A 57,332-nucleotide genomic window follows, 5' to 3' on the forward strand; every position below is an offset into this window, starting at 1 on the left:
CGTTGGCGAAGGTGCCGCTCAGCGCGTTCGCCTGGACGATCGTGTAGAGCTGGTTGAACCGGTAGTCGCTTGCCGCCGCGGTCAGCGCGTTGACTGCCACCGTGCCGCCCGAGAGCGTCGCGGTGCCGTTCACTCGGATCGAGTCCGAGGTGAAGTTGAGGCTCTGGCCGCCAAAGTCGAACAGGAGCGAGCCGCCGGTCGCAACCAGGCTGCCCACGGTGAACGACCCGATCGGGTTGATCGCGCCGAACTGGCCCGTTGCCAGGCCGCCCGGCGAGAAGGTCCCTGAATTGAGCGTCAGCGCGCCGCCCAGCGTGCCCGAGCCGATCAGCGCGCCGCCCTGGACGCGGATGCCGCCCTGCGAGGAGCCCGAGAAGGCCAGCGTGCCCGCCGAGACGTCGAAGCGCCCGGTGGTGGCGAAGGTGCCGGCCAGCGTCAGCGTGCCCGCGCCCTGCTTGTCGAGCGAGCCCGAGCCGGTGATCGCCCCGCCGAACGCCGAATTGCCTGCACCCGAGAGCGTCAGGCGGCCGGTGCCGAGCGCCAGCGTGCCGGTGCCGGCCAGGCTGGCGACGGTCTCGTTGTACGTGGCGAGGTCGAAGGTCGCGCCCGTTGCGATGCCGAGCGTCGCGGTGTCGGCGAGACGGTCGCTGGCACCCAGACGCAGCGTGCCGCCCTGGACGGTGACAGCGTTCGCCGCCGCAGTGCCGGTGAGCGTCGAAATGCCGCCCATGTTGACCAGCGTGCCCGCACCCAGGTTCGCGTTCACCGTCGCGGCGGTGAGCTGATACTGGGCGGCAGTCAGCGTGCCGGTACCGGCCAGCGTGCCGCCCAGCGCCAGCGCGCCGACCGTGTCGCTGTTGGCACCAAGGTTGAGCGTCGCGCCGGTCGAGACCGAAACCACCGCGCTATCCGCCAGACGGTTCGCCGCACCCAGCGTCAGCGTGCCCGCCTGGACCTGCACCGCAGTGGAGGCCGAGCTGCCGTTGAGCACCGAGGTGCCGCCGAGCTGGAACAGGTTGCCCGCGCCCAGATTGGCATTCACGCTCGCGCCGGTCAGGTCGTATTCCGCAGCGGTCAGCGTGCCGGTGCCGGCAAGCGTGCCGTTCAGGCCAAGCGCGCCGACTATGTCGTTGAAGGCGCCCAGGTTGAGCGTCGCGCCCGAAGCGACCAGCACGGTGGCATTGTCGGCGAGGCGGTTTGCCGCACCCAGCGCCAGCGTGCCGGCCTGGACCGAGACATTGCCTGCCGCGGTGCCGTTCAGCGTCGAGATGCCGCCCAGGTTGAACAGCGTGCCGCCGCCGAGGCTGGCGTTCACCGTCGCAGCGGTCAACTGATACTGGCTCGCCGTCAGCGTGCCCGTGCCCGCCAGCGTGCCGCTCAGGCCCAGCGTGCCGACCGTGTCGTTGAACGCGCCGATATCGAGCGTTGCACCCGTGGAGGCAGTCACCAGGGCAGTGTCGGCGAGGCGGTTCGACCCGCCGAGCGCCAGCGTGCCGCCGGCAACCGCGACGTCGCCGCCTTCCGTGCCGTTCAGGACCAGCGTGCCGGCCTGGACAACCAGCCCGCCCGCCGCATTGCCGTTCAGCGCCGAGGTGCCGCCCAGGTTGAAGACGGTGCCGGTGCCGAGGTTGGCGTCCACCGTCGCGCCCGTCAGCTGATACTGGCTGGCGGTGAGGGTGCCGGTGCCGGCCAGCGTGCCGTTCAGGCCCAGCGTGCCGATCGTGTCGTTGAACGTGGCGAGGTCGAGCGTAGCGCCCGAAGCGACCACCACCGTCGCGGTGTCGGCCAGGCGGTTCGCCGCCCCGAGGCGCAGCGTGCCGACATTGACCGAGACATTGCCTGCCGAGGTGCCGTTCAGCACTGAGGTGCCGCTGGCGTTGATCAGCGTGCCGGCGACATTGCCGTTCACTACCGCGCCATCGAGCTGGATGGCGGCGGCGGTCAGCGTGCCGGTGCCGTTCAGCGTGCCGGCAATTGCCGCGGTGCCCACCGTGTCGTTGAATGCACCGAGGTCGAGCGTCGCGCCCGAGAGCACCAGGACCGCCGCATTGTTCGCCAGGCGATCCGAGCCGCCCAGCGCCAGCGTGCCGGCCTGGACCTGCACATCGGTGGCTGCCGAAGTGCCGTTGAGCACCGAGGTACCGCCGAGCTGGAACAGCGTGCCGGCGCCGAGGTTGCCGTTCACGACCGCGTCATTGAGGTCATATTCGGTGGCGGTCAGCGTGCCGGTGCCGTTCAGTGTGCCGCGCAACACGGCAATGGCCACCGTATCGCTGTTGCCCTGCAGATCGAGCGTGCCGCCAGCCTGAACGGTCAGCGCCGATGCATCGGCCAGCACGTTCGACGCGCCCAGCGTCAGCGTGCCACCGACATTGGTGAAGCCGGTATAGCTGTTCGCGCCGCTCAACGTGAGGCCCGCGCCGCTGAAGATGACCAGGCCGCCGCCATTGCCGGTGATCGTGCCACCGAAGCTGCTCGTGCCCGAGGTGATCGCGATCGCGTTGGCGCCCAGATCGACGGTGCCGGTGCCGGCCAGGTTGCCGATCGCCTCGTCGTTGAGCAGCTGGAACGTGCCCGGCGCCGCAACGGTCACCAGTGCGGTGTCGCTGATCGCGCTGCCGCCCGAGGCGGCGAGCGTGCCGCCGTTCACCGTCCAGGCCGTGACGTCGGTGGTGCTGCTGAGCGTCCAGGTGCCGGTACCCGACTTGGTCGCGCTGGCGATGTTGGAGATCGCGCCCAGCGTCGCCGTGCCCGTGCCGGTCAGTGCCAGCGTGTTGACGCCCGCGCCGCCGTCCAGCGTGCCGCTCACGGTCGCGCTGGTGTCGAGCATGATCGCGTCCGCGCCCGCGCCGCCGTAATAGCCGCCATTCAGCGTGCCGGCGATGTTGATCGCACGGTCGCCATTGCCGAATGAGAAGATCCGGTCGGTGGTCGAGCCGGCTTCCAGGTTGACCGTGATCAGGTCGGCGCTGTCGAGATACATGCCGGCATAGCCGCCGGTGATCGTGCCGCCCGACTGGTTGGTGAAGGTGCCGCCGGCGCTGGTCCACACGCCCACGCCATTGCCGTTGGCGGTGATGCTGCCCGAGTTGGTGACAGTGCCGCCGCCGCCCAGATAGACCGCGGTATCGCCGGTCGAGGTGATGCTGCCCGCGTTGGTTACGCTCGAGCCCGCGCCATAGGCGGCGATCACCGTGCCGGCGCTGGTGATCAGGCCGCCGGCATTGTTGGTGATCGCGGCGACCCCGTTGCCTGCATAAATGGCCTGCGAGCCGGCCAGCGACTGGATCGTGCCCGAATTGTCGATCGTGCCGCCATTGCCGAGATACACCGTCTGATAGGCGTTGCCGGTGAGCGTGCCACCTGCCCGGTTGATCAGCTGAGCGTTGGTGCTGTTGGTCGACAGCGCGCGGTTGCCGGTGATGCTGCCGCTATTGTCGACCAGCGCATTGGCGCCGGTCATGAAGATCGCGTCGCCATTGCCGGTGATCGCGCCAAGGTTGAACACGCTCTGGCCCGCGCCCGAGCCGCTCACCGCGGAAGTGCTGCTGGTCAGGCTGCCAGTCGCGGTGACGGTGAGGCTGCTTGCGCCATTGCCGAGGTCCACGCTGGTTGCCGAGCCGGTATTGGTCGCCCCGCTGATCGCGACGTTCGATGCGTCGGCGATCACGATCGAGCCGTTGAAGCTGTTGGTGCCCGCGAAGGTCAGCACGTTGCCTGTTGCCAGCCCGCTCACATTCACAAAGCCGTTGCCGGAAATGTCCTGCGAGACCGTGCCGCTATAGGCCTGCTGATAGGCGAGGGTGCCGTTGTTGACGATCGCCGAGCCCGAGATCGTGTCGCTGGCGCCCTGGAGCGTCGCACCCGAATTGATCGTGGTGCTGCCCAGCCAGTTGTTGGCGGTGTTGGTCAGGACGATCGTGCCCTGGCCGCCGATCACCAAGTCCTGCGTCGGATCCACACCCGCCGCGCCGCTGGTGGTGATCGCGCCGGTCAGCGTGGCGATTACGCCCGCATCGGCGTTCAGCGTCGACGGATTGGCCGAGGACGGGGTGACCACCTCGAGGCTGATGTTGTTGGCATAGGTGCCGGTCGCGCCGAACGTCGCGGTCGGGTCGATCATGTGGATCGTGCCCGTGCCGAACGCGCCGGCGGTGTTCGCCCGGATCGAGCCGCCATTGACGTAGATGTCGCCGGTCAGGGCGCCGGTGCCGTCGAAGGTGATCGTGCCGGCGGGCATCCCGCCCACGCCGGCATAGATCGCCTGGTTCGGATCGCTGACCGGGCCGGTCAGGTACATGTCACCCGAGACGAGGCCGATGCTCTCGAAGCCGGTGAAGTTCGAGAGGCTGACATTGTAGCTCGAGCCGGCGCCGAAATCGGCGAACAGCTTGTCGTTGCCCGCGCCGCCATCGACCAGGCCGAGGATATTGCCGCCGATATAGGTGAAGCTGTCGTCTCCATCGCCCAGATTGGCGCCGTAGATCGAGCCGCCGCGCAGGACGACATTGTCGATGCCCGCGCCCGAGCTGGCGTCGTAATTGCCATAGACCACGCCCGACAGGTCGATGTTGCGCGTGCCGTTGCCGGTCGAGACGATGCCGCCATACATGTACGAGCCGGTTTCGTTGGTCATGTTGACCGTGCCGTCACCCGAAAGCAGCGCCGCGCCGGTGCCGCCGACGAGCGAGCCGCCATTATGGTTGGTGATCGTCGAGGTCACGCCGCCGGCGGTGTCGATCGCGATGCCGTAGCCGCTATTGCCCTGGAGCGTGCCCGAGTTCTCGATCGTGGCCGCGCCGCCCGAGATGTTCACGCCATTGGCGCCGCCGACGATGATGCCGGTGGTGTTGCCGTTGACATAACCACCGACGTTGGTGACCGCGCCGCCCGCGGTGAAATGGACGCCGTCGCCGGTGTTGAGGTTGGCATTGGTCTGCCAATATGCGGTGGCGTTGTCGCCGGCAGTGCCCGCGACGATGACGCCCGTGTTGTTCACCGTCTGATAGGCGTCGCTGCCCACCACGCCGTTGACCTCGCCGGCGATGACGCCGGCATTGGTGAGCGTGGTGCCATAGGCCTGCAGCGTGACGCCGTTGCCCGCCGCGATGATCCGGCCGCCGGCCTGGTTGTCGACGGTGCCGCCATTGGTGATCACGCCGTCAAAGCCGCTGCCGGCCGACTTGATCAGGCCGGCATTGGTCACGCTACCGCCGGCGTAGGCGGCCACGGCATAGGCGTCGTGGGCGATCAGCTGGCCGCCGGCATTGACGGTCAGGCTCGCGCCGGCATCGTTGAGCGTCACGCCCGTGCCGGTCATTTCGAGCGTCGCGCTGCCACCAACCACCAGGTTGCTGCCGGTCACGTTCCAGCCGCCGTCGGTGGCCAGCTGAGTGCCGGTCAGCGTCAGCGTGTCGCCACCGTTCAGGCTGTGGCTCTCGAAGCCGGTGAGGGTCGAGAGATCGAGCGTCGTCGGCGCGAAGACGCTCGCGGTGAACTGGTCGCGGCCGGTGCCGGCATCGATGCTGGTGAAGCTGCCGCCATACCAGTTGAGCGTGTCGTCGCCGTTGCCGAGCGCGATCGCGCCGTTGGTGACGGAGCCGCTGAAGAGGTTGACCGTATCGTTGGTGTTGAGCCCGGCCATGTAGATTGCATAGGTGCCGCCGGTGATCGTGCCGCTGTTGTTGACGGTCGTCGCGGTCATGCCGCCCGAGGCGACGCCGTAATTGCCGCCGACGATCGTCGCGCCGGCACCGTTGTTGAGGAAGCCGCCGTTGAAGACGACGCCGTTGCCGCTGGCGTTCTCCGTGAAGCCGCCCGAGGTGCCGCCCGAAAGCGTGCCCGCGCCGATGAAGCCGCTATTGTTGATGTTCGCGGTGGTGGCGGACAGGACGCCCCAGCCCTGGCCGATGATCTGGCCGTCCGACTGGTTGGTGATCGTCGCGTTGCCGTTCTGGAAATAGACGCCGCGGCTGCCGGCGGCGGTGCCGACGATGCGGCCCCCATTGTCGATCGACACGTTGCCGGTGGTGTTGACCCAGACGCCGGCGGGGGTGCCCGTGATCAGCGCGCCCGACCGGCTGGTGAGCGAGCCCGCGGCGCCGCTGTTGAAGCTCACGCCATAGCCCTGCGTCGTGCTGGAGCCGCCGCTGATCGTGCCATCGTTGGTCAGCACCTGGCCCGTGCCGCTCACGCTCAGGCCGGTGCCGGTCGTGGCGGTGATCGTGCCGCCATTGCCCAGCTGCAGCGCGCCGGTCGCGCTGATGCCGCTGGCGCCGGTGATCGTGGCGCCAAACTGGTTGACGACGGTGCCGGAGCTCATCGAGACGGCGGTGCCGCTGCTGAGGGTGTAGCTGTCGGCCGTCGAATTATAGGTCGCCGCGGCGACCAGGCCGCTGTTGTTGAGCGTGCCCCCAGCCTGCAGGGTCGCGCCCCCGGAGAAGCCGAAGATGCGGCCGCTGCTGTTGTTGGTGATCGTGGTGGCGGCTTCGACGCCGAAATACTGGTTGCCCGCGATCGCGCCCGAATTGGTCACGCTGCCGCCGGCGGTGAGGAACACGCCGTCCCAGCCGCCAGTGATCTGGCCGCCGGCGTTGTTGGTGATCGTGCCTGCGCCGCCCGAGGTGTAGACGCCGTTGGTCCGCACGGTCGAGTTCGAGCCGAGCGCGACGCCGAGGATCTGGCCGCTGTTGATGACGGTCAGCGCCGCGGTCGAAGTGATCGCGTTGGTGTCGCTGCCGCTGCCGCCCAGGAACGAACCGCGGATCACGCCGCCGAACTGGTTGTTGATCGAGCCACCCGCGGCCTGGATGCCGTTGCCGCCGCCCGCGACCAGCGAGCCGCTGGTGCCGCCCGAGAGCGTGCCCGCCGCGATCGTGCCGCTGTTGGTGATGTTGACCGTGCTGCCGGTCGCGACGCCGTTGCTGCGGCCGACGATCAGGCCACTATTGGTCAGCGTCAGCGCGGCCGAACCGCCCATGCCGATGCCGTTGCCGCCGCCGGCATTGCCCTGGCCGATGATCCGGCCGGTGGCGTTGTTGGTGACGGTCAGCGCGCCCGAGCCGCCCTGGTTTTCGATCGCGTTGTAGAGGTTGCCGCTGATCAGGCCGTAATTGTTGACGGTCAGCAGGCCGGTGGCGACCACACCGCCCGAGGCGACATGGTTGATGCCGCCATTCTGGCCGCTGATCGTCGCGGTCGAGTTGTTGACCGAGCCGTTGTTGATCGTGGTGGTGCCGCTGGTCGCTACCACGCCGATGCCGGCGCCGTAGCCGCTATCGCCGCCGGTGCCGGTGTTGGTGATCGAGCCGAAATTATCGACGCCGTCGCCCACGCCACCGAGGCGGACGCCGAGATACTGGCCGCCCGCGACCGAGCCGGTGAGGCCGACGCGCAGGACGTTGCCCGCACCGGCCAGCGTCACGGCGCTGACTGCCGCGCCGCTGCGGCTACCGGTCAGCGTGACCTGGCCGCCGGTGGCCGAATCCACGGTGAGCGTGCCGGTGTTGGTGATCGCGCCGCTCAGCGAGACGGTGCCGAGCGCCTGGACATTGCCTGCGCCGCTGATCGCGCTGGTGAAGTCGTAATTGTCGTTGCGGTTGAAGATCAGCGTACCGCCCGCATCGACGCTGATCGCGCCGGTGATGCGACCGTTGGAGCCGCCGTTGCCCACCTGGAGGCTGCCGCCGGCGACGGTGGTGCCGCCAGTATAGGTGTTGAACCCGGTCAGCGTGACCTGGCCGCCTTCAACGCGCAGCGCGCCGGTACCCGAGATCACCGTGCCGCTCGAGCTGGCGCCCGACTGGACATAGGTGAGCGTGCCGTTGTTGGTGATGCTGCCGCCCGAGATCGCGCTGGTCGAGCCGCGCACGGTCACGCCCAAGTCGATCGTCGTGATGCCGGTCCAGCTGTTGCCGGTGCCGGTGAGGTTGAACAGGCTGTTTGCAATGCCGGTAAAGGTCACGGCCTGCGAGGTGCCGATCGCCTGGCCGGCGGCGTTGGTGCCGCTGCCCGAGGTGATGCTGCCGCTCAGGATGGCGTTGCCGCCGAACAGATTCTCGAACACGGCCGGCTGGCCGTTCAGCACCGCCGGAACGTCGAGTACGAAGTTGTTGGCATAGGCGCCCGAGGCGGCGAACTGGACGTTCGACGAGAGCAGGTGGACGACCGCGCTGCCGAACGCGCCGGCGCCATTGGCGCGCACGATTCCGCCATTCGCATTAATCGTGCCGATGCCGCTGGTGCCCTGGAACAGCAGCGTGCCGCCATTGGAATTGACGGTGATGCCGGACACGGCCGCCGCGCCGGAGAGCCGCCAGATGCCGCTGTCGAGCTTGGTGATCGTCTCGGCGCCGGTCGAGGTGGCGAGCGCGAATTCGCCCTGCTGCGCGCCGGTGCCGGTGCCGCGCAGCTGCAGCGTGTCGTTGCCGGTGCCGAGGTCAACCGCACCGAAGGCGGCGGCGGCGAGCGTACCGCTGTTCTGCAGCGTCACGGTACCGGTCGCGCCGGTCACCGCATCGGGGTAGCTCTGCGTGATCGCGCCGGGATTGGTCTGGCCGGTATAGATCGCCAGAATGTCGTTGCCGCTGCCGCCGGTGATGTTGCCGGTGGTCGAGCCGGCGAACAGGTTGATCGTGGCGCCGGCGTTGCCGACGGTCACGCCGTTGCCGCCCGCGCTGGTCGCAGTGCCGTAATTGTTGAAGGTACCCCCGACGCCGCCGATCCCGACCGCGACGCCGCCGATGCCGCCATTGCCGCCGGCCAGCGTGCCGCCCGCCGCGTTGGTGACGGTGCCGCCGCCGTTCATGTAGATCGCGGCATAGGTTCCCTGCGAGATCGTGCCCGCGTTGAGGATATTGGAGAGGCCGCCGACATTGACGCCGTCATAGTTCGGCGTGCCGATGCCGAAGCCGTTGATCGTGCCGGTGTTGACCAGCGTCAGCGCGCCGCTGGTGATGATGCCGCCCGCCGGGCCTTCGATCAGGCCGCTATTGGTGATGCTGGCGCTGCCGCTGCGGATCGCCGTGGTGGAGCCGCCGGTGACATAGTTGTTCGAGCCGTCGAGCGTGCCGACGGCGATCGTGCCCGAGTTGCTCACGCTCAACAGGCCGGCGCCGCCATTGTAGATGCCCGCGGTGCCCGTGCCGACGATCTGGCCGGCATTGGTGACCTGCACCGCGCCGCTGTTAATCAGCAGGCCCGCGCCTTCGCCGGTCGCGCCATAGATGCGGCCGGTGGCATTGTTGAAGACGATGCTGGTGCCGGTGATCTCGACGCCGGCGAAGCGGTCGCCGCGGATCAGGCCGTCATTGACGACATAGGCGCCGTTGTTGGCGCGCGCGCCGTCCCAGCGGCCGACCAGGGTCGCGCCGGTGTGATTGCTCAGCGACAGCTGGTTGCTGCTGGCGAGGATGCCGTTGCCCTGCGTGGTGATCGCGCCGCCGGCGGCATAGGTGATCGTGCCATAGTTATCGACGGTGCCGCTGCCGATCGCGATGCCCGTGGACAGGCCGGTGCCCGAGGTGATCGTGCCGCTGTTCTGGATGTTGTTGCCGGTGCCGCTCGAATAGATGACGTCGCCGGTCGCGCTCAGCTGCGCGCCCGACTGGACGAACATCAGGTCGGGGGTGGTCAGCGTGACGCCGACGCCGGTGATGTTGGTCAGCGAGCCGTTGAGGATGAACGTGGTCGCGTTGCCGCCCGATACGGTCCAGCCCGCGCCGCCGCTACGGCTGCCGGTGAGAGTCAGGTTGCCGGTGGTGAGGTAGAAGCTCTCGAAATTGGTGAAGTTCGCCTGGTCGAGCGTGGCGTTGTTCGACGAACCGATGTTGACAAAGAAGCCGTCGGTGCCCGCGCCGCCGTCGACGGTGCTGCCCAGCGTACCGCCCAGATAGCTGAAGCTGTCATTGCCGTCGCCCAGCGCGATCGCGCCGGAGACGCTGCCGCCCGCGTTCAGCGTGAAATTGTCGACCGCGGTGTTGGCGCCGCCGGTCGCGTCATAGCCGCCGGCCAGCGTGCCCGCGACAGCGATCGTGCGGGTACCGTTGTTGGTCGCGGTGATGTTGCCCGTGGTGGTCGAGCCCGCCTGCAGGTTGACCGACTGCGTGCCGGTGGCGTTCAGCTGGATCGCGCCGGTGGTGCCGCTGATCGTGCCGCTGGAGGTGATGTTCGTGGTCGAACCGCCCGAGACGATGCCCCAGGTCGTGCCGCTCACCGTGCCGCTGTTGACGAGCGTCAACGGATTGCCGGTGGAAGTGATGCCGGTGTTGCCGGTGATCAGCGCGCCGGCGCCGGTGTTGTTGACCGTCCCGATCGAGCCCTGGATGCCGCCGGCGGTGCCGCCCTGGATCGTGCCGGTGTTGTTGATCGTGGTCGTGTTGACCATCGAGATGCCTTGGGCTGCACCGTCGATCGTGCCGCTGTTGGTGATCGTCTGGATGCCAAAGCCCTGGAAGCCGGCGGCGCCGGCCCCGGTGGCGCGCAACGTTCCGGCATTGTTGAGCGTCGAGGTGCTGTTGCCGGAGGACAAGGCGGAGGCGCCGGCCGCGGTGGAGGTGACGACGGCGCCCGAGCGAATGATATAGTCGTATACGCCGCCCGAATTGGAGATGGCGGTGCCGGCGGTGATGTTCGCGCCGATATCGATCGTGCCCCTGCCGGCGGGCGCCCATGCCTGGAGATAGAGGCCATAGGTCGCTGCGGTGATCGCCGCGGTGGTGGTGACGTTCAGCGTCGCGGTGGACGGATTGCCGGTCGTCAGCGAAACGCCGGTGCCGAACGCGGTCGTGTTGCCGATCGCCGCGCCCACGTTGACCGTGGTCACCCCGCTGCCGGTGCTGGAGACGCTGATGCCGGTCCCGTTGCCGGCGCTCGCCGCGTTGATCGTGCCGTTGCCGCTCGTGGTGATCGTCGAGCCGGTGACGTCGTTCGAAAGGATGCCAGTCGGCGCGGTGATCGCGCTCTGCGAATTGACAACGCTGCCGCCACCCGTGGCGGTGAATCGCATGCCGACCGACGTCGCGTTGATTGTACCGCCGGTCGAGATGAAGCCGGTGCCGTAATAATTCTGCGCGTTCACGCCGGTCGCGAAGCCGGTGATCGACGATCCGCCGATCCGGATGTCGGCATTGACGGCCGTAACAATATTGATGCCGGCGACTGCAGTGCCGTTGCCGACGAACGACTGGTTGAAGCCCGTCGAATCGAGGGTCGCATAACCGGCAGGCGCGGCGATGGTCAGGCCATAGCTGCCGGTGAAGGTCGACCCGCCCGACTGGAAGGTGAGCGCCTCGTTCGCATTGGTCTGCTGGTAATAGCCGGAGCCGCCGCTGACCGTCGTGCTCAGGTTGTTGGTGCCGGCGAAAATCACGCCGATCGAGTTGAGCCCGCTCGTCGAGCTCCTGATGTCCAGCGCGTTCTCATTCGGCGGCGAGCCGGTCGTGTTGGCGATCGTGACCCCGGTAACCGTAATCCCCGTGTCGCCGGCGAGGTTGGTGACCAGGACGCCGCCGCCGCTTCCGGTCTGGTTGTTGACCGTTGGATTGCTGGGGCCGTTGCGCGAGATGGTGCCGCCGCCAGCGGGCGAGACGATGGTCTGCGCCGCCGCGGGCGTGGCGACCAGGCCGATGCCGATCAGCGCGGTCGAGCCGAGCAGCGCCTTGCGCAGCAACGCCTCACGACCCACGCGCACCGAAGCCGACTTGGACGCACGCACGCCATTGCCACGATCGATCATTCTGGAAGCCCCCGAAAACCCGTTGATGCGTGCGCGCGCGACTCGCGGACACACGACAGACATGGGGGAATCCCCTAGGGCAGATTCCGGGGTTTCCCGTTGAACAGCCGTGTCACCGATTTGGATCGATGTCGCATGGTGGGATGGCTCCCGCTTTGGGACATCAACGGGTTAACATGCTCCGCGCGCGGCAATCGCTGGGCGTCTCGCCGAACCGCGCCTTGAACAGACGGCTCAGATGCGCGGCGTCGCTGAAGCCAAGTCGTTCGGCGATGTCGCCGATGCGTTCGGCATTTTCCGGATTGAGCAGCAAATGGCGCGCGGCCTCCAGCCGCATGTCGCGGATATAGGCCTGGACGCCGCCGCCGGCCTCGAAAAGCCGGTGCAGCGTGCTGCGCGAGACGCCCAGCTTGCGGCACAGATTGGCGATGGTCAGGCTTGGCGAGCCGAGATGCGCCTGGATCTCCTTGCGGGCGCGCAGCATCAGCGTGGCGGGATCCTCGCGGAACCCCGGTGCCTCGCTGCGGCGGGTACCCTTCAGCGTCAGCACCAGCAGGTCCAACATCGACTGGCCGAGCCGCGGTGCATCCTCCTCGGCGAAACGGGGCAGGGCTTCGCGCACCTGGAACATATGCGAAGTCAGCATCGACATTTCTGCCGGGCTCAGCACCATGCCGTGCAGGCTGGCAACGTCGAGCCCCGCCTCGATCGCCATCTGGCGCGGGATCGAGAAGCCGATGCTGCGCCCGCCGGCGGAATCGTGGAGCGAAGTCTGGCTATGGTCGACCAGTACACCCGAGCCGGGCATCTGCACCCAGTCGTTCCTGCCCGCGGTGCCCGCTGCCTTGCCGTCCAGATTGACCACCACTGCCAGCCCGTTCTGGCCCTCGTCGACGAGCCGCTTGTCACGCTTCCAGCGCTGTGAAGCGATGTCGGTATAGAGGAAGCCGACCTCGCCCAGCCGCACGAGCTCGCTGTTTACGCGGAACTCCTCCAGGGGCTCGGTCGTGAAAAGCGGGGCCAGCGTCTGCCATTCGGCCTTCCACGCATCATAGCGATCGGCGGGGTGGATATCAGCAGTGGAAAAGCGACCGACGCGTAGAGACTGCGACACCCAACTAAACTCCAGAGTTTCTTTGTTTCCGGGGTTTGTGTTCGATTCCCGAGGTTTAGGGATGCATCCATTATAGATGGAAACATTCACCTGCACGTGTAATTTTCGTAATCTGTCTCGAAGCGAGGCGGGTCCCGATGCTGGATTAATCTGGATCAATCGGGCGGCGGCGTTCGTCCAGGCGCAGCGTCGCGTCTGCCCATTCGCGGCCATGGCGTAGCAGGTGACGGGTCAGTCGTTCATAATGTTGCACGAAGTCGCGAATCTCGGCGTCGGTCATCGGTCCACCGGCCGCGCGTTCCTGCTGAGTCCGCCAGTCCGCGACGATTTCGAAACACGGCGCCTCAAGGAAGACGAGCTGGTCGATCCGCGCCCATAATGCCTGATAGGGGCCGGCCAGTTGGGCGTTTACCCAGCGCCGCCACCGTCCATCCGGATCATGCTCGCGTTCCAGATCGTTGATAGGTTCGGCCAGGTCCGCCTCAGGCTGTGGCCGTGCGCCCAGGCACCAGCCTTCCAGGATCAGCATCTCCGCAGGCCCTTCGACCCGTTCCGCTGCCCCGGGTTCGTCGCGCACCTTGTCAAAGCGGGGGAGCAGGGCAGGGCCGCGCGCGAGCGCCTCGATCACCGCCAGCCCGGCGGCGACGTCATGCGTGCCCGGCACCCCGCGGGTGCGCAGCAGCGGGTGGACGGTGTCGGCCAGGTGCTGCCGCGTCGTGCCATCGAGATACAGGTCGTCGAGCGACAGCACCGGGCAGCCGAAGCGCGCGGCCAGCGCGCGCGCGATCGTCGACTTGCCGCTGCCCTGCGCCCCCGCGATGCCCAGCACGAAGGGGCGGCGGCTGCCCGGCCTGAGCCGCGCGGCGATCCATTGGGCAGCGGGAAGGGGCGGAACAGCGTCCATCGTGCCGCATCTTAGCTTGCGCTCTGCCAGCGCTGTCAAATAAGGCTGGTCCAGGCCGGGGCCGCTTCCCGGTGGGGAATGAAATGTCTAGCCGTCCCACGATCAAGGAAGTCTCGAAGATTGCAGGCGTGTCGTTCAAGACCGTCAGCCGCGTGCTCAACAACGAAAAGCACGTCAGCGAAGAGACGCGACGCCGTGTCGAGGAAGTCGTCGCCCGCCTAAACTTCCGGCCGAGCCACGCAGCCCGCACGCTCGCCGGGCGCAAATCCTTCCAGGTCGGGCTGCTCTACGACAACCCCAGCCCCTATTACATTTATCACGTCCAGACCGGGGCGCAGCAGCGCTGCACCGAGCAGGGCTATCGGCTGCTGATCCAGCCGATCGACAGCCAGTCGCCCGACTTGGTCTCCAATGTGCTGGCGCTGATCGACGAGACGCATCTCGACGGGCTCATCCTCTCGCCGCCGGTCACCGAAGCGACCGAGCTGCTCGACGAGCTCGACCGGCGCGGTCTGCCCTATGTTCGCATCGCCCCCGGCGTGCGGCGCGAAAGCGGGCTTGCGGCGACGATGGACGACGTCGCGGCGGCGCGCGAGCTGGTCGAACACCTCACGGGCCTCGGCCATCGCCGCATCGCCTTCATCTCGGGGCCGGAGAGCCATATCTCCTCGTCCGAGCGTCTCCAGGGCTATCGCGCCGCGCTCGAAGCGGCGGGGATCGCCTTTGATCCGGCGCTGGTGGTGCCGGGCGACTACAGCTTCGACTCGGGCTATGCGGCGGCCCAGCAGCTGCTGCTCGGCAAAGGCGCGCGGCCGACTGCGATCTTCGCCGGCAATGATGACATGGCCGCCGGCGCGCTCGCCGTCGCGCATGAGAATGACATCGATGTGCCGGGTGCGCTGTCGATTGCGGGGTTCGACGATTCGGATCTGGCGCGCGCGGTGTGGCCGCCGCTCACCACGATCCACCAGCCGGTCTATGATCTCGCCGCTGCCGCGGCCGAGCTGATCCTCGCCGGCGCCGCACCGCAGCCGCGCGTCGCGCTCGAGCATAAGCTGATGGTGCGCTCGAGCACCGGGCCGGCGCCGAAATAAACCAATAGCTGTCCCACCGCCGGACACTGGTTAACTAAACGTAACGCTGGCGGCAAAAGTTAAGAAGTTATTAACTGCTGGTCATGCAGAGCCAGCTTCTCCTCGAGGGCTACGCCCCCCGACGCCACCCGTTCCGTCGCTATGTCCGCCGTGCGGTGGCCCAGCAGCGCAAGCTGCGCGACGACAGCGACATGAAGCTCTTCGCGTTGAGCTTCACGGCCTTCTTCGTCTGCTTCTTCACCTTTATCGCCTGACGGCGCGGCTGCCTGATCAGGGCAGCACGTCGGGCGCGTGCGGCGCGTCCTCGGCCTTGTAGAGCCGGTTCGCGCACCAGGCCGAGGCGAGGCAGAGCAGCACCACGACCCACACGCATTCGGCGACGCCGACCCCGGGGATGTTGCTCACCCCGAAGATGCCGACCGATCCGAACACCATGAAGCCCGAATTGACGATGTTGTTCGCCGCCACCGTCCGCGCAGTCTGCGACTTCTCCACGGTGGTGGTCAGAAAGGCATAGAGCGGCACCACGAACATGCCGCCGGTGATCGCGATTGCGAGCAGCGATCCCAGCACCGCCCAGCCGATCGGCAGCGCGACGAACTCGGCGGTCTTGAGCAGCGGGCCTTCGTGGATCGGCCAGAAATGCGCAGTCGCGTAGAAGCCGATCACGAACACCATCATCGCCAGCACTGAACGTACCGCGTATTTTGCCGAGACATGGCCCTTGAGCAGCCGGTTGATGATCACCGATCCGATCGCGATGCCCACCGAGAAGATGCCCAGGAATACGCTCGCCACGTCCTTCTGGGCATGGAAGACGTTCTTGACGAGCGGCGGGAACAGCACGCCAAGCACCGCGGCAATCGTCCAGAATACGCTGATCGCGATGATCGCCAGATAGAGCCGGCGGATGTGCATCGTCGCCGAGATCAGCCGCCACGAGGCGCGGAAGATGTTGAAGTCGATCTTGAGCTTGGTCATCGGCGGCGCCGGCGGGATCTTGAGCGAGGCGAGCCAGCCCAGCACTGCCACACCGACCACCGCGAAGCCCGCCGCATGCGCGCTGATCACGCCGCCGGCGATCGTGCCGCACAGGATGGCGATATAGGTGCCGGCCTCGACCATGCCTGTGCCGCCCAGCACGTCGTCTTCCTCAAGATGCTGGGGCAGGATCGCATATTTGATCGGGCCGAAGAACGCCGAGTGGATGCCCATGCCGACCAGCGCGACGAGCATCAGCTCCAGGCTCTTCAGGAATATGCCCGAGGCGCCGATTAGCATGATCCCGAACTCGCAGGCCTTGATGATCCGCATGATCTTCGCCTTGTCGTAGCTGTCGGCGAGCTGGCCGGCGAGCGCGGAGAAGAGGAAGAAGGGCAGGATGAAGATGCCGGTGGCGATCGCGCTGAACCGGGTCTCGTCCTCGACCGAGTTGAAGATCTGGTAGGTCGCGAAGAAGATCATCGCGTTCTTGAACAGATTGTCGTTGAACGCGCCGAGGAACTGGGTGACGAACAGCGGCAGGAACCGGCGCTCCCGCATCAAACCGAGCGCCGCACCATGCATAAGCGAACCTTACCTCTGAATGCGGGTATTCCCGCTGAACAAGGCGTGGCCATAGCCGAGGGGCCTATGTTGCGGCAATCGGTTAATGGCACCGGTGGCGGGCAAGGCCAGCCTCAACGTTCGCAGGCGCGCTCGTCCAGCGTCAGTGCTAGGCCGCGTGCGGATCCATGCACGGCATCCCCGACGTGGCAATTGAGCCGCGTCGCCAGCACTTGCTTCGATCCGAAGGCGCCGTCCTCCGTTCGGGCCGTGACGACGACTTCGTCGGCGCTCCATTTGGGGTTCGCGTGCGGCGCGATACTGATGACCACAGCCCATGCCTCTCGCTTCGGCTGTTGGGAGCAGGCGGCCAGAAGAGCCGTTGCCAGAAGAGCCAGAGTTTTCATCCTCCGCAGGACTCCCGCACGATAAGGTCGGTCGGCAGCCGTTCGGCGCTGGGGTCGGGGGAGGGGTCGAGGATCCGCGAGACGAGCTGGCGGCCCGCCTCGAACGTGTCCTGCCGGATCGTGCTGAGCGCCGGCGTGCTCAGCCGCGCGAGCATCATGTCGTCATAACCGACCACCGAGACGTCGCCCGGTACCGATACGCCCGCCCGGCGCAGCGCGCGGATCGCACCCAGCGCGATCAGATCGGACGAGGCGACGATGCCGTCGAAATGGACTTGGCGCCGGAGCAATCGGCTTACCGCCGCATCGGCCGATTCGAGCTCGAAATCGACCGGCACCACCAGTTTGGGGTCCATCTCGAGCCCGGCTTCCTTCAGCGCCTCGGCATAGCCGCGCTTGCGCTGCATCGACTCTGGATCGGTGCCGCCCAGGAACAGGATCGCCTTGCGCCCCAGCCGCGCCAGATGCGCCGTCGCGCGCCGCCCCCCCAGCTGGTTGTCCGACCCGATCGAGCAATAGCGCTGCCCGGCCATCTGCGCGCCCCACACCACGAAATTGGCGTTGCTGTCGGTCAGCTGGTTGAACGCGTCGTGCAGCATCGACTGGCCGAGGAAGATCACGCCGCTCGCCCGGCTGGTCGTGGTCGTGGCGACCAGATCTTCATAGTCGTGCGGCGTGGTGTGGCTCACCGTGAAGTCACAGTCGCGCGCACGCGCCGCTTCGCCGATGCTGGCGAGCAGCTCGAGGAAGAAGGGGTGCGACAGCGGCAGCGGCCGCCCGCGCATGAAGGGCGTGACGATCACGATCGTCCCCTCGGCCCCCACCGGCGCGGCCGGCATATAGGGGCGGAAGGGATAGTCATGGTCGCGTGCCAGCGCCCAGATCTTCTGCTTGGTCCGCGCGCTGATTAGCGGGTGATCGTTGAGCGCCCGCGAAACGGTCGAGATCGACACGCCGGCCAGCTTCGCCAGATCCTCCAGCGTCGTATTGTTGTTGCTACTGCTGCCCATTGTGCCCAAGCTTGAGAAAAGCCGAATACGGCCAGATTAACGCATCGAGGGGGTTCCATTGCAAGCAGGCCGGCCGGACGGGGCTAGCGATGCCGCGCGTGCGGGAACGCGGCTCAGCCTGCTGCAAATCTGGAACATGTGCTTCGGATTGCTCGGCATCCAGATCGTCTGGGGCCTGCAGAACGTCAACACCAGCCGCATCTTCCAGACGCTCGGTGCCGAGCTCGACGATCTTGCGATATTGTGGATCGCGGGCCCCGCCACGGGCCTGCTCGTCCAGCCGATCATCGGCCATCTGAGCGACCGCACCCGCGGCCGGCTCGGCCGGCGACGGCCCTATATCCTGGCCGGCGCCTTGTGCACGGCGCTGGCGCTGTTCCTGATGCCCAATGCCACCAGCTTGTGGGCGGCGAGCCTGATGCTCTGGGTGCTCACCGCGTCGATCAACATCGCGATGGAGCCGTTCCGCGCGCTGGTGGCGGACCGCGTGCCTGAGGCGCAGCGCACCGCCGGCTTCGCGATGCAGGTGTTCTTCATCGGCGTCGGTGCGGTGTTCGCCTCGGCGCTGCCCTGGATGCTCGTCCATTGGGCGGGGCTCAGCGGCCAGCCCGAGCCGGGCATGCTGCCGCAATCGGTGCGCACTGCCTTCTATATCGGCGGTTTCTGCCTGCTGGTGGCGGTGAGCTGGACGATCGTCACCACCCCGGAATGCCCGCCGCCGCCGCGCCTGCCCGACGAGGCGATGCCCCCGCATATCCTGTCGCGCGAGCGCGCCGCCTCGCTGGTCCGCCACGGCATCGCCTGGATGCTCGCCGGCCTCGCCATCGCGGGGGCCGCAGCACTCGCCGGCTGGAAGCGCGAAATCTACGTCATCGCCGGCATCGCCTTCCTGTTCGGATTGCTCCAGGCCGTGGTGGTCCGCCTGCGCCGGCTGGGGCGCAGCTCGATCGGCATGCTCGAGATCGTCGAGGACATCCGCTCGATGCCCGAGCTGCTCAAGCGTCTCGCGCTCGTCCAGTTCTTCACTTGGTACGGGCTGTTCGCGATGTGGATCTACACCGTGCCCGCGCTGGCGCTGCGCCACTATGGCACCGCCGATCCCACTTCGCCGGGCTATAATGCCGCGGCGGACTGGGTGGGGGTGTTGTTCGCCGGCTATAACGGCGTCGCCGCGCTCGGTGCGCTGCTGCTGCCCCGTATCGGCGAGCGGCTCGGCCGCCGCGCGACGCACGCGCTGTGCCTGTGCTTCGGTGCCGCCGGGCTGCTCGGCTTCCTGCTCGTCGACAATCCGGTGGCCTTGTGGCTGCCGATGGTGGGTGTCGGCCTGGCCTGGGCGGCGATCCTGTCGATGCCCTATGCCATGCTCGCCGGCAGCGTGCCCCCCGGCAAGGCCGGCGTCTATATGGGCATCCACAACATGTTCCTGGTGATCCCCCAGCTCGTCGCCTCGACGATGCTCGGGCCGCTGGTCGGCCGCGTCTTTCATGGCCAGGCCGAATATGCGCTGGTCCTTGCCGCCGCCGCTTTGCTGATTGCAGCAGGCTTCGCGCTCAGGCTTCCGCGCAGCGCCGATACCGGCGCCCGACCCTAATCCCCCACGGGCAAGCAAGATGGCATGGCGTTGCATTGCGGCCGCCTGTTTGTGCAAAATTTGCATAATAAGCAAGGCAAAATTGCACGTTGTGAGTCGCTTGTTGCGGTAACAATTTGCACCAAAGTAGCTACCGCCTCTCATAAAGCCGTTATAAAATAACAAGATATGAGCAATTCTCTTAGGGATAATTTCCCTCTTGCGGTTATGCTCAATTTACGCAAAGTTACGCAAAGTGAGCCGCCCGGTAGGGCCGAGGGCATTCCACGCCTCCGGACGGTCGGCTCGCAACGCACGGCGGCGCCATCGAGCGTGGCCGGCACAAAGGAGGGTGTCTTGGGGGAAGCGCGGCAAAGCCGGCTTGCGATACAGCGCATCAGCGCGCGGCATGGCCGTGCGCGTGTTTCGCGCGATCGCTCTTCCACGCACCAGCAACCGGATTGACGTGACGCCGTGGGGCAGGGGCCCCGCGGCGCCGCGCGTGCAACAGCTCCGCAAAGGGGCGAAACGGAGGGAGGAAACATGAAGCAGATCACCGCACTCAGGGGGAGTGCCTCGCTTGCCGCAATAGTCCTGATGGGCTTTGCCGGCGCGGCGCAGGCGCAGACCGCCCAGGCCCCGGCCAGCGCACCCGAGGCCGCGCAGGAAGACAATGGCGATGCAATCGTCGTCGTCGGCGTCCGCAAGGCACTCGAGACCGCGCAGACGATCAAGCGCGATTCCGACACGGTCGTCGACTCGATCACCGCCACCGACATCGGCGCTTTCCCGGACACGTCGGTTTCGGGCGCGCTCCAGCGCGTGCCGGGCATTACCACTTCGCGCATGCAGTCGACTGACGACTCCACCCACCCCTCGGGCGAGCCCACCGGCGTGCTCATCCGCGGCCTCACCTTCGTCCGCACCGAGTTCAACGGGCGCGACAGCTTCTCGGCCGACAGCTATCGCGGCCTCAACTTCAACGACATCTCGCCCGAGCTGATGTCGGGCGTCGACGCGTACAAGAACCAGACCGCGGAGATGATCGAAGGCGGCCTGGCTGGCACGGTCAATCTGCGCACTCGCCTGCCGTTCGATCAGAAGGGCCTCGTCGTCGCCGGCAATGCCAAGGCGACCTATGGCGATCGCTCGAAGGAGTGGACCGGCGAGTTCTCGGGACTGATCTCCAACACTTGGGAAACCAATATCGGCCGCTTCGGCCTGATGGCGGATTTCGCCCGCAGCCATGTCGTCACGCGCACGGAAAGCGTGATCATGGACAAGATCGACACCTATTGCTCCGCCGGCGCCGTCAACGGCGCGGGCAACGGCATTGTGAACAACGGCGTGGTCGCCTGCAGCGCCAATTCGTTCGGCGGCTCGGGCTGGGCCTATATCCCGGATGGCATCCGCTATTCGCAGGTCGATTACGACCGTACCCGCCGCGGCATCTCGCTGGCCGGCCAGTATGAGAACAATTCCGGCAATTTCCGCCTGACCACCCAGTATAACGACAGCGAGTATCACAACGCCTGGCTCGAGCGGGCCAGCCACGTGATCTTCGACGGCAATTACTATGGCACGCCGGCCTTTAATCCGCGCGCCAGCTCGATCCTCGGCGCCGCGCCGGGCACGCCCGCCTTCGTCTTCGGCTCGGACGGCATGCTGCAGTCGGGAACGCTGACCCAGGGCCATGGCAGCTGGGCGGGCAGCTGGAGCAGCACCGCCGACGCGATCAACACCGGCTCGGCCGTGCCGGGCCTGCCCTTCGTCAACAATTGCGCCGCGCCGTCGGTCTGCTCGACGCTGCAGGACGGCCTCTATTTCCAGAACGAGGCCCGCAACTTCGATCACCGCGAGCGGACCCAGGACCTTTCGGGCAACATCAGCTGGGATCCGACCGAGCGGCTCCACATCAACCTCGATGCGCAGCACATCTGGGCCAACACGACCAATGACGACATCCTCGTCGCGGTCGGCTCGATGGCCAATATGCAGTACAGCGTCGACAGCAAGGGCGTCCCCAAGGTCGCGCTGCTGCCCGGCTCGAACGTCAACTACGCCACCGGCGGCGTCTCCAACCCGCACAATTACTGGCTGCCGTTCATCCAGGCGCACATGGAAGACAATGACGCCAAGGAAACCGCCTTCCGTGGTGACGCCGAATATGACTTTAACGAGGGCAGCTGGCTGGACTCGCTGAAGGTCGGCGTGCGCTATGCCGATCGCAGCCAGACGGTCCGCTACTCGACGTTCAACTGGACGCCGATCTCGGCCTCGTGGAACTGCAACGGCCCGGGCTTCAACATCGATAACACCACGCCCGCCGCTTATCCGGCCTGCGCCGCGGGCCATCCCAACTTCAAGGGCTATGGCGCCGGCCTGTGGGAAACCACCACGCTCGGCAGCAACTTCTTCGACGGCAATGTCTATGACAATCCCGGCCTGGTCTATCTCAGCCGCGATGTGTTGCAGGATCGCGCCCGGCTGGTGCAGGGGCTGAGCGGCCCGACCACCAACTCGCCGATCTCGCCGGGCTGGTCGCCGATCTGCGACCGTCCCGACGCCACGGTCAACGATTGCTACCTCCCGTCCGAGGTGATGCACGTCAAGGAGAAGACCACCGCGGCCTATGCGATGATCCGCTTCGGCGGGGACGGCATGAACCTTGGCAGCGTCAACGTCCGCGGCAATGTCGGCCTGCGTTACGTCCATACCAACATCGCGTCGGACGGCAGCGTCGGCTATCCGCTGACCAGCACCTTCGCCAACTACCAGCCCTGCGGCTCGGCGCTGCCGGTAAACTGGATCGTCAACCCGATGTGCTTCGCCACGCCGCAGGTCACTGCATTCGCCAGCGGCGGCGGCACGCCCAACACCTACAAGACCGGCTATGACAACTGGCTGCCGAGCTTCAACATCCGCTTCGGCTTCAGCGACAAGACCTTCATGCGCTTCGGCTATTCGCGGGCGATGTCGCGGCCGGACTTCGGCCTGCTGCGCAACTTCGTCTCGATCCAGGGCCCGACGCTCGATGGTTCGGCGACCTCGCCGTATCTGGTGCGGAACGGGGCGGGCACGGTCACCGGCTACAACTTCGTGTTCCGCGCGGACTCGGGCTATCCGGCGCTGAAGCCGATCACCGCCGACCAGTTCGACCTCACCTTCGAACATTATTTCGGCCGCAGCAGTTCGTTCACCGCCGATGTCTTTTACAAGAAGCTGAACTCGAGCATCGCGTACGGCGAGTTCTACCGCAGCTTCACCAATAACGGCTCGACCCAGACGGTGCTGATGCGCGGTCCGCGCAATGGCGAGGATGGCGGGTCGCTGAAGGGCGTCGAACTCGCGTTCCAGACCTTCTTCGACTTCCTGCCGGGCGCGCTTAGCGGGCTTGGTACGCAGCTGAACTACACGTTCGTCGACCAGTCGAACATCAGCAACTCGAACCTGGTTACGGTGGGCGGGCTCGACTCGGGCAGCACCGCCGGGTTCGGCGCGGGCCTCGACGTGTCGGGCGGACGCGGCGTGGTGATGGACTCGCACCAGCTGGCCGGCATCTCGAAGCACACGTTCAACGCCGTGCTGCTCTACGAAAAGGGCCCGGTGGGCATGCGTGTCGCCTATAACTGGCGCTCGCGCTTCCTCACCAACAACCTCGACTGCTGCATCGGCCTGCCGGTGTTCCAGAAGGAGGCGGGCTTCCTCGACGGCTCGCTGCGCTTCTCGCTGGCCAAATGGGTCGAGCTCTCGATCGAAGGATCGAACCTGCTCGGCACCACCAGCGTGTTCCAGCAGCAGATCTTCGGCGACACGAGCAAGACGCCCGGCGCCAAGCCCGTTTACCGTGACGCAAACTGGAGCCGCGTCGATCGCCGCTTCCAGTTCGGCGCCCGGTTCAAGTTCTAACTCCCCTCGGCGCCGTCGTTCCTTCATTCCGGCGGCGCCGTTTTTCTCTTCAGGGGGTTGTCATGCAGTCCAGCTCGAACCCATCCGCGACGCCCTTGCGCGTCGTCATCGTCGGCGGTGGCACCGCGGGCTGGATGTGCGCGGCCGGCCTCACGCGGCTGCTCCCCAATACCGACTATGCGCTGACCCTGATCGAGTCCGACGAGATCGGCACGGTCGGCGTCGGCGAGGCCACGCTGCCGCACATTCGCGAGTTCAACGCGATGCTCGGGCTCGACGAGACCGAGTTCATGGCCGCCACCCAGGGCAGCTTCAAGCTGGGCATCGAGTTCGTCGGCTGGGACAAGCCCGGCGGCCGCTATGTCCACCCCTTCGGCACGTTCGGCGAGCGCTGGGGCGGGCTCGACTTCCAGCACCACTGGCTGCGCGCCAAGGCTGCCGGCCAGGCCGTCGGCGACTGGTTCGACTATAGCTTCGCCGTGGCGATGTGCCGCGAAGGCGTGTTCGACCTGCCCAACGAAGACACGCGCTCGATCCGCTCGACCTTCTCCTACGCCTATCATTTCGACGCCGGGCTCTACGCCCAGTTCCTGCGCGGCTGGGCGACCCAGCGCGGCGTGCGGCGCGTCGAGGGCAAGATCGTCGATGTCGCGCGCAATCCCGAGAGCGGGCTGGTCGAAAGCGTCTCGCTCGAATCCGGCACTGCGATCGAGGGCGATCTGTTCATCGACTGCTCGGGTTTCCGCTCGCTGCTGCTCGGGGCAGCGATGGGCGTGGAATGGCAGGACTGGAGCGAATGGCTACCCTGCGACCGCGCAATGGCCGTGCCCTGCGCCAGCGTTTCCGGCATCACGCCCTTCACGCGCTCGACCGCCCAGACCGGCGGCTGGACCTGGCGCATCCCGCTCCAGCACCGAACCGGCAATGGCTATGTCTTCTCGAGCGCCTTTTGCACCGAGGAGCAGGCGCGCGAGACTGTCCTCGGCGCGATCGACGGCGCCCCGCTCGCCGATCCCCGCACGCTGCGCTTCCAGGCCGGCCGCCGCGAGCGCGGCTGGGAAGGCAATGTCGTCGCGATCGGGCTGTCCTCGGGCTTTCTCGAGCCGCTCGAATCGACCAGCATCTTCCTGATCCAGGCCGCGGTGATGGATCTCGCCAACCTGATGCCGCTCCCGGGCGGCGCGCCGGATCCGCGCCTCGCCGCCGAGTTCAACCGGCTCTACGCGATCCATTACGACCGCACCCGCGACTTCCTGGTGCTCCATTACACCGCCAATGCCCGCCACGGCGAACCGCTCTGGGACCATGTGCGCAACATGGCGCTGCCGGACAGCCTCGCCCACAAGATCGAGCTGTTCCGCTCGAGCGGCCGCGCGCCCGACTATACGCTCGGCCTGTTCTCGCGCGACAGCTGGCTGGCGGTGCTGATGGGGCAGGGGATTCTGCCCCAGGCCTATGATCGCCAGGCCGACCGCGCCCCGCTCGACGAAGTCACCGACCGCCTCGCCGATCTCAAGGAACGCATCGCCACCAACGCGGCGGCGCTGCCCGGGCATGCCGAGTTCATCGAGAGCTATTGCTCGGCAACCCGCCGCGGCGCCGACGACCAGGCGGTGTCGGCATGAGCACCCCCTTCACCGTCGTCGTCGCCGGCCGTGACGCCCCGCTCTGGCTTACCGCCGCAGCTTTGGCCCGTGGGCTCGGCCCATCGGGCGTGAAGGTCGAGGCGGTCGAACTGCCCAGCGGCCTCGCCCCGGTCGATGTCTACGCCACCTTCCCGGCGCTCGAGGCGCTGCACAACCAGCTCCGCATCGACGAGGCCGCCTTGCTCCGCGCCACCGGCGCCAGCCTGACGCTCGGCCAGAACTTCACCGACCTTGCCGGCGCGCATCCGGCCTTTCTCCACGCCTATGGCTCCGCCGGCACCCAGATCGGCGGGCGCGACTTCTTTGCGCATTGGGTCAAGGCGCGCGCGTACGGACTCAACGTCCCGCTCGACGATTTCTCGCTCACCGCCGCCGCCGCGCGCCAGGGCCGCCTCATGCTCCCTGACGAGGAGAACGAGATCTACGGCCGCTGCGACTATGGCTATCATCTGCCGGCGATCCCCTATGCCCGCCTGCTGCGCGACGCGGCGATCCGCCACGGCGTGACCGTCCACACTGCCGATCGGGTCACCGCCGAGCGCGAAGGCGAGACGATCGTCGCGCTCGATCTCGGCGAAGGGCGCCGCCTGACTGCCGACCTGTTCGTCGATACCGGTGGCATGCTGCTCGACAGCGCGAACTTCCTCAGCTGGCGCGCGCATTTCCCGGTGGACCGGGTCCTCGCCGCTATCGGCCCCGCTTTCCCCAACGTCCCCGTCTATGCCGAGAACCGCGCCGGCCCAACCGGCTGGACGGCGCTCCATCCCGGCCGCCCGGCGACCTACGTCGTCCACGCCTGGTCGAGCGCCGATGCCGGCGACGAGCAGGCATTGCTCGCTGCGACCGTCGCCAGCAGCCTCCCGCTCACCGGCGCAATGGCCCGCACCGTCGCGCCCGGCCGGCCGGCGCAGCCCTGGACCGGCAATTGCGTCACGCTCGGCGCCAGCTTCGATCCTGTCCACGGCCTCGACCTGCTCGGCCTGCAGATAGGTCTGGTCCAGCTGCTTGCCAGCTTCCCGGCCACCACCAGCTTCGCCGCCGAGCGCGACGAATATAACCGCACCGCCCCGCAGGCGCTCGACCGCATCCGCGATTTCCAGTCCGCGCACTACGCGCTCGCCCGCTACGCAGGACCGTTCTGGGATGCCGCGCGCGAAGCCGGCGTCGCCCCCGATCTCGCCCACGCCATCGCGCTGTTCCGCGCCCGCGCCGAGCTGGTCCCGTTCGAAGAAGAGAATCTCCCGCCGGACAGCTGGCGCGCGCTGTTCCTCGGCCATGGCCTGGAACCCGAAAGCTGGCCGCCGGCGATTGACCGCGTGCCGCCCGACGAAGTGAAGGCACAGTTCCGCCGGATGCTCGGCTTCGTCCGCGAGCAGGTGCTCCGCCAGCCCACGCAGGACGCCTGGCTGGCCGGGCTCGCCCATGGCTGAGCCTCTGCGCCGCACCGATACGCCCGAGCCGAGCCTGCTCGACGCCCTGCCGCGCGTCTCCGCGCGCGCCGCGCCGCCGCCCGCTGATCTCGCCGGCCTGATCGCCGCCGGCGTGCCCGTCGTCCTCAAGGGCCTGTTCGAGCATTGGCCCGCGCTCGCCGCCGGCCGGGCAGGGGAACTTCCCACCTATCTCAAGGGCATGGATCGCGGCGCACCGGTGCCGGTGATGGAAGCGCCCGCGCGCACCCAGGGCAAGTTCGGCTATGGCGCGGACCTGCGCGAGTTCAACTTCACTCGCCGCAGCGCCCGCCTCAGCGACGCGCTCGACCGCATCCTGCGCCTCGCCGGCGAAGAAAACGCGCCGTATGTCGCCGTCCAGATGCTGCCGCTCGCAGCGCAGATGCCCGATTTCGTCGCGCAGAACCCGATGCCGCTGCTGCCTGCCGAGGTCGCCCCGCGCCTCTGGGTCGGCGGCCCGGTCCATACGCGCACGCATAACGACCGCGACCATAACCTCGCCTGCGTCCTCGCCGGGCGCCGCCGCTTCCTGCTGTTCCCGCCCGATCAGGTCGCGAACCTCTATGTCGGCCCGCTCGACAATCCGCCACCGCTGTCGCTGGTCGATCCCGAGGCGCCCGACCTGAGCCGCTTCCCGCGCTTCGCCGATGCGCTGGCCACGGCGCGCATTGCCTTTCTCGATCCCGGCGATGCGCTCTTCATCCCGCGCAGCTGGTGGCATCACGTCAGCTCGCTCGGGCCGTTCAACGCGATGGTCAATTATTGGTGGGGCGACGATGCGATCGGCGTCGAGCAACCCAACGACGTCTTCCTCGCCGCTTTGCTCGCCTACAAGCAACTGCCGCCGCACGAGCGCGCGTACTGGCGCGCGATGTTCGAAACCCATGTCTTCGCCGAGGACGGCGCGGCGCATATCCCGCCGTCGCAGCGCGGCGCGCTGGGCGACCTGCGCGCGACCGAGCGCGCTGCGCTGCGCCAGCGCCTGCGCGCCGCATTCCTCAAGCCATGATCTCCCCACAGGAAAGAAACCGGATGACTGTTCGTACCCTCGTTACGCTCCTCGCACTCGCGCTTCCCGGCACCGCCCTTGCGGGGGAATGCGCCCAGTCGCCGGGCAAGGTGCTCGAAGTCTGCGTGTCGGTCGAAGGCGGGCAGGCGCGCTACGAAGTGAAGCGCGGCGATCAGGTGGTGATCGCACCCTCCAATCTTGGCCTCAGCTTCGCCGGGGAACCCCAGGCGCGCTACACCGCGATCACCGACGTTCGCCGTTCTGCCTCGGACACCAGCTGGGAGCAGCCCTGGGGCGAGCAGCGCCTGATCCGCGACAACCACAACGAGCTCACGGTCACGGTCGCCGGCGACACCGCGCTCAACAAGGCGATGCAGGTCACCTTCCGCATCTTCGATGACGGCGTGGGCTTCCGCTATACCTATGCCGGCGTCCCCGCGGGCCAGCAGGTCGGCGTCACGGCCGACCGCACGCAGTTCAGGACCAAGGGCACCTATCAGGCCTGGTGGTATCAGGGCCTCGGCCAGGAGCGCGACGAGTATCTCTACACCCAGACCGATGCGCGCCGGATCACGCTCGCGGAAACGCCGCTGACGCTCAAGGGCGACAACGGCCTCTATCTCTCCTTCCACGAAGCGGCTTTGGTCGATTTTCCGAGCATGCTGCTCCAGGGCGACGGCGCGGGCAGCCTCACTGCCTGGCTGATGCCGTGGCCCGACGGCGTCGGCGCGAAGAAGACCGGCCCGTTCTCCACCCCGTGGCGCACCGTGCTGATCGGCACCACGCCCGGCGCGCTGGCGGACAGCCGGATCGAGCTCAACCTCAACGAGCCGAGCAGGCTCCCCGACATCCAGAGCTGGTTCAAGCCCGGCAAATATGTCGGCGTGTGGTGGGAGATGCACCTCAACAAGACCACTTGGGGCGGCGGCCCGACCCACGGCGCCAACAATGCCAATGTGAAGCGCTACATCGATTTCGCCGCGAAATATGGGTTCGACGGCGTGCTCGTCGAAGGCTGGAACCAGGGCTGGGATGGCGAGTGGATCGAGAATGGCGACAAGTTCAGCTTCACCAAATCCTATCCCGATTTCGACCTGCCGATGCTCTCGGCCTATGCCAAGTCGAAGGGCGTCCACTTGATCGGACATCACGAGACCGCCGGCGCGGTGGTCAATTACGAGAACCAGCTCGACGACGCGCTCGATCTTTACGCGAAGGTCGGCGTGCCGGCAGTGAAGACCGGCTATGTCCGCCACTCAGGCGACATCCTCGATCGCGAGGGCGGCAAGGAGTGGTTCGCCGGCCAGTTCATGGTCCAGCATCATTTGAAGGTCATCGAGGCGGCAGCCAAGCGCCACATCACGATGGATACGCATGAGCCGGTCAAGGACACGGGCCTGCGCCGCACCTGGCCCAATTGGGTGAGCCGCGAAGGCGCGCGCGGGCAGGAGTTCAACGCCTGGGGCCGCCCGACCAACCCGCCCGAGCACCTCACGATCATCCCCTTCACCCGCCTGCTCGGCGGGCCGATGGACTTCACGCCCGGCATCTTCGACCTCGAGCATGGCAAGACGCTGCTCAGCGAGCGCAACCAGTCGACGCTCGCCGCGCAGCTCGCCGAATATGTCGTGCTCTATTCGCCGATCCACATGGCGGCCGACTTGCCCGAGAATTACGAGAAGCATCTCGACGCCTTCCAGTTCATCCTCGACGTGCCGACCGACTGGGAGACGACCAGGACGCTGGCCTCGGAGATCGGCGACTATGTCGTGGTCGCCCGCCAGCCGCGTGGCGGCGGCGACTGGTATCTCGGCGCAATCACCGACGAGATGGCGCGCAAGCTGCCGGTGAAGCTCGACTTCCTCGCGCCCGGCAAGCGCTACGAAGCGCAGATCTACCGCGACAGCGCCGATGCCGATTACGTCAAGAACCCGGTCGCCTACACGATCGATAAGCGCGTGGTGACCAGTGCCGACGCACTCACCCTCGATCTGGCGCCGGGCGGCGGCCAGGCGATCCGTTTCAAGCTGTTGAAGTAGCTACTCTTTCTCGTCATCCCCGCGCAGGCGGGGATCCAGAGTGACGGGCGGTCCGTTTCTGGCTCTGGATCCCCGCCTGCGCGGGGATGACGGAAGGATATTTGCAGTGATAAAGCTCGGGTCATGCTGACGCTGCCCAACATCCTCACCCTCTCCCGCATCATCACCGTGCCGCTGCTCGCGGCGTTCCTCTGGTGGCCGGAATGGCGGCTGGGCTACGGCATCGCTTTCGCGATCTACTGCCTGATGGGCATCACCGACTATTTCGACGGCTATCTCGCCCGTGCGCAGGGCACCGTGTCGAAGCTCGGCGTGTTCCTCGATCCGATCGCCGACAAGATTATGATCGCCGCGGTGCTGCTGATCCTCGCCGGGCGTCACGTCATCACCGACCTGCATTTGATCCCCGCGCTGGTGATCCTGGTGCGCGAGATCGCGGTGTCGGGCCTGCGCGAGTTCCTTGGCGGTATCCAGGTCTCGCTTCCCGTCTCGCGCCTCGCCAAGTGGAAGACGACGCTCCAGCTGATCGCGCTGGGCGGACTGATCCTCGCCGGCGCGCTCCCCGATTTCCTCTGGCTCTGGCAGGCGGCATTGCTCGCCTTCTGGATCGCCGCTGCGCTCACGCTGATCACCGGCTGGGACTATCTCCGCGTCGGCCTGCGCCACATGGATACTTGATGGACCTGCTCTACTTCGCCTGGGTCCGTGAGGCTGTCGGGACAGGGCAGGAGCGCGTCGACCCGCCCGAAGCGGTCACTACTGTCGCCGAGCTGATCGACTGGCTGGCACAGCAAAGCCCCGGTCACGCCGCCGCCTTTGCCGAGCCTGCGAAGCTGCGCGCCGCGATCGACCAGCGTTTCGTTTCGCTCGACACGCCCCTGGGCGCCGCAAAGGAAGTCGCGCTCTTCCCCCCGGTGACCGGCGGATGATTCGCGTCTCGATCGACTCCGCGCCGATCGAGCTCGCCGTGGAACTGTCGGCACTCGAGGAACGCGGCGCCGGCGGGGTGGCGAGCTTCACCGGCGTGGTCCGCGGCGGCGACGGCATCACCGCGCTCGAGTTGGAGCATTATCCCGGCATGACCGAGGATGCGCTGTGCACGCTCGCCGAGGCGGCGATGGACCGCTGGAACCTGCTCGGCGTGACGATCCTTCACCGCATCGGCCGGATGGAAGTTGGCGAGCGCATCGTCTTCATCGGCACCGCCGCCGCGCACCGCCGCGAGGCGCTCGACGCGTGTGCGTACCTGATCGACCGGCTCAAGACCGACGCGCCCTTCTGGAAGCGCGAATGGCGGGGGCAGGAAACCAGCTGGGTCGAGCCTCGCGCAAGCGATGCGCAAGCCGCGACGCGCTGGGAAAGCTGAGAAGGGCGATGATGAGCAGACACGCACCCCTTGCTCGATCGTCGGGCGCCTGCCTGGCTGCCGTCCTGCTTCTCGGGGCCGCGGCCGGCTGCACCGGGATCGGTCCGCACCCCTCGCAAGAAGAGCTGAAGCGCGCCTGCGACGCCCTGCCGTCGATTTATGCGCGCCGCGCCGATCTGAAGGGCATTCTCCGCCCCGACGAAAAGGAATTCCGCATCCTGCACGGCGAGGCGTTCACCGTGCAAAGGAAGCTTCCGCAGCGTGTGGGCCACGCGCTGGTCGAGCGCGTGTCCGACAAGACCAAGGTCGGCCGCTGGGAATATGACCGGCAGATCGATCGCTACTATTTCTACGATCCCGATAGCGACAGGCACGCCAAGAATCCGCCATCGACGAATATCGGCAACACCGAGAATCTGTTCTTCCACTATCGGAGCATCAGCGCGAGGCTCGCCATATCCTGCTGGGAATATTTCCCGGTGCGGGTGATCGTGGAATAGGCGGCCGTTCAGGGCCGCGCCTCCGCCAGCACATCCGCCAGCAGCCGGAAGTCCCGCTCCCGGGGCGAAGCCTTGCGCCACACCAAAGCGATCCGCCGCAGTGCATTTTCCGCATCCAGCGGCCGCGCAGTGACCTGGGTGTGGTCAAGGATCCCCGCATCCACCGCCATCTCGGGCAGCATCGTCACGCCCAGCCCGTTATCGACCATCTGCACCATCGTGTGCAGCGAGGTGCCCATCATCGTCGCCTCGGCGCGCAGCTCGGGCCGGTTGCAGGCGGCCAGCGCATGTTCCTTCAGGCAATGCCCGTCCTCGAGCATCAGCAGCCGTGTCTCGTCGATCTCCGCCGGACGGATCGAGGCGGTGGGGTCCATCTCGCCCTCCCGGAACGCGACGAACAGCCGGTCGTCGAACAGCGCCGCCGTCTCGACATCGCCGCAGGCATAAGGAAGGGCGAGCAGCACGCAGTCGGTCCGGCCATGGTGGAGCCCCTCGCACGCCTGGCTGCTGGTCTCCTCGCGCAGATAGAGCTTCAGGTCGGGATAGTCGCGGCGCAGCTTGGGCAGGATGCGCGGCAGCAGGAAGGGCGCGATCGTCGGGATCACGCTCATCCGCATCTCGCCCGAAAGCGGCCGCCCGGCGGCACGCGCCAGGTCGCCCAGCTCATCCGCCTCGCGCAGCACGCGCCGCGCCTTGTCGACGATGCGCTCGCCCAACGGCGTGAAGCGCACCACCCGCCGTGTCCGCTCGACCAGCACCACGCCGATCAGCGTCTCCAGCTCGCGAATGCCCGCCGACAGCGTCGACTGCGTGACATAGCAGCTCTCCGCCGCCCGGCCGAAATGGCCATGGTCCTTGAGCGCCGCGAGATATTGGAGCTGCTTGAGCGTCGGGAGATAGGTGGTCTGCGCCATTGATCGCCTGTTTCGATTGTCAGGCGCCTATATAGTGGCTCGGGCGATTACGTCACCCTGTTACCACATTCGCCCGCAGCGATCGGTGGTGGAGTCGGGAACCATGGCCACGCGCCCCTTCGGGAAGATGGGGAAGGCGCAGCGCTTCAGGTCCTGGGCCACCACGGACCCGGCGCGCTTCTTGAACGCTTCGACGCCGGCAACGAAATCGTCCCGCGTGCCGGCGAATTCGCGGTCGAGCGCGGCCCGCCGCTCGGCGGAGACGCGCGGGCAAGCCCTGGCCAGCGCGTGCAGCTGGCCGCCCATCGCCCGCCAGAGCCCGGGCTCGCCGGTTCGGCGCACATAGTGATAGAAGGAGGAGGCCTGCAGGCAGTCATGGCCGCGGACCTCGATCTGCAGGACGTGGCCATCATCGAGCAGCGACACGGCCATGTCGCCGCCCGGCGCCTTCCATCGCAACTGCAATTGGGGCCGGATGCCGGGGCTGTCGAGGATCGGCAGCGCCGCCGGGTCGCGCTTCCCCTCGTTCAGGATCAGCGTCATCGCGCCGAACTGCGTGCCATGCTCGTCCGCGCCGCTCCATGCGGCGAAGGCCAACAGCAGGGGAAGTGCGCCGGTCATGGCCGATATCCTGCACCGCGCAGGGTTAAAGAAAAGGCCGGGATCGCGCCCGGCCCTTTCCACTCTCCATCAGCGAGAGATTACGCCGCCTCGCTCAACTCATCCGGCAACCGGATCATATAGTCGAACGCCGACAGCGCCGCGGTCGAACCCGCGCCCATCGCGATCACGATCTGCTTGTACGGCACCGTGGTGCAGTCGCCCGCCGCGAAGATCCCCGGCTGGCTCGTCTCGCCGCGCGCATCGATCTCGATCTCGCCGCGGTTGGACAGGGCGATCGCGTCCTTCAGCCACTCGGTGTTCGGCACCAGACCGATCTGCACGAAGATGCCTTCGAGCTCGACCTGATGCTCGGTGCCGTGGTTGCGGTCCTTGTAGGTCAGGCTGGTCAGCTTCTCGCCATCGCCTTCGACCAGCGTCGTCAGCGCCGAGGTGATCACCTTGACGTTGGGCAGGCTGCCGAGCTTGCGCTGCAGCACCGCATCGGCGCGCAGCTGGCTGTCATATTCGATCAGCGTGACGTGCGCGACGAGGCCGGCCAGGTCGATCGCGGCCTCGACACCCGAATTGCCGCCGCCGATCACTGCCACGCGCTTGCCCTTGAACAGCGGGCCGTCGCAGTGCGGGCAATAGGTCACGCCCTTGTTGCGATATTCCTCCTCGCCCGGCACGCCCATCGTCCGCCAGCGCGCGCCGGTCGAGAGGATCACGGTACGCGCTTTGAGCGAGGCGCCGCTCGCCAGCACGACCTCGTGCAGCCCGCCCTCATGCTTGGCCGGGACCAGCTTCGCGCCGAGCTGATGGTTCATAATGTCGACGTCATAGTCCTTGACGTGCTGCTCGAGCTGCGCGGCGAGCTTCGGCCCCTCGGTGTGCGAGACCGAGATGAAGTTCTCGATGCTCATCGTGTCGAGCACCTGCCCGCCGAAGCGCTCCGCGGCGATGCCGGTGCGGATGCCCTTGCGCGCTGCATAGATCGCCGCCGCCGCGCCGGCGGGGCCACCGCCGACCACCAGCACCTCGAATGGCTCCTTGCCCGCGATCTTCTCGGCAGTGCGCTTGGCCGCGCCCGTGTCGATCTTCGCGACGATCTGCTCGAGCTCCATCCGGCCGCTGGCGAACGGCTCGCCGTTCAGGAACACGGTGGGCACCGCCATCACCTTGCGTTCCTCGACCTCCGCCGGGAACAGTCCGCCGTCGATCGCGGTGTGGCGGATGCGCGGGTTGAGCACTGCCATCAGGTTCAGCGCCTGCACCACGTCAGGGCAGTTCTGGCAGCTCAGCGAGAAATAGGTCTCGAAAGTGAAGTCGCCGTCGAGGTTCCTGACCTGCTCGATCAGCTCCTGCGCCGCCTTGCTCGGATGGCCGCCGACCTGGAGCAAGGCGAGCACCAGCGAAGTGAACTCATGCCCCATCGGCAGACCGGCGAAGCGCACGCCGATATCGCTGCCGGTGCGGTGGATCAGGAAGCTCGGCTTGCGGGCGTCGTCGTCGGTGCGGACGACCGAGACCTTGTCCGAAAGCGCGGCGATCTCTTCGAGAAGCTCCCCCAGCTCGCGCGACTTGGCATCGTCGCCCAGCGAGGCGACCAGCTCGATCGGCTCGCGAATGTTCACGAGATAGCCCTTGAGCTGCTGGGTCAGATTGGCGTCGAGCATGGCTTTTCCTTTTTTCGTCACCCCGGACTTGTTCCGGGGTCCACCGCGCCGCGAGGCACTGGCGGTGGTTGTTTGAGGATGCGGCCAGTGCATTTCCTGGCGGCACCGCCGGTTGCTCAGTGGACCCCGGCACAGGGCCGGGGTGACGAGCAGGATACAAAACGGCCCGGGACGAAAGGTAACCTGCCGTCCCGGGCCGCATGGACGCCCGCCAGGGGGCTAACGGGCGTCTGGGGGATCAGATCTTGCCGACCAGGTCGAGCGACGGCGCCAGCGTCTCGGCGCCCTCTTCCCACTTGGCGGGGCAGACTTCGCCCGGGTGCGCGGCAATGTACTGCGCAGCCTTGATCTTGCGGAGCAGCTCGGCCGCGTTACGGCCCACGCCCTCGCTGGTGATCTCGACCAGCTGGATCACGCCTTCCGGATCGACGACGAAGGTGCCGCGATCGGCCAGGCCCTGGCCCTCACGCAGCACGTCGAAATTGGTCGACAGCGCGTGGTTCTGGTCGCCGAGCATGTAGTAGTTGATCTTGCCGATCGCCGGCGAGGTGTCGTGCCAGGCCTTGTGGCTGAAGTGGGTGTCGGTCGACACCGAGTACACCTCGACGCCCATCTTCTGGAGCTGCGGGTAGATGTCCGCCAGGTCCTCGAGCTCGGTCGGGCACACGAACGTGAAATCGGCCGGGTAGAAGAAGAACACCGCCCACTTGCCCTTCGTGTCCGCGTCGGTGACCTGCACGAACTTGCCTTCCTTGAAGGCCTGCGCGGTGAACGGCTTGATGGTGCTGCCGATGAGAGCCATTGCTTGGTATTCCTCCAGAACGGGGGTTGTTGTTGCAATGCGGCAAATAGGGTTGCTGCAGCGCAATGTGAAATGGGAAAGCCCGTTCGGGTTGATCGATCAAATCAATCAATAAAGCGCAACTGATCGACTTGACACGGATGGCCTATCGCGGGGGCGAAGGCGGCGCGGGCGGCGCCATGGCAGGCGCTGGCGCGATCGTCATCGTGGTTACACAGGGTTCCAGGCCGGCAATCGCGGCCGCGCGCGCTTTCCGGAAAAGCGCCGTCACGACCGGCTCCGCCGGCAGGCGCACGGTGCCGGAGGCGAGCAGCTTGCCATTCTGATCCCGGCGCTCGATCCGATAGGCGCCGCCCAGGCGGGCGCGGTCGATGGTCTGCGCCGCGTCGCCCGCACCAGCCTTGGCTATCGTGACCGAGGCGCGGCCTATATTCGCCGATGAATCACGGCGATGGACGACCCATCCGGTCCCGCCGGTACCGGGCTGTGCGCTTTGGGGAAACCATTGCAGCTGCTCCGTCGGGCCTGCAATCGCGTCCGGCATCACAACCTGGCTGGTGATCGACAATCCGGTGGGGGCGCCCAGCGCGTCTCCCTTGGGCGCATATCTAGCGCCGAGCGCGAAGCTGTGATCGGCGTTGTAGGACAGGATCAGCATATAGCTGACGAATGCGGGTTCACCGTCCTGCTGCGAGGCGGAGACGTTCATCTTGAGCCCGCCCTCCTCGAGCGTGACTCCGTGGCACTTGTCCGCTCCTGCGGCAGGCGTGCTCGCCAGCGTAATCGCCAGGCCGGTCATCCAGAACATGCGCTTCTCCCTCGACGGGCAAGGTCTCCCAGGTAATGCACGCCTGGCAAGCCCACTCCGGTCGGAAATGGCCCGGATCAGTGACTGAGTGCGCTATACACCGAATAGGCGCTGGTGATGGTCAGCAACGTGCCAACCAGCGCCATCAGCGCCCGGGTCGGAACGCGCTTCGCCAGCAGCCCGCCGAACGGCGCCGCGATCAGCCCGCCGATCAGGATCCCCACGGTCTGCAGCGAGAATGCCGCCCAGCCGAGCGTCGCGATGAACGCGGCCGAGACAGTGGCGGTGAGGAAGAACTCCACCGTGTTGACCGTGCCGATCGTGGTGCGCGGGCTTGCGCCCTGGACGAGCAAATTGCTGGTCACCACTGGCCCCCAGCCACCACCGCCCGCTGCATCGAGGAATCCGCCGGCAAGGCCGAGCGGCTCGATGATCTTGGGCTCGCGCGGCTCCACCGATCCGCGCCAGGCGCGGTAGAGCAGGTAAATGCCGATCGAGGCGAGATAGGTCATCACGAAGGGGCGGGTGACCGAAGCATCGACCGTGCTCAGCACATAGGCGCCGAGCACGCCGCCGATCACGCCGGGGATCAGCAGCCGGCCGAACAGCTTCCAGTTGACGTTCTTGTGCCAGACATGGCTCGCGCCCGATGCGGCAGTGGTGAAGGTCTCGACGGTGTGGACCATCGCGGAGGCCTGCGCCGGCGGCATCCCCATCACGCTGACGAGCAACGTGGAGTTGATTACCCCGAACGCCATCCCAAGCGCACCGTCGACCATCTGGGCGGCGAAACCCACGGCGATGAACGGCAGCAGGGCGGAAAGGTCGAGTCCAAAGATCATTCGCACCTTGAAGGTTGGGCCGGGATGGAATGGATGACGGGCGTAACGAGTTCCAACAAGATACATACTGTTTAGCGGGGCAAAGCCTGGGATGGGCCGTTCTGGAAATCGGCGCGGCTATGCACTAAATGGACGCGGCAAAGGGGAACCGGCCATGTTCCAGCGTCTTAAGGCGTATCTAGATTCGATCCGTGCGCGCGATCCGGCGCCACGCAGCAATGCCGAGATCCTGCTCTATCCGGGCGTATGGGCGCTCGGCTATCACCGCATCGCGCACGCGCTGTTCCGCAATCGCCTGTTTTTCCTCGCCCGCGTCGTGAACCACTGGTCGCGCTGGATGACGGCGATCGACATCCATCCGGGCGCGAAGATCGGGCGCAATTTCTTCATCGACCATGGCTTTGTCGTGATCGGCGAGACTGCGGAGATCGGCGACAATGTCACGATCTACCAGTGCGTCACTTTGGGCGGCACCAGCCCGGACAATGGCGTGGCGGGCAAGCGCCACCCGACGATCCTCGACGGCGCGATCCTCGGCTCGGGCGCGCAGGTGCTCGGGCCGATCACGGTCGGCGAGCGCGCCCGTATCGGCGCCAATGCCGTGGTGACGCGCGACGTGCCCGAAGGCGCGGTGATGGTCGGCATCCCCGCCAAGTCCACGCTGGTCGAGGCGGAGAAGTGGCAGAAGGGCTTCGTGCCCTATGGCACGCCGTGCAGCGAGATCTTCGATCCCCAGACCCAGAAGCTCGAGATCATGCGCTGCGAGCTCGAGGCGATGCGCAAGCGGCTCGATGCCGTGCTGGCCGAGCGCCATCCGGAAGGGGAGCAGCGCGACAGCGCCTAAATGGGCACCGTAACCCCGCTCCCGCTCGGACGTCCCGGCCAGGTCGGCTTCGATCGCCTGGAGCTCACCCGCATCCTCGATCTCTATGGCCGGATGGTCGCCGCCGGCCATTGGCGCGACTATGCGATGAGCTTCGACAATGACGCCGCCGTGTTCGCCGCCTTCCGCCGCGCCGCCGAGCGTCCCGAATTCCGCATCGAGAAGCGCCCGGCCTTGCGCAACCGCCAGGGCATGTGGGCGCTGGTCGGCGAGGGCGGCATGATCCTCAAGCGCGGGCAGGAACTCGGCCCGGTCCTCGCGCCGGTCGAGCGCCGGCTGATGAAGCTGGTTGAGGAATAGACGGCACATCCGGGGGGATCGCATGTTCAGCCAATCTGCACCGGAGCATGACGCGGAGACCGATGAGGCGCTTTTCCGTATCGGCTGGCACGTTCCCTGGCAGAGCAAGATCCTTCCCTATGCGCTGGCGGGCATCATGGCCGCGTTGTGGATATTCTACGATCTCTTCCGCAACGGGATGAGCGACTGGGGCGTGTCGGGCCGGGCGCTCGCCCAGGGTCGGTTCGAGACCATCCCGCTCCACATGTTCGCGCATGCCGGGATCTGGCACATCGTCATGAACGCCACCGCCCTGTGCGGGGTCAGTCCGCCGTTGATCGCGCTCATGGGCCGCTGGCCGGAAAGCTGGTTGCGCTATCTGGCGCTGTTCGTGGCGAGCGGGCTCGCGGGTATGGCGATGTACCTTGCCATCCATCCCCTCGGCACCACGCCGATGCTGGGGGCATCGGGCGCAATCTGCGGGCTGCTCGGCCTGCTGATCCGGCTCGAGGCGAGTGGCGCCGCGCTGGTGGCGGTGCGCTCGCGCAAGGTCTGGCTCGCGGTCAAGGGGCTGGTGCAGCAGAACCTGGTCCTGATCGCGCTGATCACGCTGCCGGCGTTGCTCTCCGGTCGCGCCGGCGGCATCGCCTGGGAGGCGCATCTCGGCGGTTTCCTCTTCGGCTTGCTCGTCGGCCCGCATTTGCTCTCCGCCACGCCGCCAATGCCGCTGCCCGAAGAGGAATAGCCGCGACAAACCCATGCGCGCTGCATGAAGACTGCATCACCTCCGCCTAGGTCGGTCGCATGAAGACGACCTTCCGCACCGCGCTCGCCTGGCTCCTGGTCAATCTGGCCGGCATCGGCGCGTTCCTCGCGCTCGCTTCGCAATATTGGGCCGAGCCCCAGATCACCGACCCCTCCGATCCGATTATCGGCGAGGCGATCGGCTGGTTCCTCGCGACCGCGCCGATCCTGCTCCTGTTCGGGCTCGCCAATATGATCTGGCTGATCATCTCGCTGCGCGGCGAGCCGCTGCACCGCTGGTGGCGGCCGATCCTGCTATTGGCGCTGGTCTATGGCTGCTGGCAGGCGGGCTGGCTGTTCGACAACGCCCATCACGGCGTCTGAGCTCGATCTTTCAGGCCACCGGCACCGGGCTCGTCCCGGTCTCACGGATCACCACCAGCGTCTCGAAGGTGCGCACCCGCTCGTGTGCCGAGAACATCCGGCGCACCAGATCGTCATAGCTTTCCATGTCGCGCGCGATGATCCGCACCGCGAAGTCATGGTCGCCGGTGACGTTCCAGGCTTCGATCACCGCGGGCTCGGCGCGGAACATGTCGAACATCTCCGCCACGGTATTGGCGTTCTCGCGCTCCAGCGAGACGAGCACGATCATCGACAGCGGCCAGCCGAGCGTCTTCGGGCGCACCACTGCGATCTCGCGCTCGATCACCCCGGCCTCGCGCAGCCGCCGCATCCGCCGGTAACAGGCGGGCGCGGAGAGGCCGACTTTCTCGGCCAGCGCCGCAACCGGCTGGTGCACGTCGAGTTGGAGCAGTTCGAGCAGCTTGCGGTCGAACGAATCGAGCGGTTCAATCTTCGTCATTTTTCGAGCCTAGGGCGATAAACTTTATCGAGTAACCGCAAAAATAAACCGCTCTTATCGCTCGGAATCCGTAGCTTGGGCCGCACACCATCGAACTTCCGAGTACGCCCATGTCCAGTCTTGCCGTTTCCCGGCCCGCTTCCGCGCGCCTTGATCTCGTCGCGCTCGGCGCGCTGTTCATATCGCTGATCTCGGTCACGATGGGCGCGACGTTCGCCAAGCAGCTCTTCCCGCTGGTTGGTTCGGAAGGTGCCACCGCACTCCGCCTGATCGTCGGCGCGGCGATCCTCTCGGCGGTGTTCCGCCCCTGGCGCGTCAGGCTCGAGGCGGGCTGGCGCTCGCTCCTCATCTACGGCGTCGTGCTCGGGGTGATGAACCTCAGCTTCTACAAGGCCCTGTCCTACATCCCGCTCGGCATCGCCATCGCGATCGAGTTCACCGGCCCGCTCGCGGTCGCGGTACTCACCTCGCGCCGCAAGGTCGACTTCCTGTGGATCGGCCTGGCGGTGTTCGGCCTGTTGCTGCTGCTGCCGATCTGGAAGGGCGCCGCGCATCTCGACTGGCGCGGTGTCGTTCTCGCGCTGGTCGCGGGCGCCTGCTGGGCGGCGTATATCCTCGCCGGCCGCCACGCCGGCAAGGCGCACGGCCCGGCGGCGGCGGCGGGCGGCATGCTGATCGCCGCCTGTCTCGTCGTCCCGGTCGGCGTCCTCCATTCGGGTGCGGCGCTGCTCCGTCCCGAGGCACTGCTGCTCGGCCTGGCAGTCGGCATCGTCTCCAGCGCGATCCCCTATGCGCTCGAGATGATCGCGCTGCCGCGCCTGCCGGCCAACACTTTCGGCACCCTGCTCAGCGCCGAGCCCGCTGTCGGCGCGCTGATGGGATTGCTGCTGCTCGGCGAGGTGCTCACCGGCCTGCAATGGTTCGCGGTGTGCCTGATCGTCTGCTCCTCGATCGGCACCGCGATGAGCGCGCGGCCCGGCGCCGTGATCGAACAGCCCTGAACGTAAAAACCCCTCCCGTGCCGGGGACACGGAAGGGGCAGGGTTTCGAAAGCCTGGGCTGGGGACCTGGGCTCTCATCCTCCCAAGGGAGGTACGGCCTGTGTCAGGTCAGGCCGTAACCAGTTGGGTCGGCGGCAGCCGCTCCTCGAGCCCGCCGAGCAGGCCGACGACCGCGCGGCGCACCGGCTGCCAGAAGGCCGAGAGCAGCAGCAGCGCCGAACCGATCACCAGCGCGGTCAGTGCCGCGGCCAGCTCGACCGCGCCGGTCGCCTGGAACAGCGCGTACATCGCCCACAGCACATAGATCAGGCTCGAGACGAGCAGCGCGCGGCGGTCGACCGCCAGCGCCACGAAGGCGAAGACGATGTAGAGCGCGATCACCACTGCGGCGATCGGGCCGGTAACCTCGCCGTCGAACACGCCGAGCATATGGAACACCGGATGCGCGATCAGCGGCGCCGCGGCGAGGTGGAGCCAGAACGCCACGTCCGAGCGGCGGGTGCGGCGCTCGAGGTCGCTCATGTCCCAGCGCATCGCGAAGAAGAACATCGCCACGCCCGCGACGAGCAGCATCTCGTTCACCCAGTCCTTGGCCTGCGGCACCAGCGCGAGCAGCACGCCCACGGCGGCACCGACGATGACCATTGCACCGGCGGCAACCGTGATCGGCACCATGAAGCGCTTCCAGTGGATCCAGGTCGCGATCGCGGTCAGCACGCCGACCGTCGCGGCCACGGCGCCGCCCAGCTGCTGGCGCTGCAGGTCGGTCGCGAGGTGCATCTGCTCCTCGATCCAGGGGATGTTCGCGGCGAAGATGCCCGACAGCGTCGCGGCCACGCCGCCGACAAAGCCGAGCATCAGCAGGATCGAGGGCAACGCCATGCGGCGCTTGGCAGTGAAATATTCGGCGAGCAGCCAGCTCGATGCGGCCACGGCGATGCCCCCGCCGATCATGTTGCCGCCCACTTCGCGCTCTTCCGGCCCGATGCCGATCGCCATCACGCCGAAATAGGCGCCAATGCGCCCCGCCGCGACGAGGATCAGCGCGGCGGCAATCGCCACGAAGATGTCGTTGAAGCCGGTGAGCAGCTTGAAATGCTCTTCGTCCACCGCCGGCGCCGATCGGCGCTCGGCGACATAGTTGCGCAGCGCATTCGCGGCGGCGGGGGAAAGCGCCCCCGCTTCCACGGCACTGGCCAGATCGCTTTCGCTATACATGGCATTCTCCTCCTGTTGGGGGACGATATACCATGTGTGTGTTAGTGAGGCAATACGGTAAGGCGGGCGCCACAAATCGTCATCCCGGCTTTCGCCGGGATGACGGCTATTCTTGCTGCAACCTGTTCAAAATCAGCATCGTCTGCTCGGCACCCGAACCGGGCACGATCTCGCCGGTCCGGTCGATGATCTGCGCCCATTGCGCCTGCACCGATTCAGGGGTGAGCGCCTCCAGCTTGGCGCCCTGGGTCAGCGTGACATAGGCGGCCTGGACCACGCCGCCGCCAGCGCCGACGATCTGGTTGGTCGGCGCGTCCTCGCTCACCAGGAACAGTGCGGCCGGCGCGACATTCTCGGGGGCGAAGACCTTGAAGGCCTCCTCGGGGAACAGGTCCTCGGTCATCCGTGTCCCCGCCACCGGCGCGATCGTGTTGACCTTGATCCCGTGCTTGGCGCCTTCGAGATAGAGCGTCTTGGTCAGCCCCGCGAGGCCGAGCTTGGCCGCGCCGTAATTCGCCTGGCCGAAATTGCCGAACAGCCCGGTGGAGCTGGCGGTCATCAGGATGCGGCCGTAATTCTGCGCGCGCATCGTCTCCCACACCGCCTTGGTGCAGTTCGCCGAGCCGATCAGATGGACGTCGACGACGAACTTGAAGTCCTCCGGCTCCATCTTGGCGAAGCTCTTGTCGCGCAGCACGCCGGCATTGTTGATCAGGATGTCGATCCGGCCCCATTTGGCCTTCGCCGCCTCGACCATTGCGACCATATGGTCATAGTCGGTGACGCTGCCGCCATTCGAGATCGCCTCGCCGCCCAGCGCTTCGATCTCCTCGACCACCTTGAGCGCCGCATCCGAATGGCCGGTGCCGTCGCGCGCGCCGCCCAGGTCGTTGACCACGACCTTTGCCCCGCGCTTGGCCAGCTCGAGCGCATAGCCGCGGCCCAGCCCGCCGCCCGCACCGGTGACGATGGCGACGCGGTCCTTGAAGTCGATGGTCATGAAAAGGCTCCCGGAATGATCGCGGGAGCCTAGCCAAGGAACCGGCGGACGCAAGCGCGCCCGCCGGCCAATCCTTTACCGCGACTGGCGGCAATGATCCTTGATGGTCTTCGAGCAACGCGGATAGCTCTTCGGGTCCGAAGGCATCGGCGCTTCTGCGGCCGGCGGTGCGGGCGGTGCGGGCGGTGCCGGAGCGGCCGCGGGCGGAGCCGGCGGGGTAGGGGCCATAGCCGCATCCGGGGCAGCCGGGGTTTCTGGCGCAGCAGGCGGCGGGTTGGTCGCCGGGGTCGCCGGCATCGCGGGGTCGGCCGGCGTCGCGGGCTCGGCCGCGGGCGGCGCTGGCGGCGTGTCGACCGGCGGGGTCGGCGGTGCAGGCGGCGTCGGGGCCGGCGCGGTCTGCGGGGCCGTCTGCGGCACGTCCTGCGCAAAGGCGGTGCCGCCGAGCGCCAGGGCCGATGCGAGCAAGATGAACTTCATGCGGTGCTTCCTCTCAAATTCGTCCCCCGCCCGCACCACTCGAAACGCGGTGCCGGGCGAAACGTTGCGCGCCCGGCACAGTCGGTCCCGAAAACGGGGAGCTTCGGCTCAGCGCCCGCCGCGCTGGCGGCAGCCGTCGAACTGGCCGCGCTTGCAGATCGGGTAGCTGTCCTTCGGTGCCGGCGGCGGGAAGGCCTCGGTCGGCGTCTGGGTGCTCGGCACGAACACGACCTGGGTGCCCGGGGGCGGGGCGGTGCCGGTGCTGAACAGCGGACCGGAGGGCGCATAGCCGCCCAGCTTGGTGGCTTCGTTGTTGCTCGGCGCCTCGGCCTTCTGGGCGGAGGTCTGCGCATGGGCGGCGCCGGTGACGAGCGTCATCGCGGCTGCCAGGGCAAGGAGTTTCATGGGGTCGTCTCCTGGAACCGGGCGCATTTAGTACGCCCGGACCCAGCAACGCGAAGGGAAAGGGATGGTTTCGTTAAATCGGGTTCACAAAGCTCCCCTCCCGCTTGCGGGAGGGGTTGGGGGAGGGGACGACATGCGAGAGGTAAGCGTGTCGCGCCACCCCTTCAGGCCCTCCCCTGGCCCCTCCCGCAAGCGGGAGGGGAATTAGACCTCAATTCCCCGCGTCGAGCGCATATCCTGCCGAGCGCACCGTCCGGATGATGTCCGGCCGGTTGCCATGGTTGATCGCCTTGCGCAGGCGGCGGATATGGACGTCCACCGTGCGGCTCTCGATGTCGCTGTCATGCCCCCATACCGCGTCGAGCAGCCGCTCGCGCGAGAACACCCAGCCCGGATGCTCGAGGAAATGTTTTAAGAGCCGGAACTCGGTCGGCCCGAGCTGGACGATCTCGCCGCCGCGGCGGACCTTGTGGCCCACCGTGTCCATCTCGATGTCCGAATAGATCAGCGCTTCGCCTGCCAATGCCGGGCGCACGCGGCGCAACACTGCGCCGACCCGGGCGACCAGCTCGCGCGGGGAGAAAGGCTTGGTGACATAATCGTCCGCGCCGGTCTCGAGCCCGCGTACCCGGTCCTCTTCCTCGCCGCGCGCGGTGAGCATGATGATCGGCACGTTCGCGGTCTCGGGCATGCGGCGCAGGCGCCGGCAGACCTCGATGCCGCTCAGCCCCTCGACCATCCAGTCGAGCAGCACGATGTCGGGCGTTGCCTCCTTGGCGAGGAGCAGGGCTTCCTCGCCGTCCGGAGTGTGCTTCACTTCATAGTCTTCGCGCTTGAAGTGATAGGCGACGAGCTCCGCGATCGCGGCGTCGTCTTCGACGAGAAGCATTTTCACGCGGGCCATATTCTTCCCCAATTCGCTCAGTTCGTCTCGGCTTCGCCGGTCTCGCGCTCGGCCATGTAATCGCCTGTCGCCGCGAAATAGACCATCTCGGCCACGTTGGTGGCGTGATCGCCAATCCTCTCCAGGTTCTTGGCGACGAACAGCAGGTGCGCGACCTGGCTGATCGTCTTCGAATTCTCGACCATGTAGGTCACCAGGGTACGGAAGATCGAATCGTAGAAATCGTCGAGCGCATTGTCGCGCGCGCAGATTCGCACCGCCGCTTGCGGGTCGCGCGCCGAATAGGCGTCGAGCACGTCGTGCACCATGTCGGCGGCGAGCTGGCCCATCGCCGGCAGGATCGAGACGACTTCGATCCGCTCCTCGCCCTCGGCATGGATCAGCGGCACGCGCTTGGCGATGTTCTTGGCGTAATCGCCGATCCGCTCGATCACCGCGGCGATCTTGAGCGCGGCGATCACTTCGCGCAGATCGTCCGCCATCGGCGCGCGCAGCGCGATGACGCGGACGACGAGCTTTTCCAGCTCGGCCTCGATCGCGTCGATCTGCTTGTCCTTCAGGCGCACTTCGTTGGCGAGCTCGGCATCGCCGCGCTGGAGCGCCAGCATCGCGTCCTCGATCGCCTGCTCGGCCAGCCCACCCATCTGCGAGATCAGCGCGCGCAGCTGGCCAATGTCCTGGTCGAACGCCTTGACGGTATGTTCCTGGCTGCCTGTCATGCCTGCTCCTAGCCGTACCGGCCGGTGATATAGTCCTTCGTGCGCTCTTGCCTGGGCGCGGTGAAGATGTTGTCGGTGTCGCCATATTCGACCAGCTGGCCGAGATGGAAGAAGGCGGTCTTCTGGCTGACGCGCGCCGCCTGCTGCATGTTGTGCGTGACGATCACGATCGCATAGCGCCCGCGCAGCTCGTGGATCAGCTCCTCGATCTTGGCGGTGGCGATCGGATCGAGCGCCGAGCAGGGCTCGTCCATCAGGATCACTTCGGGATCGACGGCGATCGCGCGGGCGATGCAGAGACGCTGCTGCTGGCCGCCCGAAAGTGCGGTACCGCTGTCGCTCAGCCGGTCCTTCACTTCGTCCCACAGGCCGGCGCGGCGCAGCGATTGCTCGACGATCCCGTCCATCGCACTCTTCGAGGAAGCGAGGCCGTGGATGCGCGGGCCGTAGGCGACATTCTCGTAGATCGATTTGGGGAACGGGTTCGGCTTCTGGAACACCATGCCCACGCGCGCGCGCAGCTGGACCACGTCCATCGCCGACGAGTAGATGTCCTCGCCGTCCAGCGTGATGTCGCCGGTCACCCGCGCGGTCGGGATGGTGTCGTTCATCCGGTTGAGCGTGCGCAGGAAGGTCGATTTGCCGCAGCCCGACGGGCCGATGAATGCCGTGACATTCTCCATGTCGACATCGATCGAGACGTCGCGGATCGCCTGCTTGTCGCCGTACGAGACGCTGACGCCCCGCGCCGACATCTTGTGCGCAGAGACGGGGAGGGGGGCAGCGTCGGTCATTACCAGCGGGTCTCGAACTTGTTGCGAAGATAGATGGCGAGCCCGTTCATGGCGAGCAGGAACACCAGCAGCACGAGGATCGCGGCGCTGGTCTTCTCGACGAAGCCGCGGCTGACTTCGTCGGACCACAGGAAGATCTGGACCGGCAGCACCGTGGCGGGGTCGGTCAGGCCGCCCGGCGGCGTCACGATGAAGGCGCGCATGCCGATCAGCAGCAGCGGCGCGGTCTCGCCCAGTGCACGCGCCATGCCGATGATCGTGCCGGTCAGGATGCCCGGCATGGCGAGCGGCAGCACATGGTGGAACACCACCTGGATCCGGCTCGCGCCGATGCCCAGCGCGGCGTCGCGGATCGAGGGCGGCACGCCCTTGATCGCGTTGCGGCTGGCGATGACGATGACCGGCATGATCATCAGCGCCAGCGTCACGCCGCCGACCAGCGCCGCCGAGCGCGGCAGCAGCGGCCCGACGCGCATCCCGAACAGGCTCCACGAGCCGAGGAACACCGCGAGCCCGAGCAGGCCGAAGATGATCGAGGGCACAGCTGCCAGATTGTTGATCGAAACCTCGATCAGGTCGGTCCAGCGGTTCTTCGGGGCATATTCCTCGAGATAGATCGCCGAGAGCACGCCCACCGGGAAGGCGATCAGGAAGGTCACCGCCATGGTCAGCAGCGAGCCCTTGAGCGCACCCCAGATGCCCACCGCCACCGGATCGGTCGAATCCGATTCGTGGAAGAAGGCAGTGTTGAACCCGGTGTGCAGCTTGCCCGCATCGCCCAGCTTGCGGGCGAGCGGCGCGGCGGCGGTGTCGTTGCCGCGCAGCCCCTGCTCGATCTGGGTCGATGCCGGCACCCACAGCGTCGTACGGCGGCCGAGCAGCGAGGGATCGGCCTTCAGCGCGTTGCGCACCTTGAGCCAGGCCGCGTCGGACAGCAGAGGCACGCCCTGCGGGCCATAGGCGGCGAGTGCGGCATTGGAGACCTTGTCCTCCAGCTCGGCGCCCGCCAGCGCGAGGTCGGCGCCCGGCGTCGAGAGTTGCGCCGGGTCGATCTTCATCGCCATCGCCGGGAAATCGAGCGGCAGCGCGATCTCGGTGCGGGTGAAGCCGCGCCAGCCATTGGTCACCATGGTGAACAGCAGGAAGGCGAGGAACGCGGCGGACAGGATCACCGCCATCATCCCGAACAGCTTGAAGCGCCGCTCGCGCGCATAGCGGCGGCGGATGCGCTTCTGCATCGCCGCGGTCTTCCAGTCGGTCGGCGCGCGCACGGCCTCGGGAGCGGGCTTATTCATAGGCCTCCCGGTATTTCTTCACGACGCGCAGCGCGACGATGTTGAGCAGCAGCGTGATCACGAACAGCGTGAGGCCAAGCGCGAAGGCCGCGAGCGTCTTCGGGCTGTCGAACTCAGCCTCGCCGGTCAGCAGGTCGACGATCTGCTTGGTCACCGTCGTGGCGCTCTCGAAGGGGTTGAGCGTGATATTGGCGGCGCCGCTGGCGGCCATCACCACGATCATCGTCTCGCCGATCGCGCGACTGACGGCGAGCAGTACGCCCGCCACCACGCCGGGAAGCGCGGCGGGCAGCAGCACCCGCGAGATCGTCTCGCTGTGCGTCGCGCCCATCGCCAGGCTGCCGTCGCGCATCGCGGTGGGCACCGCGGCGATCGAATCGTCCGCCATCGAGGAGACGAACGGGATGATCATCACCCCCATCACCAGCCCCGCCGCCAGCGCGCTTTCGGACGAAGCGAAGGGCATGCCGAGCATCACCGCGAAGTCGCGCACCGCCGGCGCCACGGTCAGCGCGGCGAAATAGCCGTAAACCACCGTGGGCACGCCCGCGAGCATCTCGAGCGTCGGCTTCATCCAGGCGCGCACGCGGGGCGCGGCGTACTGGGTCAGGTAGATCGCGCTCATCAGGCCGAACGGGATGGCGACCAGCATCGCGATCACCGCGCCGATGAAGAAGGTGCCCCAGAACAACGGCACGGCACCCAGCGACTTGCCGGGATGCGCCGTGTCGATGACCTGCGGGCTCCAGTGCGTGCCGAACAGGAAGTCGGTCAGCGGCACCTGTTCGAAGAAGCGCAGCGATTCCCACAGCAGCGACAGGAAGATGCCCAACGTCGTCAGGATCGCGATCAGCGAGGCGACGAGCAGCATCGTCATCACGATCCGCTCGACCTGGCTGCGCGCCTTGAGCTGCGCGCGCACCCGCGACCAGGCGAACAGGCCAAAGGCGAAGGCAAGCAGGATCGCGATCGTGCCGCCCATCCAGTTGTAGCGAGTCTCGGCCGCACGGGTCGGGGCGGCGAGCTGCTGGGCGACCGGATCGAAGGCGCGGGCATCCTGCGGATTCTCCGCCACGCGCTTGGCCTCGGCGAGCAGCGCGTCGCGCTCGAACTCGAATTGCGGCAGCTGTGCCGCGGCCGGATGCTCGAGCACTGCGCTGCGCACCAGCCCCGGCGAGAGCGAGGCCCAGATCGCGACGAACAGCAGTGCCGGCAGCACTGCCCAGGTTGCGACATACCAGCCATGCTGCGAGGGCAGCGAATGGAGCCGCTTCGCCCCGCCGCGATCGATCCGCAGCGCGCGCGCGCGGCCGGTCAGCCAGCCGATCAGGCCAAGCCCGGCGATCAGGAAGAGCAGCGCCAGCGGGTTCATCAGTGCAGCCCGGCCGGATCGAGCGCAGTGCGCTGCTTGAGGATCTCCAGCGAATGTGCGCGCACCGCGTCGGGCGCCGCGATCAGCCCGCGCCGGCTCAGCTTGCCGCCCGGGTTCCACATCGTGGCATACAGCGCCAGGAAGTCGTTCAGCCCCGGCACCGCGCGCAGATGGCGCTTCTTCACATAGAGGAACAGCGGCCGCGCGCCCGGATAGGCGCCGCTGGCGATCGTCGCATAGCTCGGCGCCACGCCCTCGATCGGCACGCCGTGCAGCCGGTCGGCATTCTCCTCGAGATAGGAATAGCCGAACACGCCGATCGCATTGGGGTTCTGCGCCAGGCCCTGGACGATCAAATTATCGTTCTCGCCCTTGTCGATATAGGGCCCGTCGTCGCGGATGCGCTTGCAGCGATTGTCATAGGGGCTGGTGTCCTTCGCCGCCTTCATCGCATGCGCGGCCGGATCGGCCTCGGCGCAGCCCGGCTCGAGCACGAGCTCGACCAGCGCGTCACGCGTGCCGCTGGTCGAGGGGGGCCCCATCACCTGGATCGGGATCGCGGGCAGGCTCGGGTTCACGTCGCGCCAGGTCCGCGCCGGATTGCTGTCCTTGCCGAACGGATGCGCGGCCAGCGCCAGATAGACGTCCTTCTTGGTCAGCGTCAGCTTCGGGCCGTTATTGGCCTCGGCCAGCGCGACGCCGTCGATGCCGATCTGCACTTCCATGATCTCGCCGACCTGGTTGCGCTGGCACTCGGCATATTCGCTCTTCTTGATCCGCCGCGATGCGTTGGCGATGTCGGGGAATTGCCAGCCCACGCCCTCGCAGAAGCGCTTCAGCCCCGCCCCGGTGCCGATCGATTCGACCACCGGCGCGCGGTGCCCGCTGCCCTGGTTGACGAAGGCTTCGGCCACGGCGGTGGTGAAGGGATAGACCGTCGACGAGCCGACCACGCGGATCTCCCGCGCGCTGTTGCCGTTGCAGGCAGTCAGCGTCAGCGCGGTCGCCACGAGTGCAAGCCTGCCGAAAATGGTCACGTCTCCCGGGAACCGGCATTGGGCGAGAATCACCCTGCGGCTCGGCCCGGCTCTGTTTCAGTACGGTTACGTCTTTATGACAGCGATCACGGGAAGCAGCGCGGTGACCGTCGTTCCCTTGCCGACGGCGCTGGCAATGTCGAAGCGCCCGCGGTGCCGCTCGACGATATGCTTGACGATCGAAAGCCCCAGCCCGGTGCCGCCGATCGTCCGGCTGCGGCCCGGATCGACGCGGTAGAAACGCTCGGTCAGCCGCGGCAGATGCTCGGGGGGGATGCCGTCGCCCTGGTCGGTCACGCTCAGCCGGACCATCGAATCGCCCTCTGGCACCAGGCTGACGAGGATCGGCGTGCCCTCGCGCCCATACTTCATCGCATTGCCGATGACGTTGTGGAGCAGCTGGCTCAGCTGCGAGGCATCGCCGCGCACCGGCAGCGTCTCGGCGATCTCGGTCACCACGTCCGCCGCGCGCGGCGCGCCCGAAAGCTCCAGGCACACTTCGTCGATCAGCTCGTCCAGCGCCACGGGGTTGTCCGGCGCGCGATATTTCTCCGCTTCGATCCGGCTCAGCGAGATCAGGTCGTCGATCAGCCGCTGCATCCGCCGCGCCTCGCCGTGCATGATCTTGAGGAAGCGGTCGCGCAGCCCGGGATCGTCGCCCGCGCCGTCCTCCAGCGTCTCGACATAGCCGAGCAGGGAGGCGAGGGGGGTGCGCAGCTCGTGGCTGGCATTGGCGACGAAGTCGACGCGGATGCGCTCGGTGGCGTAGCTGCCGGTATGGTCGCTCAGATGGACGATGCGGCGGCCGTCGCTCAGCGTCTGCACCCGCATCTCCCAGCGCTGCTCGCGCGTGCCCAGCCCAACGAGGTGGATCGGCGCGGCAGGCTCCTGGTTGCCCGGCTCGAGCAGCGCCTCGGCGGCGGCGGGGTGGCGGATGGCGACGCGCACATCCTCGCCGATGATATGCTCGCCCAGCAGCGTGCGGGCGGCGCTGTTGGCGGCGATCACCCGGCGCTCTGCGATCAGCAGCACCGGCTCTGCGATGGCCTCGAGCACTTCGGCGATGCCCGGGCCCTCTGCGACGGCGGGAGCGGTGTCGAGCGGCCCGGCGGGATCGCCGCCTGCGGTCGCCACCAGCACGGCCGCGACGCCGCACACCAGCATGACCAGGCTCGTCTGCACGTCGCCGTTGAGCAACAGCCCCGCCAGCGCGCCCGCGGCGACGATGCCGAGCGCCACAAGCGCCTTGATACCGGAAGAATAGGGCATTCGCCGCCCTTCTAGGGGCGAGGCGCGCCAGCGGCAACGGGCCTGCCGTGCTTCTATCACCGTCGATTTACGATTGCGAAAGAGGGCGGGGCGCAGGAGAAGACATTATGGCAGACGAAAACCAGGGTCCGAACGCAAGCCGCCGCGCACTGATGCTCGGCGCCGCGAGCGCGTCGGCGATCGTCTCGATCCGCCCGGCGCTGGCGCAGACCAGTGCCTCGGTGATGAACTGCGAGATCCCGGTCCCCGATCCGGGCCGCGCCGGCCAATATATCGCGGCCGACGGCAAGCTCGTGCCCGCCGGCACCCAGGGTGCCTTCCCCGCCGCCGGCACCCCGTTCAAGGCTGCCGACGTCAAGAATGCGCTGAACGGCGGCACCTTGCCCGGCACCAGCTACGAACAGAGCCGCGCCTACACCAACTACATCCGCCGCCTGCAATCGGGCACCAGCGGCTTCACCTGCTTCGCCTCGCTGCAGATGCCGCGCGGCTGAGCGCCGTGACGAGGGCAGTTCGTCATCCCGGCGCTAGCTGGGATCGCATGTCGCAGGTCAACGCTATCCCTTCTTCGTCACCCCGGCCTTGTGCCGGGGTCCACTGTGCCTCCCATGCTGCGCTTCCGCCTCTTGCCTTGCACGCGCCTCCCGGTGGACCCCGGAACAAGTCCGGGGTGACGGTTGAGTTTGGGGCGTCGGCATGACCACCTACCGCGCCGCGCCGCCCGAAACCCTCCGCATCGTCCCGCTCGACGCGCTCACCCTGATCTACCACCGCGCCTCGGGCATCACCCATGTCGTGGACGCGCCGGTGCCCGAGATGCTCGAGGCGCTCGCCGCCGATGCGCTCTCGGTCGCCCAGCTGCTCGCGCGCCTCTCCGAACGCTATGACCTGCTCGACGCCGACCCGATGGCGCTCGCCGTCCGCCTCGACGAGCTGGTCGCCGCCGGGCTGGTGGAGCGGCTGTGAGGCACGTCACCCGTCTCCAGATCGGCCCCGCCGCCTTCCGCATCGGCAGCGACTGGCGCGCGCCCATAGCCGCGCTCGACGATCTCTACCGCGACTATCCGAAGCCCGAGATCCCGGACTTCAACGTCCACCTCTTCGCCGCCCGGCCGTGGCGCAAATATCTCCGCCCCTCGGTCCATATCGGCGGCGACTTCACGATTCCCGATGCCGCGCCGCTGCCGCTCGCTCAGGGGCTGCTCGCAGCCGAAATGGGGATGAACCTCCAGATGGCGCTCGCCCAGCGCCGCTATCTGCTGCTCCATGCGTCTGCAGTGGAACGGAACGGCAAGGCAGTGCTGATGACCGGCATCTCGGGTGCCGGCAAATCCACGCTCGCGGCTCTGCTGATGGCGCGCGGCTGGCGGCTGATGGGCGATGAGTTCGTGTTGATCGACCCCGTCACCGGCCTGGCCCACGCCTTTCCCCGCCTGATCAGCCTCAAGAACGAAGCGATCACCGTCGCACAGGCGGCGATGCCCGACGCCCGCTTCGGCCCGCTGCTTCGCGGCACCCCCAAGGGCGACATCCGCCACATCGTCCCCGACGCCCGCGCGGTTGCGGCGATGGCCGAGCCTGCCGAACCGGCGCTGCTGCTCTTCCCGCGCTTCGGCTTCGAGACAGCGGAACGTCCTGTTCCCCCAAGTGAAGCGTTCGTCCGCCTGACCCAGGCCTCGACCAACTATGTCCACCTTGCCGAGCGCGGCTTCGATGCGCTGACCCGGCTCGTCCAGGCCGTTCCGTCGCGCGCAATAGACTATCCAGACACCGAAGCTGGCATCGCCCTCGTGGAGTCGCTGGCATGACCCCCGGCTGGCGCCTTGCGCATGTCCTGCGCGACCCGTCGCTTGTGATCGCCTTCTCCGCACGCGAATGGACCGAACTCTTCGCCGTCGCGAGGGCGGAGCAGATGGCCGGCACGCTCGCGCACCGGCTGCAAGGCCTGGCGCTACCCGTTCAGATCGAGCGTCTGGTCGACGATGCCATTGCCTCGGCCGAACAGGTGCGGCTGGCGGCGCTGTGGGAAGCCGAAATGGCCCGCCGCGCGCTCGCTCCGCTCGAGGTGCCGGTGGTGCTGCTCAAGGGCACAGCCTTCGCCGCCGCCGGGCTTTCGCCCTCCGTGGGCCGCAACATCGGCGATCTCGACATCCTGGTCCCCCGCGACCGCATCGACGAGGTGGAAGTCGCGTTGCTCGCCGCCGGCTGGGAATGGGTGAAGCCCGATCCCTATGACGATGCCTATTATCGCCGCTGGATGCACGAGCTGCCCCCGCTCATCCACCGCGAGCGCGACCGGATGATCGACGTCCACCACACGATCCTCCCGCTGACCGCCCGGATCACCCCCGATGCACCGGCGCTGCTCGCCGCCAGCGAGCCGCTCGAAAACGGCCTGCGCCACCTTTCGCGTTCGGACATGCTTGTTCACGCCGTCGCCCACCTCCTGGCGGACGGCGATCTGGCCGGCGGGATGCGCAACCTTTGGGACTTTCACTGTCTGGTACAGGATGGAGGGGTGGACGGCCTGGCAGAGCGCGCCCGCCACCACGGCCTGGCCGCCGAGATGGCCCGCGCCGCCCGCCTCAGCCACGCCCTCTACGGCACCGAGGTCCCCTCTGAATGGCAGCGCGTGACCCCGCTCGACCGCCTCTATCTCCGCCGCCTGACGGCGCGCGACGGCTGGGGCCGCCAGACCCGCAGGCTCCTTCGCCAGGCCTTCTACATCCGCTCCCACTGGCTGCGCATGCCGCCGCTGATGCTCGCCCGGCACCTCTGGACCAAATACCGCAAGGGCTACCGCTCCGTCGGCTAACGGCATGAAACATAACGAGAACAAATTCTTGTTATGTAGGATTTCCGAGGGTACTCTCGCGGCGTTCGACAGGAGAGGTCCGATGTTCCGCAAGGTCGCTTTCACCATGTACCCGGTCCTCGATCTCGACCGCGCCCGTGCCTTTTATGAGCAGACGCTCGGCCTGCCGGAGAGCAGCACCGACTATGGCATTCCTTGGGTGGAATATGACCTCCCCGGCGGCGGCTGCCTCGCGCTCACCACCGTCACCGGCGACAAGCCTGCCTCCGATGCCGGCGGCACGATCGCCTTCGAAGTCGAGGATCTCGACGCGCTCTGCGCCGATCTCGAAGGAAAGGGCGTCACCTTCAAGACCGACCTGATCCATTCGCCGGTCTGCCGGATGCGCGTGATCCAGGACAGCGAAGGCAATGCGATCCTGCTCCACCAGCTCAAGAATCGGAGCTAATTCCCGTCGACACCGCCGCCGCGTGCTGGCAGCTTCGGCGCGAAACGGGGGAAGGGGTGTGATGCGGGTTCTGGTAATTCTGGCGGCTGCGCTAGCGCTGTCGGCATGTTCAATCGGCAAGGATGTGCCGGTTGCCGAGGCGGCCGTGGCCCATTTCCACCGGCAGCTTGATGCCGGCAAGTTCGCCGAAAGCTGGCAGCAGGGCGCGTCGGAGCTGCGCGGTGCAACCGCGCAGGACAAATGGCTCAAGCTGCTCGATGTCGTGCACACGAAGCTCGGCAAGTTCCGCAGCGCCAAGACGGTCGGCTGGAACGACAATTTCAACAATGGCGCACACTTCATCGTGCTCAATCAGGAAGCGCAATATGAGCATGGCGCCGCGCAGGAGCAGTTCGTCTATCGGATCGTGGCCGGCAAGGCGCAGCTCGCCGGCTATCACGTCAATTCGGATGCGCTGATCTAGCCGCCGAGCTTTTCCAGCGCCGGCACCAGTTCGGCGAAGCTGTCGATCACGGCGTCGGCGCCCAGTTCCTCGACCGGCTGCGAGAGGAAGCCGAAGCTGACGACAATGCTCGGCACCCCGGCATTCTTCGCGGCGAGCACGTCGTAGATCGAATCGCCGACGAACGCCGCGCGCCCGCCGCCGCAGCGCCGGATCATCTCCTCGATCGGCAAGGCGGAGGGCTTGGCGTTGCCCTTGCCCATCGTGTCGCCCCCGATGATCGTGGCGAAGCGCGCGCTGAGCCCGAGTTCGTCGATCAGCTTCACTGCCAGATACTCGAACTTGTTGGTGACAATTCCCAGCGTCACGCCCCTGGCCGCCAGCGCATCCAGTGCCTCGATCATGCCCGGGAAGGGGCGCGAATGGTCGCAGACATGGTCGCGGTACCAATCGAGCAGCGCCGGATAGACCCGCGCCATCAGCGCTGCGTCATAGCCGCCCGATGCCTCGAGCGCCTGCTCGAGCATATGCTTGGCGCCGCGCCCCACCATCGTCATCACCGCGGCACTGTCGAGCAGCGACCGCCTGGCCAAGCCGAGCGCGTGATTGGTTGCGCCGAGCAGGTCCGCGCTGGTGTCGATCAGCGTGCCGTCCAGGTCGAACCCGACGATATCGAAAGGGAAATCAGCCATCGCGGTGCTGCCTGCCAGCAGGGCTATGGAATTGGCAAGGTTATCGTGGCAGGGGGCGAGCGACGGAGGGACAATGACGGCACCGATCGCAGCAATCATCCTCGCGGCCGGCAAGGGCACGCGGATGAAGTCCGACACCCACAAGGTGCTCCATCCCATCGCCGGGCGGCCGATGCTGCTCCATCTGATCGACAGCGTGAAGGCACTGGGTGCCGAGCGCGAAGTCGTGGTGGTCGGCGCGGGCAAGGAGCAGGTCGAGGCCGCGGTCCACCCGCTTGGCGTCGAGACCGCCGAACAGGCCGAGCAGCTCGGCACCGGCCATGCCGTCCGTATGGCGGAGGCAGCGCTGACCGGCTTCGAGGGCGACGTCCTGATCCTCTATGGCGACGTGCCTTTGGTCACGCCCGAGACGATGCGCCGGATGCTCGACGCGCTGCACGGCGAGGGTGGCCCCAGCGTGGTTGTGCTCGGCTTCCGCCCGGCGGACCTTGGCGCCTATGGCCGGGTGATCGTCGGCGCCGACGGCCGGCTCGACAAGATCGTCGAATATAAGGACGCGAGCCCCGAAGAGCGCGCGGTCACGCTGTGCAATTCCGGCCTGATGGCGGTGCGCTCCTCGGACCTGTTCCGCCTGCTCGCCCAGCTGAAGAACGAGAACGCCGCCGGCGAATATTACCTCACCGACCTGGTCGAGCTTGCCGCCCAGGAAGGGCGCTTCTCGGTCGGCGTCGAGACCGACGCGATCGAAGTCGCCGGGGTCAACAGCCGCGGCGAACTGGCCGGGCTCGAATATGAGTGGCAGCAGCGCCGCCGCACCCGCGCGATGGTTGAGGGGGCGACGCTGATCGCGCCCGGGACGGTGTGGTTCGCCCATGACACCCAGCTCGGCCGCGATGTGACGATCGAGCCCAATGTCGTGTTCGGCCCGGGCGTCAGCGTCGCCGACCGCGTCACCATCCACGCCTTCTGCCATATCGAGGGCGCCGAGATCCTGTCGGGCGCCGATGTCGGTCCCTATGCCCGGCTGCGCCCCGGCACGAAGCTGGAACAGGGCGCCAAGGTCGGCAATTTCGTCGAGACCAAGAAGGCGCAGATCGGTCCGGGCGCCAAGGTCAACCACCTCAGCTATATCGGCGACGCCACCGTCGGCGCCGGGGCGAACATCGGCGCCGGCACGATCACCTGCAATTATGACGGATTTTTAAAGTACCGGACGGTGATCGGTAACGGCGCTTTTGTAGGTAGTAACAGCGCCCTGGTCGCGCCCGTCACCATCGGCGACGGCGCGATCGTGGGCGCCGGTTCGGTGGTTACCCGCGATGTCGAGGCCAATGCATTGGGGATCACCCGGGCCGAGCAGCAGGTGAAGCCGGGCTGGGCGCGGAGCTTCCGCGAGAAGATGAAGGCCCTGAAGGAAGGCAAGAAGTGATGCGCATGCGGTCCATGGTTGCGATGCTCGCCCTGACGCTCTCCACGCCTGCGTTTGCGCAGGCGGTGATGGGCCCGGCCGAGACCATTGCCGCGGCCAAGGCCGGCGACGTCACCGGCATCTTCGAGTTCGTCGTCGCTTCGGCCGGCGCGGGCGGGTTCAGCGCCTATCTCAACTCGGCGGCCGATTATCGCGATCCCGGCAACCTCACCATCGAGCTGCACACCACGGCGCGAAATGCGCTCAAGGACAAGCTTGGTGGGCATGCGGAAGATGTGCTCGTCGGCAAGCGCGTGCGCGTGAA

At 67.2% G+C, this 57,332-nt stretch carries 50 protein-coding genes (1 of these 50 running past the window's edge); 25 read left to right on the top strand and 25 right to left on the bottom strand.

Features of this window, described 5'->3' with window-relative positions; translation table 11 throughout:
• The 3 genes from HZY97_RS00005 to HZY97_RS00015 all read right to left on the bottom strand — a co-directional run.
• The coding region (locus tag HZY97_RS00005) for a hypothetical protein (RefSeq protein WP_180139009.1) at nt 1-11,734 on the bottom strand (11,734 nt) is incomplete at its 3' end.
• A gap of 163 nt (nt 11,735-11,897) precedes the next feature.
• Complete coding sequence (locus HZY97_RS21045) at nt 11,898-12,848, bottom strand: AraC family transcriptional regulator (protein ID WP_180139011.1); 951 nt, start codon at nt 12,846-12,848, stop codon at nt 11,898-11,900.
• A 145-nt stretch (nt 12,849-12,993) separates the two neighbouring features.
• Nucleotides 12,994-13,752: a kinase gene (locus HZY97_RS00015; RefSeq protein ID WP_180139013.1), complete on the bottom strand. Its 759-nt coding sequence runs from the start codon at nt 13,750-13,752 to the stop codon at nt 12,994-12,996.
• A gap of 83 nt (nt 13,753-13,835) precedes the next feature.
• On the opposite strand from HZY97_RS00015, the gene HZY97_RS00020 reads away from it, so the two are divergent.
• Nucleotides 13,836-14,846, top strand: coding sequence for a LacI family DNA-binding transcriptional regulator (locus tag HZY97_RS00020; RefSeq protein WP_180139015.1), 1,011 nt, complete (start codon nt 13,836-13,838; stop codon nt 14,844-14,846).
• 83 nt (nt 14,847-14,929) lie between these two features.
• Nucleotides 14,930-15,100 (top strand): hypothetical protein, encoded by a 171-nt coding sequence (locus tag HZY97_RS00025; RefSeq protein WP_180139017.1) that lies wholly within the window; start codon nt 14,930-14,932, stop codon nt 15,098-15,100.
• Between the two features lie 16 nt (nt 15,101-15,116).
• Here HZY97_RS00025 and HZY97_RS00030 read toward each other — a convergent pair whose 3' ends face one another.
• The 3 genes from HZY97_RS00030 to HZY97_RS00040 all read right to left on the bottom strand — a co-directional run bounded on the left by HZY97_RS00030 (nt 15,117) and on the right by HZY97_RS00040 (nt 17,808).
• Nucleotides 15,117-16,388 (bottom strand): MFS transporter, encoded by a 1,272-nt coding sequence (locus tag HZY97_RS00030; protein WP_373684234.1) that lies wholly within the window; start codon nt 16,386-16,388, stop codon nt 15,117-15,119.
• A gap of 137 nt (nt 16,389-16,525) precedes the next feature.
• On the bottom strand, nt 16,526-16,798 hold the full coding sequence (locus HZY97_RS00035; RefSeq protein ID WP_180139021.1) for a hypothetical protein: 273 nt from the start codon (nt 16,796-16,798) through the stop codon (nt 16,526-16,528).
• Entirely contained in the window at nt 16,795-17,808 is a 1,014-nt protein-coding gene (locus tag HZY97_RS00040; protein ID WP_180139023.1) for a LacI family DNA-binding transcriptional regulator, read from the bottom strand. Before HZY97_RS00040 ends, HZY97_RS00035 begins: the two co-directional genes overlap by 4 nt.
• A 58-nt stretch (nt 17,809-17,866) precedes the next feature.
• Here HZY97_RS00040 and HZY97_RS00045 point away from each other — a divergent pair, with 58 nt between their 5' ends.
• The 10 genes from HZY97_RS00045 to HZY97_RS00090 all read left to right on the top strand — a co-directional run bounded on the left by HZY97_RS00045 (nt 17,867) and on the right by HZY97_RS00090 (nt 31,295).
• Nucleotides 17,867-19,399, top strand: a complete 1,533-nt coding sequence (locus tag HZY97_RS00045) for an MFS transporter (RefSeq protein WP_257214829.1) — start codon at nt 17,867-17,869, stop codon at nt 19,397-19,399.
• A 522-nt stretch (nt 19,400-19,921) separates the two neighbouring features.
• Complete coding sequence (locus HZY97_RS00050) at nt 19,922-23,287, top strand: TonB-dependent receptor (protein WP_180139025.1); 3,366 nt, start codon at nt 19,922-19,924, stop codon at nt 23,285-23,287.
• Between the two features lie 62 nt (nt 23,288-23,349).
• Entirely contained in the window at nt 23,350-24,912 is a 1,563-nt protein-coding gene (locus HZY97_RS00055) for a tryptophan halogenase family protein (RefSeq protein ID WP_180139028.1), read from the top strand.
• Entirely contained in the window at nt 24,909-26,363 is a 1,455-nt protein-coding gene (locus HZY97_RS00060) for a tryptophan 7-halogenase (protein ID WP_180139030.1), read from the top strand. The genes HZY97_RS00055 and HZY97_RS00060 overlap by 4 nt, the downstream gene beginning before the upstream one ends.
• Nucleotides 26,356-27,390 carry a cupin-like domain-containing protein gene (locus HZY97_RS00065; RefSeq protein WP_180139033.1) on the top strand — a complete coding sequence of 345 codons (1,035 nt, stop codon included), beginning with the start codon at nt 26,356-26,358 and terminating at the stop codon, nt 27,388-27,390. Before HZY97_RS00060 ends, HZY97_RS00065 begins: the two co-directional genes overlap by 8 nt.
• A gap of 23 nt (nt 27,391-27,413) precedes the next feature.
• Complete coding sequence (locus HZY97_RS00070; RefSeq protein ID WP_180139035.1) at nt 27,414-29,429, top strand: glycoside hydrolase family 97 protein; 2,016 nt, start codon at nt 27,414-27,416, stop codon at nt 29,427-29,429.
• 123 nt (nt 29,430-29,552) lie between these two features.
• A complete protein-coding gene (gene pgsA, locus HZY97_RS00075) occupies nt 29,553-30,107 on the top strand; it encodes a CDP-diacylglycerol--glycerol-3-phosphate 3-phosphatidyltransferase (protein ID WP_180139036.1) in 555 nt (184 codons plus the stop codon).
• Complete coding sequence (moaD, locus tag HZY97_RS00080) at nt 30,107-30,358, top strand: molybdopterin converting factor subunit 1 (protein ID WP_180139038.1); 252 nt, start codon at nt 30,107-30,109, stop codon at nt 30,356-30,358. The genes pgsA and moaD overlap by 1 nt, the downstream gene beginning before the upstream one ends.
• On the top strand, nt 30,355-30,795 hold the full coding sequence (locus HZY97_RS00085; protein ID WP_180139040.1) for a molybdenum cofactor biosynthesis protein MoaE: 441 nt from the start codon (nt 30,355-30,357) through the stop codon (nt 30,793-30,795). The genes moaD and HZY97_RS00085 overlap by 4 nt, the downstream gene beginning before the upstream one ends.
• A complete protein-coding gene (locus HZY97_RS00090; RefSeq protein WP_180139042.1) occupies nt 30,720-31,295 on the top strand; it encodes a hypothetical protein in 576 nt (191 codons plus the stop codon). Before HZY97_RS00085 ends, HZY97_RS00090 begins: the two co-directional genes overlap by 76 nt.
• Nucleotides 31,296-31,303: 8 nt before the next feature.
• Here the strand turns inward: HZY97_RS00090 and HZY97_RS00095 are convergent, their stop codons facing one another.
• From HZY97_RS00095 to HZY97_RS00120, 6 genes are all read right to left on the bottom strand, one after another.
• On the bottom strand, nt 31,304-32,209 hold the full coding sequence (locus tag HZY97_RS00095) for a hydrogen peroxide-inducible genes activator (protein WP_180139044.1): 906 nt from the start codon (nt 32,207-32,209) through the stop codon (nt 31,304-31,306).
• 60 nt (nt 32,210-32,269) lie between these two features.
• Nucleotides 32,270-32,830: a hypothetical protein gene (locus HZY97_RS00100; protein ID WP_180139046.1), complete on the bottom strand. Its 561-nt coding sequence runs from the start codon at nt 32,828-32,830 to the stop codon at nt 32,270-32,272.
• Nucleotides 32,831-32,910: 80 nt separating this feature from the next.
• On the bottom strand, nt 32,911-34,488 hold the full coding sequence (gene ahpF, locus HZY97_RS00105; RefSeq protein ID WP_180139049.1) for an alkyl hydroperoxide reductase subunit F: 1,578 nt from the start codon (nt 34,486-34,488) through the stop codon (nt 32,911-32,913).
• 238 nt (nt 34,489-34,726) lie between these two features.
• Nucleotides 34,727-35,290, bottom strand: coding sequence for an alkyl hydroperoxide reductase subunit C (gene ahpC / locus HZY97_RS00110; RefSeq protein WP_180139052.1), 564 nt, complete (start codon nt 35,288-35,290; stop codon nt 34,727-34,729).
• Between the two features lie 145 nt (nt 35,291-35,435).
• Entirely contained in the window at nt 35,436-36,098 is a 663-nt protein-coding gene (locus HZY97_RS00115; protein WP_180139055.1) for a hypothetical protein, read from the bottom strand.
• A gap of 77 nt (nt 36,099-36,175) precedes the next feature.
• A complete protein-coding gene (locus tag HZY97_RS00120; RefSeq protein WP_180139058.1) occupies nt 36,176-36,940 on the bottom strand; it encodes a sulfite exporter TauE/SafE family protein in 765 nt (254 codons plus the stop codon).
• Between the two features lie 154 nt (nt 36,941-37,094).
• On the opposite strand from HZY97_RS00120, the gene epsC reads away from it, so the two are divergent.
• The 4 genes from epsC to HZY97_RS00140 are packed head-to-tail and all read left to right on the top strand — an operon-like array spanning nt 37,095 to nt 39,230.
• Nucleotides 37,095-37,784 (top strand): serine O-acetyltransferase EpsC, encoded by a 690-nt coding sequence (gene epsC, locus HZY97_RS00125; RefSeq protein ID WP_180139061.1) that lies wholly within the window; start codon nt 37,095-37,097, stop codon nt 37,782-37,784.
• Nucleotides 37,785-38,123: a DUF2794 domain-containing protein gene (locus tag HZY97_RS00130; RefSeq protein ID WP_180139064.1), complete on the top strand. Its 339-nt coding sequence runs from the start codon at nt 37,785-37,787 to the stop codon at nt 38,121-38,123.
• A gap of 22 nt (nt 38,124-38,145) precedes the next feature.
• On the top strand, nt 38,146-38,847 hold the full coding sequence (locus tag HZY97_RS00135) for a rhomboid family intramembrane serine protease (protein ID WP_180139067.1): 702 nt from the start codon (nt 38,146-38,148) through the stop codon (nt 38,845-38,847).
• A gap of 59 nt (nt 38,848-38,906) precedes the next feature.
• The gene (locus tag HZY97_RS00140; RefSeq protein ID WP_180139069.1) at nt 38,907-39,230 is read left to right on the top strand and encodes a hypothetical protein; all 324 of its coding nucleotides are present in this window, start codon (nt 38,907-38,909) and stop codon (nt 39,228-39,230) included.
• Between the two features lie 10 nt (nt 39,231-39,240).
• Here the strand turns inward: HZY97_RS00140 and HZY97_RS00145 are convergent, their stop codons facing one another.
• The gene (locus HZY97_RS00145) at nt 39,241-39,711 is read right to left on the bottom strand and encodes an Lrp/AsnC family transcriptional regulator (protein WP_180139073.1); all 471 of its coding nucleotides are present in this window, start codon (nt 39,709-39,711) and stop codon (nt 39,241-39,243) included.
• A 110-nt stretch (nt 39,712-39,821) separates the two neighbouring features.
• On the opposite strand from HZY97_RS00145, the gene HZY97_RS00150 reads away from it, so the two are divergent.
• Nucleotides 39,822-40,712: an EamA family transporter gene (locus HZY97_RS00150; protein WP_180139076.1), complete on the top strand. Its 891-nt coding sequence runs from the start codon at nt 39,822-39,824 to the stop codon at nt 40,710-40,712.
• Between the two features lie 108 nt (nt 40,713-40,820).
• Here the strand turns inward: HZY97_RS00150 and HZY97_RS00155 are convergent, their stop codons facing one another.
• The 11 genes from HZY97_RS00155 to HZY97_RS00205 all read right to left on the bottom strand — a co-directional run bounded on the left by HZY97_RS00155 (nt 40,821) and on the right by HZY97_RS00205 (nt 51,202).
• Nucleotides 40,821-41,930 (bottom strand): hypothetical protein, encoded by a 1,110-nt coding sequence (locus tag HZY97_RS00155; protein WP_180139079.1) that lies wholly within the window; start codon nt 41,928-41,930, stop codon nt 40,821-40,823.
• Between the two features lie 106 nt (nt 41,931-42,036).
• Nucleotides 42,037-42,930: an SDR family NAD(P)-dependent oxidoreductase gene (locus HZY97_RS00160; RefSeq protein WP_180139093.1), complete on the bottom strand. Its 894-nt coding sequence runs from the start codon at nt 42,928-42,930 to the stop codon at nt 42,037-42,039.
• Nucleotides 42,931-43,005: 75 nt separating this feature from the next.
• Complete coding sequence (locus tag HZY97_RS00165; RefSeq protein ID WP_180139096.1) at nt 43,006-43,407, bottom strand: Fe-S oxidoreductase; 402 nt, start codon at nt 43,405-43,407, stop codon at nt 43,006-43,008.
• A gap of 108 nt (nt 43,408-43,515) precedes the next feature.
• Nucleotides 43,516-43,812: a hypothetical protein gene (locus HZY97_RS00170; RefSeq protein WP_180139098.1), complete on the bottom strand. Its 297-nt coding sequence runs from the start codon at nt 43,810-43,812 to the stop codon at nt 43,516-43,518.
• Nucleotides 43,813-44,023: 211 nt separating this feature from the next.
• Nucleotides 44,024-44,716, bottom strand: coding sequence for a phosphate regulon transcriptional regulator PhoB (phoB, locus tag HZY97_RS00175; protein WP_180139113.1), 693 nt, complete (start codon nt 44,714-44,716; stop codon nt 44,024-44,026).
• Nucleotides 44,717-44,733: 17 nt separating this feature from the next.
• Nucleotides 44,734-45,435, bottom strand: coding sequence for a phosphate signaling complex protein PhoU (gene phoU / locus HZY97_RS00180; RefSeq protein WP_180139116.1), 702 nt, complete (start codon nt 45,433-45,435; stop codon nt 44,734-44,736).
• A gap of 8 nt (nt 45,436-45,443) precedes the next feature.
• Entirely contained in the window at nt 45,444-46,229 is a 786-nt protein-coding gene (gene pstB, locus HZY97_RS00185; protein WP_180139119.1) for a phosphate ABC transporter ATP-binding protein PstB, read from the bottom strand.
• Nucleotides 46,229-47,524, bottom strand: coding sequence for a phosphate ABC transporter permease PstA (gene pstA, locus HZY97_RS00190; RefSeq protein WP_257214830.1), 1,296 nt, complete (start codon nt 47,522-47,524; stop codon nt 46,229-46,231). The genes pstB and pstA overlap by 1 nt, the downstream gene beginning before the upstream one ends.
• The gene (pstC, locus tag HZY97_RS00195; RefSeq protein WP_180139122.1) at nt 47,517-48,896 is read right to left on the bottom strand and encodes a phosphate ABC transporter permease subunit PstC; all 1,380 of its coding nucleotides are present in this window, start codon (nt 48,894-48,896) and stop codon (nt 47,517-47,519) included. Before pstC ends, pstA begins: the two co-directional genes overlap by 8 nt.
• Entirely contained in the window at nt 48,896-49,933 is a 1,038-nt protein-coding gene (locus tag HZY97_RS00200) for a substrate-binding domain-containing protein (protein WP_373684236.1), read from the bottom strand. Before HZY97_RS00200 ends, pstC begins: the two co-directional genes overlap by 1 nt.
• A 66-nt stretch (nt 49,934-49,999) precedes the next feature.
• Nucleotides 50,000-51,202 (bottom strand): ATP-binding protein, encoded by a 1,203-nt coding sequence (locus HZY97_RS00205; protein WP_180139124.1) that lies wholly within the window; start codon nt 51,200-51,202, stop codon nt 50,000-50,002.
• 107 nt (nt 51,203-51,309) lie between these two features.
• On the opposite strand from HZY97_RS00205, the gene HZY97_RS00210 reads away from it, so the two are divergent.
• From HZY97_RS00210 to HZY97_RS00235, 6 genes are all read left to right on the top strand, one after another.
• Nucleotides 51,310-51,696, top strand: a complete 387-nt coding sequence (locus HZY97_RS00210; protein WP_180139127.1) for a hypothetical protein — start codon at nt 51,310-51,312, stop codon at nt 51,694-51,696.
• 202 nt (nt 51,697-51,898) lie between these two features.
• Nucleotides 51,899-52,168, top strand: a complete 270-nt coding sequence (locus HZY97_RS00215; protein ID WP_180139130.1) for an HPr-rel-A system PqqD family peptide chaperone — start codon at nt 51,899-51,901, stop codon at nt 52,166-52,168.
• Entirely contained in the window at nt 52,165-53,010 is an 846-nt protein-coding gene (locus tag HZY97_RS00220; RefSeq protein WP_180139133.1) for an HprK-related kinase A, read from the top strand. The genes HZY97_RS00215 and HZY97_RS00220 overlap by 4 nt, the downstream gene beginning before the upstream one ends.
• The gene (locus tag HZY97_RS00225) at nt 53,007-54,017 is read left to right on the top strand and encodes a nucleotidyltransferase family protein (protein WP_180139136.1); all 1,011 of its coding nucleotides are present in this window, start codon (nt 53,007-53,009) and stop codon (nt 54,015-54,017) included. The genes HZY97_RS00220 and HZY97_RS00225 overlap by 4 nt, the downstream gene beginning before the upstream one ends.
• An 82-nt stretch (nt 54,018-54,099) precedes the next feature.
• The gene (locus HZY97_RS00230; RefSeq protein WP_180139139.1) at nt 54,100-54,465 is read left to right on the top strand and encodes a VOC family protein; all 366 of its coding nucleotides are present in this window, start codon (nt 54,100-54,102) and stop codon (nt 54,463-54,465) included.
• A 61-nt stretch (nt 54,466-54,526) separates the two neighbouring features.
• Nucleotides 54,527-54,928: a DUF4019 domain-containing protein gene (locus tag HZY97_RS00235; protein ID WP_180139142.1), complete on the top strand. Its 402-nt coding sequence runs from the start codon at nt 54,527-54,529 to the stop codon at nt 54,926-54,928.
• On the opposite strand, the gene HZY97_RS00240 is transcribed toward HZY97_RS00235, so the two are convergent.
• A complete protein-coding gene (locus HZY97_RS00240; RefSeq protein WP_180139144.1) occupies nt 54,925-55,599 on the bottom strand; it encodes an HAD-IA family hydrolase in 675 nt (224 codons plus the stop codon). The two genes, HZY97_RS00235 and HZY97_RS00240, sit on opposite strands and share 4 nt — an antisense overlap.
• Before the next feature lie 73 nt (nt 55,600-55,672).
• On the opposite strand from HZY97_RS00240, the gene glmU reads away from it, so the two are divergent.
• Both glmU and HZY97_RS00250 read left to right on the top strand, forming a co-directional pair.
• Nucleotides 55,673-57,028, top strand: a complete 1,356-nt coding sequence (gene glmU, locus HZY97_RS00245) for a bifunctional UDP-N-acetylglucosamine diphosphorylase/glucosamine-1-phosphate N-acetyltransferase GlmU (RefSeq protein ID WP_180139147.1) — start codon at nt 55,673-55,675, stop codon at nt 57,026-57,028.
• Nucleotides 57,028-57,332: the 5' portion of a hypothetical protein gene (locus tag HZY97_RS00250; RefSeq protein WP_180139150.1), read on the top strand. Its footprint extends 88 nt past the window's final position; the window shows 305 of its 393 coding nt (coding positions 1-305); its start codon is at nt 57,028-57,030; its stop codon lies off the right edge, out of view. Before glmU ends, HZY97_RS00250 begins: the two co-directional genes overlap by 1 nt.

The sequence above is a fragment of the Sphingomonas sp. R-74633 genome, assembly GCF_013416555.1.
GTDB lineage: Bacteria > Pseudomonadota > Alphaproteobacteria > Sphingomonadales > Sphingomonadaceae > Sphingomonas.

Bases quoted from the DNA above. Each gene is read 5' to 3' on its own strand.
- HZY97_RS00015 (WP_180139013.1), bottom strand. From the start codon at position 13,752: ATGGACGCTGTTCCGCCCCTTCCCGCTGCCCAATGGATCGCCGCGCGG.
- HZY97_RS00020 (WP_180139015.1), top strand. From the start codon at position 13,836: ATGTCTAGCCGTCCCACGATCAAGGAAGTCTCGAAGATTGCAGGCGTG.
- HZY97_RS00025 (WP_180139017.1), top strand. From the start codon at position 14,930: ATGCAGAGCCAGCTTCTCCTCGAGGGCTACGCCCCCCGACGCCACCCG.
- HZY97_RS00030 (WP_373684234.1), bottom strand. From the start codon at position 16,388: ATGCGGGAGCGCCGGTTCCTGCCGCTGTTCGTCACCCAGTTCCTCGGC.
- HZY97_RS00035 (WP_180139021.1), bottom strand. From the start codon at position 16,798: ATGAAAACTCTGGCTCTTCTGGCAACGGCTCTTCTGGCCGCCTGCTCC.
- HZY97_RS00040 (WP_180139023.1), bottom strand. From the start codon at position 17,808: ATGGGCAGCAGTAGCAACAACAATACGACGCTGGAGGATCTGGCGAAG.
- HZY97_RS00050 (WP_180139025.1), top strand. From the start codon at position 19,922: ATGAAGCAGATCACCGCACTCAGGGGGAGTGCCTCGCTTGCCGCAATA.
- HZY97_RS00055 (WP_180139028.1), top strand. From the start codon at position 23,350: ATGCAGTCCAGCTCGAACCCATCCGCGACGCCCTTGCGCGTCGTCATC.
- HZY97_RS00060 (WP_180139030.1), top strand. From the start codon at position 24,909: ATGAGCACCCCCTTCACCGTCGTCGTCGCCGGCCGTGACGCCCCGCTC.
- HZY97_RS00065 (WP_180139033.1), top strand. From the start codon at position 26,356: ATGGCTGAGCCTCTGCGCCGCACCGATACGCCCGAGCCGAGCCTGCTC.
- HZY97_RS00070 (WP_180139035.1), top strand. From the start codon at position 27,414: ATGACTGTTCGTACCCTCGTTACGCTCCTCGCACTCGCGCTTCCCGGC.
- pgsA (WP_180139036.1), top strand. From the start codon at position 29,553: ATGCTGACGCTGCCCAACATCCTCACCCTCTCCCGCATCATCACCGTG.
- moaD (WP_180139038.1), top strand. From the start codon at position 30,107: ATGGACCTGCTCTACTTCGCCTGGGTCCGTGAGGCTGTCGGGACAGGG.
- HZY97_RS00085 (WP_180139040.1), top strand. From the start codon at position 30,355: ATGATTCGCGTCTCGATCGACTCCGCGCCGATCGAGCTCGCCGTGGAA.
- HZY97_RS00090 (WP_180139042.1), top strand. From the start codon at position 30,720: ATGGCGGGGGCAGGAAACCAGCTGGGTCGAGCCTCGCGCAAGCGATGC.
- HZY97_RS00095 (WP_180139044.1), bottom strand. From the start codon at position 32,209: ATGGCGCAGACCACCTATCTCCCGACGCTCAAGCAGCTCCAATATCTC.
- HZY97_RS00100 (WP_180139046.1), bottom strand. From the start codon at position 32,830: ATGACCGGCGCACTTCCCCTGCTGTTGGCCTTCGCCGCATGGAGCGGC.
- ahpF (WP_180139049.1), bottom strand. From the start codon at position 34,488: ATGCTCGACGCCAATCTGACCCAGCAGCTCAAGGGCTATCTCGTGAAC.
- ahpC (WP_180139052.1), bottom strand. From the start codon at position 35,290: ATGGCTCTCATCGGCAGCACCATCAAGCCGTTCACCGCGCAGGCCTTC.
- HZY97_RS00115 (WP_180139055.1), bottom strand. From the start codon at position 36,098: ATGTTCTGGATGACCGGCCTGGCGATTACGCTGGCGAGCACGCCTGCC.
- HZY97_RS00120 (WP_180139058.1), bottom strand. From the start codon at position 36,940: ATGATCTTTGGACTCGACCTTTCCGCCCTGCTGCCGTTCATCGCCGTG.
- epsC (WP_180139061.1), top strand. From the start codon at position 37,095: ATGTTCCAGCGTCTTAAGGCGTATCTAGATTCGATCCGTGCGCGCGAT.
- HZY97_RS00130 (WP_180139064.1), top strand. From the start codon at position 37,785: ATGGGCACCGTAACCCCGCTCCCGCTCGGACGTCCCGGCCAGGTCGGC.
- HZY97_RS00135 (WP_180139067.1), top strand. From the start codon at position 38,146: ATGTTCAGCCAATCTGCACCGGAGCATGACGCGGAGACCGATGAGGCG.
- HZY97_RS00140 (WP_180139069.1), top strand. From the start codon at position 38,907: ATGAAGACGACCTTCCGCACCGCGCTCGCCTGGCTCCTGGTCAATCTG.
- HZY97_RS00145 (WP_180139073.1), bottom strand. From the start codon at position 39,711: ATGACGAAGATTGAACCGCTCGATTCGTTCGACCGCAAGCTGCTCGAA.
- HZY97_RS00150 (WP_180139076.1), top strand. From the start codon at position 39,822: ATGTCCAGTCTTGCCGTTTCCCGGCCCGCTTCCGCGCGCCTTGATCTC.
- HZY97_RS00155 (WP_180139079.1), bottom strand. From the start codon at position 41,930: ATGTATAGCGAAAGCGATCTGGCCAGTGCCGTGGAAGCGGGGGCGCTT.
- HZY97_RS00160 (WP_180139093.1), bottom strand. From the start codon at position 42,930: ATGACCATCGACTTCAAGGACCGCGTCGCCATCGTCACCGGTGCGGGC.
- HZY97_RS00165 (WP_180139096.1), bottom strand. From the start codon at position 43,407: ATGAAGTTCATCTTGCTCGCATCGGCCCTGGCGCTCGGCGGCACCGCC.
- HZY97_RS00170 (WP_180139098.1), bottom strand. From the start codon at position 43,812: ATGAAACTCCTTGCCCTGGCAGCCGCGATGACGCTCGTCACCGGCGCC.
- phoB (WP_180139113.1), bottom strand. From the start codon at position 44,716: ATGGCCCGCGTGAAAATGCTTCTCGTCGAAGACGACGCCGCGATCGCG.
- phoU (WP_180139116.1), bottom strand. From the start codon at position 45,435: ATGACAGGCAGCCAGGAACATACCGTCAAGGCGTTCGACCAGGACATT.
- pstB (WP_180139119.1), bottom strand. From the start codon at position 46,229: ATGACCGACGCTGCCCCCCTCCCCGTCTCTGCGCACAAGATGTCGGCG.
- pstA (WP_257214830.1), bottom strand. From the start codon at position 47,524: ATGAATAAGCCCGCTCCCGAGGCCGTGCGCGCGCCGACCGACTGGAAG.
- pstC (WP_180139122.1), bottom strand. From the start codon at position 48,896: ATGAACCCGCTGGCGCTGCTCTTCCTGATCGCCGGGCTTGGCCTGATC.
- HZY97_RS00205 (WP_180139124.1), bottom strand. From the start codon at position 51,202: ATGCCCTATTCTTCCGGTATCAAGGCGCTTGTGGCGCTCGGCATCGTC.
- HZY97_RS00210 (WP_180139127.1), top strand. From the start codon at position 51,310: ATGGCAGACGAAAACCAGGGTCCGAACGCAAGCCGCCGCGCACTGATG.
- HZY97_RS00215 (WP_180139130.1), top strand. From the start codon at position 51,899: ATGACCACCTACCGCGCCGCGCCGCCCGAAACCCTCCGCATCGTCCCG.
- HZY97_RS00225 (WP_180139136.1), top strand. From the start codon at position 53,007: ATGACCCCCGGCTGGCGCCTTGCGCATGTCCTGCGCGACCCGTCGCTT.
- HZY97_RS00230 (WP_180139139.1), top strand. From the start codon at position 54,100: ATGTTCCGCAAGGTCGCTTTCACCATGTACCCGGTCCTCGATCTCGAC.
- HZY97_RS00235 (WP_180139142.1), top strand. From the start codon at position 54,527: ATGCGGGTTCTGGTAATTCTGGCGGCTGCGCTAGCGCTGTCGGCATGT.
- HZY97_RS00240 (WP_180139144.1), bottom strand. From the start codon at position 55,599: ATGGCTGATTTCCCTTTCGATATCGTCGGGTTCGACCTGGACGGCACG.
- glmU (WP_180139147.1), top strand. From the start codon at position 55,673: ATGACGGCACCGATCGCAGCAATCATCCTCGCGGCCGGCAAGGGCACG.